The following is a 57,081-nucleotide window of genomic DNA, read 5'->3' as shown; positions in this document are numbered from 1 at the left end:
TACGCCGTCCCGGGCGTACCTGTTTCCGGTCAGTTCACCTCAATGGCTGCCGGAGTCCTTCTCCGCCGACGACTGCGCGGCGCTCGCGGCCGCGCTGCCGGGACGCTTGCGGGCCACCCAACCCTCGATATTCCGCTGCTGGCCACGGGCCACGGCCAGCGCGCCGGGCGGCACGTCCTTCGTGATCACCGAGCCGGCGGCCGTGTAGGCGCCGTCCCCGATGGTGACGGGAGCCACAAACATGTTGTCCGAACCCGTCTTGCAGTGTGAGCCCACCGTGGTGTGGTGCTTGTGCTCGCCGTCGTAGTTGACGAACACGCTCGCCGCGCCGATGTTCGTGTACTCGCCGATGGTCGCGTCACCCACGTACGAGAGGTGCGGCACCTTCGTGCCCTCGCCGATCGTCGCGTTCTTCATCTCCACGTACGTACCGGCCTTCGCCTTCCGGCCGAGATCCGTACCCGGCCGCAGGTACGCGAACGGGCCGACCGTCGCCCCGTCGCCGATCACCGCGCCGTCGGCCACCGTGTTGTCGACCCGCGCGCCCGCGCCCACGCGGGTGTCCTTCAGGCGGGTGTTCGGGCCGACCTCGGCCCCCTCGCCGATGTGCGTCGTGCCGAGCAGCTGCGTACCCGGGTGGATCAGGGCGTCCTGCCCGAACGTCACCGTCACGTCCACGAACGTGCCGGCCGGGTCCACGACCGTCACGCCCGCGAGCATCGCCCGCTCCAGCAGACGGGCGTTCAGCAGCGCCCGCGCCTCGGCCAGCTGCACCCGGTTGTTGATCCCGAGGATCTGGCGGTGGTCGCTGCCGACCGCCGCGCCGACCCGGTGCCCCGCCTCGCGCTGGATGCCGAGCACGTCGGTGAGGTACTCCTCGCCCTGGCTGTTGTCGGTGCGGACCTTGCCGAGGGCGTCCGCGAGGAGCGCGCCGTCGAAGGCGAAGACCCCGGAGTTGATCTCCCTGATCGCGCGCTGCGCGTCGGTGGCGTCCTTGTGCTCGACGATCGCCGTCACGGCGCCGGTGGCCGGGTCGCGGACGATGCGGCCGTAGCCGGTGGAGTCGGGGACCTCGGCGGTGAGCACGGTGACGGCGTTGCCGTCGGCCTCGTGCGTGGCCGCGAGGGTGCGCAGCGTCTCGCCGGTGAGCAGGGGGGTGTCGCCGCAGACGACGATGACGGTCCCGTCGACCGCTCCGCCGAGCTCCTCGAGGGCCATGCGGACGGCGTGGCCGGTGCCGTTCTGCTCGTACTGGACGGCGGTGCGGACGCCGGCGTCGATGCCGGCCAGGTGCGCGGCGACCTGCTCGCGGGCGTGACCCACGACGACCACGAGGTGGGTCGGGTCCAGTTCGCGGGAGGCCGCGACCACGTGACCGACGAGCGAGCGCCCGCAGATCTCGTGCAGAACCTTGGGTGTGGCCGACTTCATGCGGGTGCCCTCACCCGCTGCGAGTACGACGACGGCTGCCGGGCGGGTTGCGCTCACGGGTGGGCCCTTCGGCTTCGGGGGTGGACCCGTGAAGGATAGCGGGGGGTCACGGCCCGGAAACGAGGCCGGGTCCCGACCGCTGGGCCGGGACCCGTACGTGATGTGCTCCCCTGCCAGGACTCGAACCCGGTCTTAAGGTACCAAAAACCTCAGTGCTGCCGATTACACCACAGGGGACAGCCAACCAACTCAAACCGGACATTCGATCTTCCCGGTTCGGGTGGGACGCCCCTACTATGCCGCACCGGGCCCCCTCGACGCGACGGTGGATACCGGCGCTTCGGCCGTCGTAAATCACCCAGCAGCCTCGGCAGTTCCTCCCCGTGCTCCTGCGGCGATTCTTCCGGGTGGTCCGGGGGCCGCGCTTCTTGATTTCCGACCGGCGGCGTGCTGCGGCCGCTGCGTACGCTGGACCGCATGACCAGTACGGGGGAAGAGCGCGAGGGGACGGGCCGGGACGGGCCCTGGTGGTGGAAGCGGCGGCGGGCGGCCGTGCTCGACGTGGGGCTGGGGGTGGCGTCGGCCGTCGAATGCGCCTTCGAGGGGGTGCCCACGGCCCGCGAGGCCGGGGTGCCGATGTGGGCCGGGGTGCTGTTCGGGGCGCTGGCGGGATCCGCGCTGGTGCTGCGCAGGCGCTGGCCGATCGCGGTGGTGCTGGTCGGGATCGCCGTCACGCCGGCCACGATGGGCTTCCTGCTGGGCGTGGTGGGGCTGTACACGCTGGCCGCCTGCGAGGTGCCCCGGCGGATCCTCGCGACGCTGGCCGCGATGTCGCTGGCCGGGACGTTCGTGGTGACGTACGTGCAGACGCGCCGGGACGTGGAGGCCGACGGCACGCTCGTGATCGTGCTGTCCGTGTTCATGGCGGTGGCGCTGACCGTGCCGCCGGTCCTGCTCGGGCTGTACGTCGGGGCGCGGCGGCGGTTGATGGAGAGCCTGCAGGAGCGGGCGGACTCGCTGGAGCGGGAGCTGTCGCTGCTGGCGGACCGGGCCGAGGAGCGGGCCGAGTGGGCGCGCCAGGAGGAGCGGACGCGCATCGCGCGGGAGATGCACGACGTGGTGGCGCACCGGGTGTCGCTGATGGTCGTGCACGCGGCGGCGCTCCAGGCGGTGGCCGCGAAGGATCCGGTGAAGGCGGCGCGCAACGCGGCGCTGGTGGGTGACATGGGGCGCCAGGCGTTGACGGAGCTGCGGGAGATGCTCGGGGTGCTGCGGGCTCCGGAGAAGCAGCGGCCGGTGTCCGAGCCGCGGCCGGTGCTGCCGGCGGGCGGTGCGGAGGAGGGGCCGTCGCTGGGGGAACTGGAGGCGCTGGTGGGGCAGTCCCGGGCGGCCGGGATGGTGGTGGAGGTCGAGGTGCGGGGCGAGAGGAGCGGTTATCGGCCCGAGGTGGAGCAGACGGCCTACCGGGTGGTGCAGGAGGCGCTGACCAACTGCCACAAGCACGCTCCGGGCGCGCGGGTCGTCGTACGGCTGGCGCACCGGGAGGGCGAGGTCGCGATGCAGGTGGAGAACGGGCCGTGCGAGGGGGAGGCGCGGAGCGCCGATCTGCCCAGCGGGGGGAACGGGCTGATCGGCATGCGGGAACGGGTGCTGGGGCTGGGCGGGGTGTTCGTGTCCGGGCCGACGGACGGGGGCGGGTTCAGGGTGTCGGCGGTGCTGCCGGCCCGGTAGGGGGGCCGGCGGATCAGGCCGGGACCCGGGCGCGGCGGACGGCGCCCGGCGGCCGGGGCCGTCAGCCGGTGGTGAGGCGGGCGGGCTGGAGGCCGGTGAGCAGGAGGGTGAGGGCCTCGTCGAGTCCGGCGCCGAGGTACCAGTCACCGGTGTGGTCGATGAGGTAGACGCGGCCCTCGCGGTCGATGGCGAGGTGGGAGCCGCCGTCGGTGCCGGCGCCGAGCGGGCACAGCTCGGTGGACAGGGCGCGTCCGAGGTCGGCGAAGGTACGGGCGAGGTGGAGGCCGGTCAGCGGGTCCACGTGCACGGGTGTGGGCGCTATCTGCCGGCCGGGGCCCGGGGCGGTGAGGGTGAGGCCGCCGAACTCGGCCCAGGCCTCGACGGCGGCGGGGAAGACGGTGTGCCGGTGGCCGGCCGGGGTGGTGTGGTCGCGCAGGGAGTCGGCCCAGTACTCGGCCTGCTTGATGTCCCAGCGGCCCGGTTCCCATCCGGCGGTGCGCAGGGCGGAGTCCACGGGGCCGGGGAACCGGGTGGCCGAGGAGCGGTCGTAGGAGGCGGAGGACGCGGTCATGGCGGCTACTCGGGGTGGGTGAGGTCGACGGGGCGTACGCCGAAGTGGCTGAGGAGTGCGTCGCAGGAGCGGCAGGGCGGTGCGTAGGTGCCGTGGAGGGGGTCGCCGTCCTCGCGGATGCGGCGGGCGGTGATGCGGGCGTGCTTGAGGGAGCGGCGGGCTTCGCTCGCCGAGAGGGGCTTGCGGGAGGCGCGCTTGCTGCGGGCCCCCTCGACGGCGGCGAGGTGGCGGGAGAGCAGGATGGCCTCGGGGCAGCGGCCGGTGAAGCGTTCCCGCTGGCCGCTGGTGAGGGTGTCGAGGAAGTCCTGGACGAGGGGGTGGAGGGCGGGCGGCCGCTCGCCCTTGGCGGCGGTGCCCGTGAGGGTTTCCCCGCGGACGGAGAGCGCGGCGGCGACGGTGGGCAGGATGCCGTCGCGGCGGAAGCGGAGCACGGGCGGGGTGTGGGTGCCGCCCGCGCTGCTCCAGCGCAGCCGGGGATCGCCGACGGGGCCGGCCCCGGCCGGCTGCGGGCGGCCGGTGCGGGCCACCGCGTTTTGTGCGGTCGCGGTCTGTGTGGTCGCGGTCTGCATGGTTGCTCTTCCCTCCCGTGGCGGCGGTGCTGGTCGCTGTCGCGCACGCCCCCGTGCTGCGGGACAGCCTGTCAAATGTCACCTGTCGCACGGAAGCGGGGTCGAATATTCGTATCAATTCGGATGTTCCCGCCCCCGGGGCGCGTGCGGGGCTCGGGGGCGGGTGAGGGTCTTGCCGGAACACATAGGCTGTGGTGAACCAGCCAGATCCAGCAGGGGGCTACCGCCATGACGACAGGTCGGCTCGGGCAGCAGGCCGCGCCACCCAACGCCGCTTACTCGGGGCAGGTCGTGCATTTCCCGGACCCGGTCCGGGCCGCTCGGCATCCCCACGGAGTGCGGATGGATGGCAACGGTCATCCCGACTTCTCGCGCTACGCGCGCGCCGCCGTCGAGATCGCCGAGCCCCCGGAGGGCTTCGGCGTGGACGAGCTGCGCCTGACGGACGTCGTGTCCGCGAACGCGGCGATGCGCGCGGCGGGCCATCCGCTGTGGGACACGGTGGGTCCGGTGGCGACCCCGCACGGCTGGACCTGGCACCACGTGGCCGGCTCCCGCCGGATGGAGCTGGTCCCCGTCGAGGTGAAGGCGCTGCTGAGGCACCACGCGGGCCTGGCGACGGCTCCCGTCGACCACGACAAGCGCGGCGCACGGCCCCTCCAGGAGGCGCGCCCGGCGCACCTGGGGCTGCCCAAGGCCCTGGTATCGGTGTCGGAGTCGCAGGTGCAGGGGGTCGAGGAGGACCTCGGCTACCGGCTCCCGGAGGCCTACCGCTCGTTCCTCAAGGCGGCGGGCGGCTGCGCACCCGTGGGCGCGGGGCTGCTGGTGGAGCTGGGGCTGCTGGTGGACCAGCCGTTCTTCACCGTGCGTGAGGAGGCGGCGGTCAACGACCTCGTGTACGTGAACAAGTGTCTGCGGGACCACCTGACGAAGGACTACCTGTGCGTGGCCTTCGTGCAGGGCGGGCTGCTCGCGGTGAAGGTGAAGGGCGAGGGCGTGGGCTCCGTCTGGTTCTCCCCGTACGACGACGCGCGGGACCGGGACGGCTGGTCGGTGCAGGAGCGGGTGGAGCGTCTGCTGCTTCCGTGCGGTGCCGATTTCGATGCCTTCCTGGAGCGCTTGGCGGGTAACCCGCCGGAGCTGGAGACGGTGGCCGGTCTGATGGTGGACGGCGGATTCGCGCGTTCGGTTGCAGTGTCCGGCGCCGGTATGGGTGAGGGGTGAGGGGCGCCGTGGTGACGTTCGCGCAGGCGCAGGAGCGCGCCGAGGAGTGGATCAACGGGGACGTGCCCGCGTACCAGCACCGCGAGGTGCGCGTACGGGAGTTCGGGCTCGGCTTCGTGGTGTGGGCCGAGGACCGGGCGGCCGGTCCGGTGTCCGGTGGTGGGCGGCAGCGGCTGGTCATCGCGCGGGACAGCGGTGAGGTGACGCTGTGGCCGGGGCTGCCGGTGGGCGAGGTGATCCGGCGGTACGAGGAGGAATACGGGGCGGCTGCCGCGTCGGCGGCCGCGGAGGCTTCGGTTCCGCCGCCGCGGATCGACTCGGAGCAGACCTCGTTCATGCTGACCCCGCCGCAGTGGCTGCAGGAGGCGGCGGACCGGGCGGGGATTCCGCCGGCGGGTGCGGGTGCCTCGGGTGCGGCTTCGGGTTCCGCCTCGGGGGCGGGTGCTGCGGCTTCGGGTTCCGCTTCGGGTGCTTCCGGGGCGGCTGCTGCTGAGGCTCCGGTTCCGTTGAGCCGCGGCGGCGAGGTGCCCTACGAGCCGACCGCGAACGACGGGGTCCCGGCCGGGTCCACGCCGTGGGCGGGGACCGATGTCAACTCCGGTGCCGACGAAGGCTCCGTACCGCTGCCCGCGACGGTGTTCGCGCCGCCGCTGTCGGGGTCCGACCTGGACGACGCGCCCTCGGCCCCCAGGGTGGCCCCGGAGGCGAAGACCACGCTGATGGCGGGCGGCAGCCAGCTGCCGAAGACGACCGTGGCCCCGGCGCTGGCGGTTCCGGAGTCGGCCGCGGACATCGCCGACGCGCCGACGAGCAGGGCCCGTGTTTCCGCGCCGGGCGGGGCCGCGGCGCCGGCGCCGCGGCAACCCCAACCGCAGCCGCAGCAGCCGCCGCAGGCCCCGCCGGCGGCTCCGGTCGGGGCGCCCGGGGGCCCTGGTGCGCCCGGTGCGCCCGGTGCGCCCGGCGGCGGGGCGCAGTACGCCGCCACGATGCTGGCCGCGCCCGGTGGGCCGCCGGCTCCTCCGGGGACGCCGCCGGCGCCTCCCGGCCCGCCTGGTGCCCCTGGTGCTCCTGCGGCTCCGGGTGCGCCGGGTTCGCTGGGCGGGGGGCTGGACCATGCCGCCACGATGCTGGCCGGTCCCGCCGTCGTACAGCCGCCGGGCCCGCCGGCGCCTCCCGGTCCGCCGGGCGCGCCGACTCCGCCCGCGCCTCCCGGTGCTCCCGGTGCTCCCGGTGCTCCCGGTGCTCCCGGGGGCGGGGCGCACCATGCCGCGACCATGCTGGCGGCGCCCGGTGGGCCGCCGGCGCCTCCCGGTCCGCCTGGGGCTCCTGGTGCGCCGGGTGCTCCCGCGGCTCCCGGCGCGCCGGGTTCGCCGGGCGGGGGGCTGGACCATGCCGCCACGATGCTGGCCGGTCCCGCCGTCGTACAGCCGCCCGGTCCGCCGGGTCCGCCCGGTGCCCCCGGTGCCCCCGGTGCTCCCGGTGCCCCGGGGGGCGGGGCGCACCATGCCGCGACCATGCTGGCCGGTCCCGGTGTGCCGCAGCCGCCCGGCCCGCCCGGCGCGCCTCCCGGCCCGCCGCCCGGTCCCGTGGGGCAGCCGCAGGCCCCGTCCGGCGCGCCCACGGTCGGCCCCGGCTACCAGGCGGTGCTGCGCTACCGTGCGCCCGACGGCTCCGAGCAGCAGCTGATCCGCCGCTCGGCGCCCGGTACCCCGCACCCCGAGTGGCAGATCCTCTACGAGCTGCGCGCGATGAACGTGCCGCCGCAGCAGGTGCTGGAGCTGCACACCGAGCTGGCCTCCTGTGAGCTGCCGGGCGGTTACTGCGCCCGGATGATCAGGGAGACCTGGCCGCAGGTGCGGATCACGAGCGTGGCCCCGTACGGCACCGACCACGCGGGCCGTCAGCAGGGCATGCGCCACCTGCTCACCCATCAGGGTGAGCTGCACCAGGTGGCGGACGGACCCGCGCGCCCCGCGCCGGTCCGGGCGCCGCTGCCGCAGGTCCCGCTCCAGCCGGCGATCCCGATGGACGCGATCGCGCAGGAGCTGGCGGGGGCCTTCGGGCCGCAGGGGGTGTTCCGTTTCGACCAGCGGGCGGTGTCCCGGCAGGGCGTACCGGAGATCGTGGCGCAGACCCTGATGTGGGCGGGCCTGCCGATCGACTTCGGACCGTTCTTCTGGGCGCAGGCGGTGCCCGGCCAGCCGGTGCCGACGCTCGCCGAGATGGCCGCGCAGCGGGGGGTGCAGCCGGCGTCGGACGCGGGCTCGTACCTGGTCGTGGGCAGCGACTTCGGCAAGGCGCTGTGCGTGCAGTACGGGACCGCGCACATAGTGGCGGTGCCGGTCGAGGCCGGTCCCGGCGGGGCGCCCGTGCCGCCGCAGTTCGTGAACTCGAGCCTGCCGCAGTTCGCGCGGTCGCTGGCGATGCTGGGTCACATGTGGCGTCTGCGCCAGCATCTGACGCCGGAGCAGGCCGGGCGCTGGACCGTCGATTTCCAGGCGAATCTGGCCGGCCTCGACAGCGCGGCGCTGGCTTCGCCGGAGAGCTGGTGGTCGGTGCTGCTGGAGCAGATGTGGGACGGACTGCTCTGACCGGATGACGGCAGGCGTGGCCGGGCCGGGTCCCCTCGTGCGGGGGACCCGGCCCGGCCATTCCGGCTTCTGCGAGCAAATGACGCATCCTTGACAGCAATCCCCGCGAGAGAGGCGCTCCAGGATGACTGCACCCTTTGCGACCGTGCGCGGTCGCGGCTACCGGACGGACGAGGTCGACCGGTATCTCGCGCGGCTGTCCGGCGCCCGGGACGAGGCCTGGGAGCGGGTGGCGCGGCTGACCGTGCTGGCCCGTCAGATGGAGGCGGAGGCCGAGCGGTTGCGGGCGGCGGTGGCCGCGCTGGCTCCTCAGACGTACGACGAGCTGAGCGAGCGCGCGCGGCGGATCCTGCAGTTGGCACAGGAGGAGGCGCGGGCCCTGCGGGAGGACGCGCGGGCGGACGCGCTGGAGGCGGCGGGCGCGGCCGAGGCGCATGCCGACCGGGTGGCGGAGCTGGCGCGGCACGACGCGGAGGCGGTGCGCGAGCAGACCGAGGTACGGGCGCGGCAGGGACTGCTGCGGGCGCAGCGGGAGGCGGACGCGATCCGCGCGGAGGCGCGGGACGACGCGGCGGAGTGGCGGGCCGAGGCGCAGGCCGCGCTGACGGAGGCGGCACGCCGGGCGCAGGCGCTGCTCGCGGAGCTCGAACAGGAGCAGGCGGAGCGGTGGGACGCGGCGGGGCGGGAGCTGGCGGCGCGGGCGGAGGAACTGGACGCGCGGTACGCGGAACTGGAGCGGAACGCGCAGGCGCGGCTGGCGGAGGTGCGGCGGGGGTACGCGGAGGCGGAGGAGTCGGCGCGGCACGGGCAGGAGGACGCGGAGGCGCGGGCGGAGGAGCTGATCGCGCAGGCGCGGGTCGCCGAGGAGCGGACGGGGCGGGAGACGGAACGGATCCTGCGGGAGCACGCGGAGGCGGAGGAGGAGATGCGGGCCCACATGAGCCACGTCCGGTCCAGCCTGGCGGCGCTGACGGGGCGGGCGGCGGCGGAGGGGTAGCCGTTGCCCTGGCCGGGCCGTTGCCCTGGCCGGGCCGTTGCCCTGGCCGGGCGGTTCGGGGGTGGGCGGGGTTGCCCTGTCGGGCGGGTGCCCGGCCGGGCGGGGTTCGGTCGGGTGGTTTCGGGTGGGTCGGGGGCGGTGCCGGGGTGGGGTGTCGTCCGGGGCGGGCTTCGATGTTCGGCGCCCGTTCCGGGTCTGAGGTGTACGGGGTACCGGGCGCCGAATTCATCTCGTTTTAGCCCCGGACGACACCCCACCCCGTCCCCTCCCCCTTGCGTCCGTTGTCCGGCCGGCCGTCTCGTCGGTTCATGAGGCGGTGTTTTGGCTGGCCGAGTGACCTGTCAGTGGGCGGGGTTAGCCTCGCCGGATGAGTTCCTCGCTGAGTGTCTACCTGCTGGATCTGAACGCCACCCACGCCCTCGTCGGCTCCCGTGACGACGCGCTGCTGGAGATCGTCCGGGAGCGGTTCGCCGACGACCTCGCGCGGGCCGACGACTGGTTCGACACCGAGATCGAGCGCGGCGCGCCCACCGCGTACGAAGCGCTGCACGCGGTGGTGTACGGGGGTCCGTTCAGTACGGACCAGGAGCACGCCTTCCAGTACGCCTACGCCTACAAGCGGCTCTGCGGCCTCACCGGTTCCTTCCTCGACAACTCCGCCTTCTGCCCGTACCGGGGTGACTGGCTGGCGATGGTCGACGCGGGGCTGCGGGCGCTGGGGATCGACGCCGTCTCCGTCGAGGACTTCGACTTCGCGGACCTGCCGGGCGGGCTGCCGTACACGTACACGCCGGGTTGCGGCGAGTGGACGTACGAGCAGTGCGTGAAGGCGCTCGAGCAGTTCGAGGAGACCAAGCGGCGGGGGCACGTCCCGCTGCTGGAGCGGGCGGTGGCGGAGGCGGTCGAGGACGTGCTGGGCTGGCTGCGGCAGGCCGGGGGGCGGCCCGGGTTCGGGGTCGTGGGCTTCCGGTCCTAGGAGCGGGCCTGGGGGGCAGGGTGGGTGAACCTCGGGGCGCGCTCCGGTTGAGGAAACGTTTCGGCATCGCGTCGCGCTCTTACGCTCCCTCCCGGATGCCACCGGACCCGCATCCGCCCGTGGAACAGAAGAACGGAATCCCCTCATGCGTCTTCGCACCACCGCCGTAGCCCTCGTCGGAGCCCTCACCCTCGTCCTGCCGACCGCCGGATCCGCTCTCGCGGACGACGGCGGGGCCTTCAACTACACCTTCCTCCAGGACGGTGCCAGCACGAGCGGTCAGGTGAGCGACCTGACCGAAGGCAGGTGCCACGTGCTGGCCGTGACCGACGGCGCCTCCATCGAGGAGGTCGTCAACGAGACCGACAAGGTGGCCCTGCTCTTCGACAACGCGGTCTGCAAGGGCCAGCCCGTCGCGACGGCGGGCCCCGGGGAGATGGCGGGCGACTTCAAGGCCGTCGCCGTCCGCTTCGAGGCCGCCGAGCAGGAGCAGGAGCAGAAGCGCGAGGACGCCGCCGAGGCCCCCGCTCAGGCGCCGGCCGAGAGCGAGGAGAGCGAAGCCGGTGACGAGGAGGACGACTACATCGAGTCCACCTTCCGCCGGCTGGGCTGATCCCCCTGGCGAACGAGGGGCCCGGCACCCGAGGGTGCCGGGCCCCCGTCATGCCGCCGGGGTGGAGCCCTCGTAGCGGTACGGGTCGCTCCGCAGGCCGCGCGAGACGGCCACCACCGTGAACGGGGGCTTCGCCGTCGCCGGGAGCGGCGCCGTGAGGGTGCCCGTCGCCGGATCCCGGGTCACCTGGAGCGGGGTGTCGTCCACCGTGAGGCGGGGTTCGGTGAAGCCGCCGCCCTCGACGCTGAGCAGCCCGTCGGGGGAGACCGTGACGTCGGTGATCACCGGGTTGGGGCGGGTGGCCACCTTGTTCACCAGGTAGGCCCCCGCCGGAGCGCCGGTCAGCGCCCAGATCTCCGAGGGCAGGCCGGGGAGCCCGCCGCCGACGTCGGCGAGGAAGAAGAGGACGACGTAGAGCATCGTGACCGCGCTCAGGGCCACGTACTGGAGGTCCATGAGGTCGGTCCGGCCGCTGTCGTTCGCGATCAGGTCCCGCAGCGGGCGCCGGCCTCCGGGGGTGGGCCGGGGGGCCGGCTTGGCCATGCTGCCGTTCTCCACCCGGAGGCCGACGACCGCCTTGGCGGCGATCAGGGCCACGTACGGGCCTCCGAGCAGGGGCAGGTACACCGAGGTCAGCGGGGACAGCGGTCCGTCGGAGCCGGTACCGCGGAAGTACGCGATGCCGCCGCCGGCCGTCAGCCCGTACGCGAGGACCGTGAGCAGCAGCCAGACCAGGATCACCGTCCAGGCGAGCGCCATGGTGATGGAGGTGGAGAGCCGGCCGTCGCGGCCCGTGACGAAGCCCGGCCGGCGGCGCAGGCGCAGGGCCACCGGTACGGTCAGGGCGGCCAGTAAGGCGAGCGCGAAGAGTGCGGATGTCATGGCGTCCCCCCGGAAAACGGTCCTGGGCAAGAGGGTCACCCACTGCGACCGAACATGACAAGTTCTACTCGTGCTCCGGCAGGACCGGGAACCTGCGCGGTGCCACGAGCAGCAGCACCAGCAGCGCCGCCACCCCGGCGGCCGTCGCGCCGAGGAAGATGTGCTCCACCGCGGCCGCCACCGCCCTCCGCAGGTGTTCCGAGGCGGCCGGCGCCAGGCCGCCCGGCTCCGCCAGGGCCCGCGACACGTCGTCGAGGCGCTCCGGCAGTCCCGGCAGCGGCGTGTGCGCCAGCCGGGCGGCGACGGTCGCGTTGGCCACCGCGCCCAGCAGCGCGGCCCCCACGCTCTGCCCGACGGTGCGGCAGAACAGCACCGAGGCCGTCGTGGTCCCCCGCTCGGCCCAGCCCACCGTCGACTGCACCCCGACCACCAGCGGCAGCTGGAAGAGCCCGAGGGCGGCGCCCAGCAGCAGCATGACCAGCGCGGGCTGCCACGGCCGCGCGGGGTGGGGGAGCAGGGTGAAGGCGAACAGGATCACCGAGGCCAGCCCCATCCCCAGGGCGGCGGTGTCGCGGAAGCCGATGCGCCGGTACACGTGCTGGCAGAAGGCGGCCGACAGCGGCCAGCTCAGGGTCATCAGGGCGGTCAGGAGCCCGGCTCCGACCGGGCCGAGCCCGAGTACGGACTGCGCGTACGTCGGCATGAACACCATCGGGGCGACCATCAGCAGCCCCAGCGCCCCCATCGCCAGGTTCACCGCGGCGATGGTGCGCCGGCGCCACACCCAGCCGGGCAGGATCGGTTCCTCGGCCCGGCGCTCCACCCGGACCACCACCGCGGCCAGGACCGCGCTCGCGCCGAGCAGGGCCAGTGAGGGCGCCGACAGCCAGGGCCAGGCCACTCCGCCCTGCACCAGCGCGAAGAGCAGCAGCCCGCCGCAGGCGAAGACGGCGAGCGCCCCGGCCCAGTCCACCGGGCCCCGGCGGCCGGGGGAGCGTACGGGTTCCACGAGGTGGCGGGCGGTCAGCCAGAGGGCCAGCCCGGCCAGCGGCACGTTGATCAGGAAGGTCCAGCGCCAGCCCGCGTACGCGGCGAGCAGTCCGCCGAGGGCCGGGCCGAGCAGGGCGGAGCTCGCCCACACGGTGGTCATCCGGGCCTGGATGCGGGGGCGGTCGCGCAGCGGGTAGAGGTCGGCGGCCAGGGTCTGCACGGTGCTCTGCAGGGCTCCGCCGCCCAGCCCCTGGACGATCCGGAAGGCGATGAGGGCGGCCATGTTCCAGGCGGACGCGCACAGCAGGGAGCCGGCGAGGAACAGGGCGATACCGAAGAGCAGGACGGGCTTGCGTCCGAAGGTGTCGCTGAGCCTGCCGTAGAGGGGGAGGGTGACGGTGACGGCGAGGAGGTAGCCGGAGAACAGCCAGGAGAAGACGGAGAAACCGCCGAGGTCCCCGACGATCTGCGGGACTGCGGTGGAGACGATGGTGCTGTCGAGCGCGACCAGGGCCATGCTCAGCATCAGCGAGACCACCACCCGGGCGGGCGGCCGCCCGCGCGCGGCGCCGTCGGGTCCGGAGCCCTCCCGGGAGCCGGCCGCCGCGCCCTGCCCCGAGCTCCGCCCCGAGGCCTGCCCCGAGCTCCGCCCCGAGGCCGGTCCGGGTCCGGGGCGGCCTGCGGAAACCTTTCCTCTGGTCGGGCCGATGGGCTCCGCCGCCCCTTCCGCGGCGGCTTCCGCGCCGTTTTCTCCTGCTTCCACCACGTTCCCCTCGTCTGCGGGGAACACCATCTCACCGGGCCGCACCGGGCGGTATCCCCGTCTCGCGGCCGCCGGATCCGCCGGTGTCCCCTACCCCGGGTCCCCCGCAGGGTGGACAACCCCTAGGGGTAGCTCAGCATTTGGGCCCACGGGACGTTCGTCCCGGCGGAGGAGGCCGAAGGTCCCGCGAGGCCCTTAACTGGTTCATACGAGCGGGGGCCGCCGGGGGGCGGGGTGGGGTTAACCCCCCGGCGGATACGGCGATGGGCACCAGCGCGCCGGACACCTCCCGCACCGCAGACTTCGACGGCGACTCCGCGCCCACCAGCGCAGACGCGCCAAAACGCGCGGAAACGGCGCAACCGCACCGCACACGCGGAGCACACGAACACCAACAGGGGAGACAGCACCGTGACTACGGCGATGACCGAGACCAGGCAGGGGAGCGGCGGGGGGCAGAACTCCGTCGCGGCCCGGGCGCGCCAGGTCGTCAAGGCCTACGGCTCAGGCGAGACCCGCGTCGTCGCCCTCGACCGCGTGGACGTGGACATCCACCGCGGGCAGTTCACCGCGATCATGGGCCCCTCCGGCTCCGGCAAGTCCACGCTGATGCACTGCCTCGCGGGGCTGGACACGGTGACCAGCGGGCACATCCACCTCGAGGACACCGAGATCACCGGCCTCAAGGACAAGAAGCTCACGCAGCTGCGGCGCGACAAGATCGGCTTCATCTTCCAGGCCTTCAACCTGCTGCCGACGCTCAACGCCCTGGAGAACATCACCCTCCCCATGGACATCGCGGGCCGCAAGCCGGACCCGCAGTGGCTGGACCGGGTCGTCCAGACGGTCGGCCTCGCCGGCCGCCTCAAGCACCGCCCGACCGAGCTCTCCGGCGGCCAGCAGCAGCGCGTCGCGGTCGCCCGCGCCCTCGCCGCCCGCCCCGCGATCATCTTCGGCGACGAGCCGACCGGAAACCTGGACTCCCGCGCCGGCGCCGAGGTACTGGGCTTCCTGCGCCAGTCGGTCGACCAGCTGGGCCAGACCATCGTGATGGTCACCCACGACCCGGTCGCCGCCTCCTACGCGGACCGCGTCATCTTCCTCGCCGACGGCCGCATCGTCGACGAGATGTACGCGCCCACCGCCGACCAGGTCCTGGACCGCATGAAGGACTTCGACGCGCGCGGGCGGACCTCGTGACCGTCATGAAGACCGCGCGGCGCAACTTCTTCGCGCACAAGGGCCGGATGGCGCTCTCCGCCGTCGCCGTGCTGCTCTCGGTCGCCTTCGTCTGCGGGACCCTGGTGTTCACGGACACCATGAACACCACCTTCGACAAGCTGTTCGCCGTCACCAGCTCCGACGTCACCATCACCCCCAAGGAAGCCGAGGACGGGGAGGAGATCTCCAGCCGCGGGAAGCCGGAGGGGCTGCCCGGTTCGGCGCTGGAGAAGGCGCGCGGCGCCGAGGGCGTCAAGTCCGCCGAGGGCAGCGTCGTCTCGCTGGCCGTCACGGTCGTGAACTCCAAGAACGAGAACATGGGGTCGACGACCGGAGCCCCGACCGTCGCGGCCAGCTGGAACGACAACGAGCTCAAGTCGATGAAGATCACCTCCGGCCACGCCCCGCGCGGCCCCACCGAGGTGATGGTCGACGCCGACACCGCCGGCAAGCACCGCCTGAAGCTCGGGGACGAGCTGCGCACCATCGCCGTCACCGGTGACTTCCGGGCGAAGATCAGCGGTGTCGCCACCTTCACCGTGACCAACCCGGGCGCGGCCGTCGTCTACTTCGACACCGCCACCGCCCAGGAGAAGCTGCTCGGCGCTCCGGGCACCTTCACCCACATCAACCTCACCGCCAAGGACGGCGTGAGCGACGAGCAGCTGAAGAAGAACGTGGCGGCCGCGGTCGGCGCGGACACCTACAAGCTGCAGACCGCGAAGGAGGCCACCGCCGCCGGCAAGAAGGACATGGGCTTCCTCGACGTCATGAAGTACGTGATGCTCGGCTTCGCCGGCATCGCCTTCCTCGTCGGCATCTTCCTGATCTTCAACACCTTCTCCATGCTGGTGGCCCAGCGCACCCGTGAGATCGGCCTGATGCGCGCCATCGGCTCCGACCGGGGCCAGATCAACCGTTCCGTCCTCCTCGAGGCCTTCCTGCTGGGCGTCATCGGCTCCCTCACCGGAGTCGCGGCGGGCGTGGGCCTGGCCGTGGGCCTGATGAAGCTCATGGGCGGGCTCGGCATGCAGCTGTCCACCGGCGACCTGACGGTCAAGTGGACGACCCCCGTCGTCGGTCTGGTGCTGGGCACCGTCGTCACCGTGGTCGCCGCCTACGTCCCGGCCCGCCGGGCCGGCAAGGTCTCCCCGATGGCCGCCCTGCGCGACGCCGGAACCCCCGGCGACAAGAAGGCCGGTGTGGTCCGCGCGGTCCTCGGCCTGGTCCTCACCGGGACCGGCGCGGCGGCGCTCTTCCTCGCCGCGGCCGCCGAGAAGGCCTCCGAGGGCTCGCTGTGGCTGGCCGTCGGAGTGCTGTTCAGCCTCATCGGCTTCATCGTGATCGGCCCGCTGCTGGCCGGCGTGGTGGTCCGGGCGCTCGCCGCGCCCGTGCTGCGGCCCTTCGGTTCCGTCGGCCGGCTCGCCGAGCGCAACGCGCTGCGCAACCCGCGCCGTACCGGCGCCACCGCCGCCGCGCTGATGATCGGACTGGCGCTGGTCGCCTGCCTGTCGGTGGTCGGCTCGTCCATGGTGGCCTCCGCCACCGACGAGCTCGACCGTACCGTCGGCGCCGACTACATCGTCTCCTCGCAGACCGGCCAGCCGATGATGCCTCAGGCCGAGCAGGCGATGCGGGCCACCAAGGGCCTGGGGCACGTCACCGCGTACCGCGAGGTCGAGGCGAACATCACCGCCCCGGACGGCACCTCCGCCCGGGACCGCCTCAGCGCCACCGACCCGACGTACGCCCAGGACGTGCGCCGCAAGATGCGCGCGGGCGAGCACGAGGACGCGTACGCGCCCGGTTCCATGGCGGTCGGCTCGGAGTACGCCGACAAGCACCGCGTCAGGGTCGGCGACGAGCTGACCGTCGCCTTCGACGGCGGCAAGACCGTCCGGCTGAAGGTCGCCGCGATCACCCTGGACGAGGGCAACCTCGACAAGGGCGTCAAGTACATCAGCACCGCGACCGCCGAGGCCAACGTCCCGGCCGACCGGCTGGCACGCCCGTTCATGCTGCTGGCCAAGGCCGAGAAGGGGCAGGCCGACAGCGCGTACACCTCGCTCAAGGCGGCCATGGCCGAGTACCCGCAGTACAAGGTGCTCAACCAGACCGACTACAAGCAGGACCTCAAGGACCAGGTCGGGCAGCTGCTCAACATGGTCTACGGGCTGCTCGCCCTCGCGATCATCGTCGCGGTGCTGGGTGTCGTGAACACCCTGGCCCTCTCGGTGGTCGAGCGGACCCGCGAGATCGGCCTGATGCGCGCCATCGGCCTCTCCCGCCGCCAGCTGCGCCGCATGATCCGCCTGGAGTCGGTGGTCATCGCCCTCTTCGGCGCCCTGCTGGGCCTCGGACTGGGCATGGGCTGGGGCGCCACCGCCCAGCAGCTCCTCGCCCTCCAGGGGCTGAAGGTGCTGGAGATCCCGTGGCCGACCATCATCGGCGTGTTCGCCGGCTCGGCCCTGGTGGGCCTGTTCGCCGCACTGGTCCCGGCCTTCCGGGCGGGGCGGATGAACGTTCTGAACGCGATCGCCAGCGAGTAGCCGGGCGGTCGTACGGGGGAGCAGTACGGGGGGAACGCGCCGGCCCCGGACCGTCCGAGGGGACGGTCCGGGGCCGGCGTCGTGCGTCCGGGGTTCAGAGGATCCGCTGGAGCAGTACGTACCCGCCCGCCTCGCCTACCGGCGCGAAGCGCGACCCCGGATGGAGCCGCTCGGCGTAGGCGACGGGGTCGCCGGCCCAGCCGGAGGAGTTGTCGAAGACCAGGAAGGCCGGCAGCACCCCCTTGGTGTTGCCGATCCAGAACACCTGGCAGCGCGAGGTCAGCCGGGTCAGCGGTCCGTTGTCCGCCTCCACCCGCACCCCGTCCGGGATCTTCGCCAGCAGCCGCTCGACGGCGGTCACCCGCTCGGGCTTCTCGTACGCGGAGCGCTCACCGAGCCGGGCCAGCGGCATGCTGGTCGCGCTCAGCGCGAGGGCGGCCGCGAGCACGGCGCCGGGCAGCTGGGCGGCGTACGCGCGCACCCGCGGGCGGCCGCTGTGCCGGGCGATGTCGAGGGCGTCGGCCAGGGCCAGGGCGAGGACCGGCATCAGGACCGCGCTGTAGTGGTAGCCGGTGGACCAGTAGTGCGGGTCCCCCGACAGGAACCGCCAGCCCAGGGTCGGTACGGCCACGAGCAGCAGCGGGGAGCGCAGCGCGAGGAGCCCGGTGGTGGGGACCAGGACCCAGCCGAGGGTGGTCAGCTTCGTGCCGAGGCCGCGCAGCGGGCCGCCGCCGTCCTCCCCGAGCTTCTCCCAGTAGGCGTAGCCGTCGGTGGCGAAGGCGGGGATCACCACGGTGAAGACCAGGGCGGCGGCGGCCACCCCCGCCGCGGCGACGGCCGCCGCGAGGCGCGCGGCCCGCGGATCGGCGTGCCGGGCCCGCCAGGCGACGACAAGGGCCATGACCGCCAGGGTCACCCCGAGGTCCTCCTTGACCAGCAGCAGCGGCAGCCCCCAGCCGAGGGCGGCCCGCCAGCGGCGCGCGAGCAGCGCCTCCAGGGCGAAGGCCAGCAGCGGTACGGCGAAGCAGATCTCGTGGAAGTCGAACTCGACGGCCCGCTGGATCCCCCAGGACAGCCCGTACGCCGCCCCGAGCGCCAGCCCGCGCGCCCGCCCGAGGAGCTTCGCCGAGGCGCGGGTGACGGGCAACGCGGACAGCGCGAGCAGGGCCGCCTGCACGACCAGGAGGGTGAGGGGGGTCGGGAAGAGCCGGTAGAGCGGGGCGATCAGGGCGATGACGGGGCTGAAGTGGTCGCCGAGGACGTGGAAGCCCGGGCCCTTCAGGTCCACCACGGGCGCCTGTAGCCAGGCGTAGCCCCTGACTGCCTGCTCGAATATCCCGAGGTCCCAGGAGGCTTCCTCCATGCGCCGGTAGCGGGTCACCGAGAGTACGCAGTACGCGAGGAACAGGGCGGCGGTGAGCGCGTACGGCGCCCGGGGCGCGGCCCGCCCGGCCGGCCCGCCGGCGCCCGGGGCGCTTCCGGATATCGGCATCCCGACAGATTCTCATCCCCGACCGGAATGCCTCCCTCCGCCCCCGGCGCATACGGCCGCGCCCCGCCGCGCGGGCGGCTCCGGCCCGTCCCTCCGGCCCCGCGCGGGCGGCTTCGGACCGCTCCTCACCCGTGTGGGGCCGGAATGGCCCGCGCGGCCGCGGGGGCGGCGTCATAGGGTGGGAACCCCCGGCCCGTTCACGTGTCGGGTCCTTCGCGTTGCCCCCCCGAGGCCCCTCGCCTCCCACCGGATGGAAAGCCTGTCTCATGAGCCTGCACGGACTGCTCGACGCCGTCACCCGGGACCCCGCCCTCGCCGAGGCGGTCACCGCGGCCGGGGACGGCAACCGCATGCACGTGGACCTCGTCGGCCCGCCCGCCGCCCGGCCCTTCGCGATCGCCGCCCTGGCCGCCCGTACCGAGCGGACCGTGCTCGCGGTCACCGCCACCGGGCGGGAGGCGGAGGACCTCGCCGCCGCGCTGCGCTCCCTGCTGCCCCCCGACGAGGTCGTCGACTACCCGGCCTGGGAGACGCTGCCGCACGAACGGCTCAGCCCGCGCAGCGACACCGTCGGGCGCCGCATCGCGGTGCTGCGCCGGCTCGCGCACCCGAGCAAGGACGACCCGGCGGCCGGGCCCGTCTCGGTGGTCGTGGCCCCCATCCGCTCCGTGCTCCAGCCGCAGGTCAAGGGGCTCGGGGACCTGGTGCCGGTGAGCCTGCGGCAGGGGGACACCACCGACCTCGGCGGGGTCACCGAGGCCCTCGCGGCGGCCGCGTACGCCCGCGTCGAGCTGGTCGAGAAGCGCGGCGAGTTCGCCGTCCGCGGCGGCATCCTCGACGTGTTCCCGCCCACCGAGGAGCACCCGCTGCGCGTGGAGTTCTGGGGCGACGAGGTCGAGGAGATCCGTTACTTCAAGGTCGCCGACCAGCGCTCCCTGGAGATCGCCGAGCACGGCCTGTGGGCCCCGCCCTGCCGGGAGCTGCTGCTCACCCCCGAGGTGCGCGAGCGGGCCGCGGCGCTGGCCGAGGAGCACCCCGAGCTGGGCGAGCTGCTCAACAAGATCGCCGAGGGGATCGCGGTCGAGGGCATGGAGTCCCTCGCCCCCGTCCTCGTCGACGACATGGAGCTGCTGATCGACGTCCTGCCGGCCGGGGCGATGGCCGTGGTCTGCGACCCGGAGCGGGTCCGCACCCGCGCCGCCGACCTGGTGGCGACCTCGCAGGAGTTCCTGATGGCCTCGTGGGCGGCCACCGCCGGCGGCGGCGAGGCCCCCATCGACGTCGGCGCGGCCTCGCTGCGCGGGATCGCGGACGTACGCGAGCACGCGCGCGAGCTCGGCATGATGTGGTGGTCGGTGTCCCCCTTCGCGGCCGACGAGACGCTGGCACACGCCGCTGACGCGGCGGGGGTGGGCGGTGACGTCCTCAAGCTGGGCATGCGCGCCCCCGAGGCCTACCGGGGCGACACCGCCCGCGCGCTCGCCGACACCAAGGGCTGGATCGCCGACGGCTGGCGCACCGTCTACCTCACCGAGGGCCACGGCCCGGCCGCCCGTACCGTCGAGGTGCTCGGCGGAGAGGGCATCGCGGCCCGGCTGGAGGCGCGGCTGCCGGCGCTGGAGCCCTCGATCGTCCACGTCGCCTGCGGTTCCCTCGACAACGGCTTCGTCGACCCGGCGCTGAAGCTGGCCGTCCTCACCGAGACCGACCTGACCGGGCAGCGCACCGCCACCAAGGACCTCGGCAGGATGCCGACCCGGCGCCGCAAGTCCATCGACCCCCTCACCCTGGAGGTCGGCGACTACATCGTGCACGAACAGCACGGTGTCGGCCGCTACCTCGAGATGGTGCAGCGCACGGTGCAGGGAGCCACCCGCGAGTACCTGCTCGTCGAGTACGCGCCCGCCAAGCGCGGCCAGCCCGGCGACCGCCTGTACATCCCCACCGACCAGCTGGAGCAGGTCACCAAGTACGTGGGCGGCGAGGCCCCGACCCTGCACCGGCTCGGCGGCGCCGACTGGACGAAGACCAAGGCGCGGGCGAAGAAGGCGGTCAAGGAGATCGCCGCCGACCTCATCAAGCTGTACAGCGCGCGCATGGCGGCCCCGGGCCACACCTTCGGCCCCGACACCCCCTGGCAGCGCGAGCTGGAGGACGCCTTCCCGTACGCGGAGACGCCCGACCAGCTCACCACCATCGCCGAGGTCAAGGAGGACATGGAGAAGTCCGTGCCCATGGACCGCCTGATCTGCGGCGACGTCGGCTACGGCAAGACGGAGATCGCGGTCCGGGCGGCCTTCAAGGCGGTGCAGGACGGCAAGCAGGTGGCGGTCCTGGTCCCCACCACCCTGCTCGTGCAGCAGCACTTCGGCACCTTCTCCGAGCGGTACAGCCAGTTCCCGGTCAATGTGAAGGCGCTGTCCCGCTTCCAGTCCGACACCGAGTCCAAGGCCACTCTGGAGGGGCTCAAGGAGGGCTCGGTGGACGTGGTCATCGGAACGCACCGGCTGTTCTCGCAGGAGACGAAGTTCAAGGACCTCGGCCTGGTCATCGTCGACGAGGAACAGCGGTTCGGCGTCGAGCACAAGGAGCAGCTGAAGAAGCTGCGCGCCAACGTGGACGTGCTGACCATGTCCGCGACCCCGATCCCGCGCACCCTGGAGATGGCGGTGACCGGCATCCGCGAGATGTCGACGATCACCACCCCGCCGGAGGAGCGCCACCCGGTCCTCACCTTCGTCGGCCCGTACGAGGAGAAGCAGATCGGCGCGGCCATCCGGCGCGAGCTGCTGCGCGAGGGGCAGTGCTTCTACATCCACAACCGGGTCGAGTCCATCGACCGGGCGGCCGCGAAGCTGAGGGAGATCGTGCCCGAGGCGCGGATCGCCACGGCCCACGGCCAGATGTCGGAACAGGCCCTGGAGCAGGTGGTGGTGGACTTCTGGGAGAAGAAGTTCGACGTCCTGGTCTCCACCACGATCGTCGAATCCGGCATCGACATCTCCAACGCCAACACCCTCATCGTGGAGCGCGGCGACAACTTCGGCCTCTCCCAGCTGCACCAGCTGCGCGGCCGTGTGGGACGCGGCCGCGAGCGCGGGTACGCGTACTTCCTGTACCCGCCGGAGAAGCCGCTGACGGAGACGGCCCACGAGCGTCTGGCCACCATCGCCCAGCACACCGAGATGGGCGCCGGCATGTACGTGGCGATGAAGGACCTGGAGATCCGCGGGGCGGGCAACCTGCTCGGCGGCGAGCAGTCGGGGCACATCGCGGGCGTCGGTTTCGACCTGTACATCCGGATGGTCGGCGAGGCGGTGGCCGACTACCGGGCGGCCGTCGAGGGCGGCGGGGCCGAGGAGGAACCGCCGCTGGAGGTGAAGATCGAGCTGCCGGTCGACGCGCACGTCCCGCACGACTACGCGCCCGGCGAGCGGCTGCGCCTCCAGGCGTACCGGTCCATCGCGGCGGCGAACTCCGAGGCCGACATCAAGGCCGTACGGGAGGAACTCACCGACCGCTACGGCAAGCTGCCGGAGCCGGTGGAGAACCTGCTGCTGGTGGCCGGCCTGCGGATGCTGGCGCGGGCGTGCGGGGTCGGGGACATCACCCTCCAGGGCCCGAACATCCGCTTCGGGCCGGTGGAGTTGCGCGAGTCGCAGGAGCTGCGCCTGAAGCGCCTGTACCCGGGGACGGTCCTCAAGCCGGCCACCTCCCAGGTGCTGGTCCCGCGCCCGAAGACGGCGAGGGTCGGCGGCAAGCCGCTGGTCGGCCGTGAACTGCTCGGCTGGGCCGGGGAGTTCCTCACCACGATCCTCGGGTCGTAGCCCGGCGGCCCGAATCCGGGGCCCGGTGGGTGTCGCACGTGACCGCCCGCGCGCCGTGCGCGGGCGGTCACGTGTCTTCCGGCTCCCGGTGGGGGCGGGGGAGCGGGCCGCACGTGCCGGTGGGCGACGGCTACGAGGGCCCCTTCCGTGTCCCTTTTGTGGCAGTACGCCGGTTTCTTGAGCCACGCATATCATCGGCCGGTGATCACAACGACGGAGCTCCGGGCAGCCGCGACGGCGGACTTCCCCGCCCTGTTCCTGCGCCCCTGGCGGCAGGAGGACGTCCCCGCGCTCGTGGAGGCGTACGCCGATCCCGTCCTGCGGCACCGGACCGCCGACCCCGTGTGCGGGGAGGCGGACGGGCGGCGCTGGGTGGAGGGCCAGTGCCGGGACCGGGAGGCGGGACTGCGGTTCGGCTTCGCGGTACTGGAGGGCGAGACGGGCCCCCTGGTGGGCGGCGTCGTCCTCAAACGGCCCGCGCCCGGCGGCCCTTCGGCCGAGGTCGGCTACTGGACCGCCGCCCACGCCCGGGGCCGGGGTATCGCCCCCCGCGCGCTGGGGGCCCTGACCGGCTGGGCGTTCGAGACCTTCGCGGGCCGCGGACTGGAACGGCTCGACCTCCTGCACCAGGAGGACAACGAGGCCTCCTGCCGCGTCGCGCGCAAGTGCGGCTACCTCTTGCGCGGCACCCTCCCGCCGGCCCCGCCCGAGTACCCGCTGAGCGGCCACCTGCACGTCAGGCCCGCGACACGGGCCTGAGGTCCGGCGGCGGCCGTCAGACCGCTTCGCCCGCCGGGCCGCCGACCTTGGACAGGTCCAGGACGTCGGAGTCCTTCGGGGACGTCGTGTCGACCGGGACGTCGAAGGCCGAGAACAGGGCCTCGGCGGTGCTGTCGCCGCTGACGGTCGACTTCAGGATGTACGGAGTGCCCTGCGTGGCGACCCAGTCCGTCTGGGTGCCCTGCCGGGACGGGAAGGCGATCGCCAGCGCGGGCTTGCCGCCTATGGTGCCGGTCTGGCCCTTGCGGGCGAGCGGGCTGGACTTGCCGAGGTCGCCCGTCAGCTTGGCGAGGTCGCAGCTGTTGGTCATGGAGGCGGCGCGGGGGTCGGAGGAGGGGATCTTCACCCAGCGGTCGGCGAGCATGCTGACCATCTGGTCCGTCTGCTTCTGCGGGGTGTGCTTCTGCTTGGCCGCGCCCCGCCAGTAGGTGGCGTCGCCGCGGAAGTGGACGAGCTCGGCGGACTTGATGATGTCCAGCTTGCCCATGCCGTCGAGGCGGACGGCGCCGTTGCAGTTGCCCTTCTTGTCGAGGGAGAGGTCGATCCGCATCGGCTTGCCCTGGTACTGCACGTTGGCCGCGACGTGCAGCGCCTCCGCCTTGCGCGTGGCCTCGCCGGCCCGGGTGAGGATCTCCGAGCCCGCCAGTTCGGTGAGCGCGGGCCCGCCCTGGGCGCCCGCCGAACCCGAGGGCGAGGCGGTGGCGGACGGGGAGGGCGACTGCGCGGCGCGGGCCCGGCCGGCGATGTCGGCGGCGCGGCCCTCGCCGGGCACGCACGCCGTCAGCCCGCCGCCGATCAGGGCCGCCGCGGCGAGCGCCGACGCGGTGGTCTTCGTACGGCCACGGCCGTGACTCGGGCTGCGCATCTTGGTTCCCCCCGTGGAGCGGTGACTAGGACTCGGGTCCGAGCCTAGGCGGTGCCTGTGACACGGCGCCCGACGGGGCCGTGGCGGGCCGTACGCCGGTGTACTCGACCGACCCGGAGTCCGGACCGCCCCGCGCGTGCTTGACGAGGTACGGCGCGGCGTCCAGCAGTACGTGGTCGGTGATCTCGGTCCCGTCGGGCGCCCTCGACGTGAAGACCGCGACCGGCTTGCCGTTCTGGCGGGTGTCCCGCTCGCGGCGGATGCCGGCCCGCTCCCCCGGGAACGCCTCCTCGGGCCGGGCCGCCCCGCACAGGGCGACGAGGTGCGCGACCGAGGGGTCCGCCGGTCTGACGTCGATCCAGCCCTGGTCGCCGTCCGGCGACTTGACGGGCCCGTCCCCGAACTGGTCGCGGAGGAAGCCGGCGTCGCCCCTGAAGGAGAGCCTGCCGTCCGCCATCAGGATCTCGCCCGACCCCGACCCCGACCCCGACCCCGGCCCCGACCCGGCCCCGGTGACCGTGACCTTGCCCCAGCACCCGCCGTCGCCCTCGAAGGTCAGCTCCGCGCTGATGCGGCGGTCGCCGGCCGTGCGCGTGACGAGCGCGTTCTTGCTGCCGGTCCTGCCGGTCTCCTCGTACGCGGCGCGCAGGACGGCGGCCGGGTCCTTGCCCGCGAGCGGGTCGGGGGCGGGGGAGGGAGGCGACGCCTTCGCCACGCCGGGCCCCGGGACGCAGCCGGTGACGGTCAGCAGGGCCGCGCAGGCGAGTGCGGCGGCGGCCGCGGGCATGGTGGTGCGCATGGGTCGGTCCCCCCGGGTCGGCGTTCAGGAGCCCGGACGCTATCCGGCCGCGCTGGAGCCGGGACTTCTTCCAGGTCGGGCGGCCCGTGGCCGCGGCCGTGGGCGGGATGCCCGGGGGGAGCGGCGCGTACGGGTCCGCACGACGGGCCGCCGGGCGGTGGCGTCCGGCCCGGACAACCGTGCTGCGACCCTGCAACGGTTGGGTCCATCCCCTCACGGACGGCCGGAAACGCTGTATACGCTTCGAGCCGTCACCTTTCCGCACGGCCCGTCAGGAGCACCGATGCACGGCCCCGGCATCCCGCCGCAGCAAGGCCCCCACGGCCACCGGCCCACCTCCGGGGCCGCGATGACGCTGCGCGTGCTGTTCACGGCGCTCCCCGTCCTCAGCTGCGGTTTCTTCTCCTGGGGTGCGCTGCTGCGGCTCGCGATCCTCACCCGCAAGCCCCGCGACTGGGCGCTGCTGGCGCTCACCCTGGTGCTGTCGGTCGTGTGGATCACCTTCATCGAGCTCGACCCGACGGCCGACACCAGCGGCTGGCAGAGCGACCTCGGTGCGGGTGGCTCGATCTTCACCGGCTTCGCGGTCTGCGTCTACTACCTCGTCTCCGACATCAGGCACCACGAGGCCAAGGCCCTGGCCCCGGCGCCCTGGTACCCGCCCGCGCCGCAGCCCCCGTACGCGCAGCACCACCAGCCCCAGCCGCCGCACCAGACCACCCCGGGCTACGGCTACCCGCCGGACGGGCCCCCCGGAGCCCGGCCGCCGGTGCCCCCGCAGCAGCCCGCGCCGCCCCGCATCGGGCAGGTCCGCGCCGAACTCGACGAGCTCAGCGAGCTGCTGCGCAAGCAGACCCCGGCCCGGCCCCCGCAGCCCGGCGGCCCCTACCAGGACCCGAACACCACGGCGATCCAGGACCCCCAGCAGTGACCGAGAGCGAACGCCTCATCGGCGAGCGCTACCAGCTCGCCACCGTCCTCGGCCAGGGCGGCATGGGCCAGGTGTGGACGGCCTACGACCGCCGCCTGGACCGCCGCGTCGCCGTCAAGCTGCTGCGGCCCGACAAGGTGGCCGGCCCCGGCACCGTCGCCGAGGAGCTGCGCCGCCGCTTCGTGCGCGAGTGCCGGGTCACCGCACAGGTCGACCACCCCGGCCTGGTCACCGTCCACGACGCGGGCAGCGACGGCGACGAGCTGTACCTCGTCATGGGCTACGTCGAGGGCTCCGACCTCGCCGACCACCTCGCCGCACACGACCCCTACCCCTGGCCCTGGGCGGTCGCGGTGGTGGCGCAGCTGTGCGCGGTGCTCTCCGCCGTGCACGCGGTGCCGATCGTCCACCGCGACCTGAAGCCGCGCAACGTGATGATCCGCCCGGACGGGACGGTCCTCGTCCTCGACCTCGGCGTCGCCTCCGTGATGGACACCGACACCACCCGCCTCACCAGCACCGGAACCCCGATCGGCAGCCCCGCCTACATGGCCCCCGAACAGGCCATGGGCGGCGCCGTCGGCCCGTACACCGACCTGTACGCCCTCGGCGTCCTGCTGTACGAACTCCTCAGCGGCGGCGTCCCCTTCGCAGGGACCACCGCCCTCGGCGTCCTGCACCGCCACCTCTACGAGCCCCCGGCGCCGGTGCGCCCGCTGCGCCCCGAGATCCCCGCCGAGCTGGAGGCGGTCCTGCTGCGCCTCCTCGCCAAGGACCCGCAGGACCGGCCCGCCTCCGCGCAGGAGGTCTACGAGGCACTCGCGCCGCTGCTCCCGGTCCCCGGCAGCCGCCTGCCGGCCGGCCCCCTCGACCCCACCCGCCCCTTCCTGCGCCCCCAGGCCCCCTGGCCCGACCGGGCGGCCGCCGTCCCGCCGCGCCCGGCCGCGCCCCCGGCGCCGCCCCGCCCCGACGTCCCGGGCGCGGTGGACGAGGCCCGCAAACTGCTCGACGAGGGCCGGCTCACCCAGGCCGTGGACATCCTCGGCGACATCCTCCCGGCGGCCGCCGCCGAGCACGGCGAGCACTCCCCGGTGGTCCGCAGCCTGCGCAAGCAGTACGCGGCCACGCTGATGGACGACGGCCAGTACCGCCGGGCCCTGCCGGAACTGCGGCGTCTGGCCGGCCAGTTCCCGGCCGGGGACCCGCAGTCGCTGCGCTTCCGCTACGACGCCGCGCAGTGCCTGGAGCAGCTGGGCGAGCCGGCGGCGGCCCTGGCGGAGTACCGCTCGCTGCTGCCCCTGTTCGAGAACCACTACGCCAACCCGGACCCGGGCCTGCCGCTGGAGGTCCGTCGCCGGATAGCGCACCTGCTGCTCTCCCTCGGCGACCGGCCGGCGGCCCACGACACCCTGGTCCGCCTCCTCTACGACGCGGACCGCGTCCACGGCCCGGCGCACCCCCTGCCGGTGGAGATCCGGCGCACCCTGCAATGGCTGGGCCAGGTGCGCTGACCGCCGCGAGCGGCACGCCGGGCCGGGGACGCGGGTGCGAGCTACACCGCGGCGCCCCGCTGACGGCGCCGGAGCACCGCCGTCCCCAGCACCACCAGGACGGACACCCCCGCGACACCCGCCCCCGCCGCCAGTCCCGGCGGGCTGAACTCGCAGCTCACGGTGGTGGTGCGGCCGTCCAGCGGGACCGCGAGCAGGCCGAGGCGGGACCGCGCGGGGTGCCCGTTGCAGCTCCAGCCGGCGATCGCCGGGGCCGCGACCACCGCCGTCCCGGTGCTGCCCGGGGGCAGGGTGGCGCTCAGCCCGGCGGAGGAGACCCGTACGGCGGTGGCGGCCTTCGCCCGCAGAGCGGTGACCGCCGCCCCCAGCCGGGCCCCGTCCAGGCAGGACAGAGCCCAGCGGGCGGGCGCGGGCCGGTCGAAGACGAGCTTCGAGGCGGGCCCGCGCGAGAGCCCGAGGGACTGGAGCGCCGCCCGGTTCTTCGGGGGGTTGCCGTTCAGCTTGAAGGGGCGGCCGCCGGCGAGGCGGGCCGTGGCGTTGTACTCTGGGGCCCACAGGAAGGCCTCGGTGCCGGCCCGGCAGGTCCCGGGCGCGACCGGGTCCTCGTACACCCGCGCGCCCAGCAGCAGTTCCTGGTTGGCGAAGGGGGACTCGCCGTACGCCACGGGCGCTTCCGCCGGGCGGACGGTGACCAGCGGCAGGGCCTCGGCGCGGGTGACGGTGCCGTCCGGCGCGAGCCGCGCGCCGACCGCGAACACCGCGTCCGTCACCGGGTTGTCCAGGCTCTGCACGCTGCGCCCGCGCGAGGTCCAGCCCGCGCCGAGCGCCGTCATCGTGCGCGTGAACACGTCCGGGGTGTGGCTGCTGTAGTACGCGCCGCCCTCCCCGCCCAGCAGCATCGGGTCGTTGCCCGTCAGCGCCGGCCGGCCCGCGTCGGTCCGGTACGCCGGCCATCCCCCGGCGCCGGCCAGGGCGCGGGCGCGCGCGGTGTGCGCCCGGTCCCAGGAGGGGTAGTCGTCCAGCCCGGCCAGCTTGCGCAGGTCGCCGTACGCCGTCGTCGCCGCGGCCTGCGCCACCAGCACCACCGTCAGCAGACCCGCCGCCACCGGCAGCAGCCGCCGGTGGCCGAGCGCCCGCCAGGCCCAGGCGCTCAGCGCCAGCCCGCCCGCGAAGAGGGCGTACCCCCACGCCGTCGGCAGGGCGCTGCCGCCCGCCCACAGCGCGGCCGCCGTGAGCAGGTCGGCGCCCGCCGCGAGCGCCCGTACGCCGGGCACGCCCGCGGCGAGACCCGTCCAGGCGGCGATCACCGCGATGCCGGCCAGCACGAAGGTCTGCCGGTACGCGCTGCCGTTCGGGGTCGCGAAGAGGTGCCAGGCCAGATGGGTCGGCTCCCACTGGAGGGACAGCGCCACCGCCGCCACCAGCCCCGCCCACCACCAGCGGGTGCGGGCCGGCAGCGCCCGGTGGAACGGCAGGGCCGCCAGGAGCAGCAGCGTCCCGGTGCCCACGAACACGGCGGGTGAGTTGAAGGAGTACGTCGCCGGCAGCAGCCGCGCGAACAGGTCCGACCACGGCACCGGGCCGAACTCCCTGGACCAGCCCGGGTACGCCTGCTTCGAGCTGAGGAACAGCGGCAGCAGCACCGGAGCCGCGAGGCCGATCCCGAGCACGGTGGTCGCCACCGCCCGCCCGATCACCCGGGCCCGCTCGCGCGGCCCTTCCCGGGTCAGCACCACCCGCACCACCAGCACCAGCGCCGCGCCCAGCGTGGCCATGTACGCGGTGTAGAAGTTGGCCGTCCAGCCCACCGCCACGACCAGCACGCCCAGCACGGGGCGCCGCGAACGCAGCGCCCACTCGCCGGTCAGGCACAGCAGCGGGAAGGCCACCAGCCCGTCCAGCCACATCGGGTTGTACGCGGCCTCGATCACCGACCAGCCGCACAGCGCGTACGAGGCCCCCAGCAGCCCCGCCGCCCACCAGGGCCCGCTCCGCTGGGTCCGCAGCAGCCAGGCCATGGCCGCCGCCGCGGCCGCCGTCTTGAGCACGGTCACCACGTACACCGCGAGGTCGACGTCCTCGCGCGGGAACAGCGCCACCAGCACGGCGAACGGGCTCGTCAGGTACGTGCCGAAGTCGGGCAGGAAGCTGGTGCCGTAGCCGGACTGCCAGTTGAGGAGGAGACCGCCCTCGGCCCGCCCGTGCAGCAGGTCCCACAGGTGCGCGTGGAACGGCACGAACTGGTTCCCGAGGTCGTTGACGCTGCGGTGGCGCGGTCCGTACGGGAACACCCGCGCGACGGCGTCCCCGCCGCACACGGCCACGGCCGTGACGAGCGAGGCCACCACCGCCCCGAGCGCCCCCGGCCCGCGCCCGGAGCGCCGCGGCGCCCGCGCATCGGGACGGTACGGGATCCGGGGCTGGGCGAGCTGCGATGTCGGCATGGTGCTCCGACGATCTCAGGAAGGGCGGGCCCCGCGGCGACCGGGGGGTGAACTCGCACCCCAACACCACCGGAATCGTTGGTCGAACCGGTGGCTCGGGCCACCCTGACTGCATACCATCGATCACCGCACGGCCCTTGTGCACCGACGCACAATCTCCCGGCCCTGGAGGCTCTCTTGCACCGTCGCACAGCGCTCTCCGTCTCCGCCGTCCTGCTCGTGGCGGCTCCCCTGCTCACCGCTTGCTCGGGCGGGACCCGGCCCGGCACCGCGGCCGTCGTCGGGGGTGAGCGCATCACCACCTCGGCCCTCCAGGCCCAGGTCGCCGACGTGCGCACCGCCCAGAACCGGTCCGAGGAGGGGGCGCAGCTGATCGGCGCCACCGCCGGGCTGGAACGGCTGAAACTGAACAAGATGATCCAGAGCGCCGTCCTGGAGCGGGCCGCGAAGGACGCCGGGCTGAGCGTCAGTCCCAAGGAGGTCGAGGACGTCCGCAAGGCGCAGCTCCAGCAGCTGGGCGGCGAGGAGGAGCTCCGGGACGCGGCGCTCCAGCAGGCGCAGCTGGCCCCGGGGCAGATCGAGGCGGACACCCGCTTCAAGCTGCTGCGCGACAAGCTCTTCGCGCACTACGGGAGCCAGGACAAGGCCGTGGCCAAGCTGGCGGAGGCGGCGAAGGCCCTGCACATCGAGGTGAACCCGCGCTACGGACGCTGGGACGCGCAGCAGATCCTGCTCGGCGACCAGGAGACGCCGTGGATCACCCAGCGGACCCGCCCCGAGCAGGCGGCACCCGCCGGAGCGTGACGGCCGCGGGCGGAGGTAGGTTCGGAGTGTGACCGACACCGCCGCCCCCGCCGCCGCCGAGCCCACCGGCCGGATCGTCCTGCTGACCGCCAGCCACCGGGTCGCCCCCGGGCTGCTGTCCTGGCCGGCCTGGCAGACCCTGCACGCCGCGGACCGGGTGCTGTGCGCCGACCCGGGTCACCCGCAGCTGCCGTACCTGCGCGAGGCGGGGGTCGAGGTGGCGCACGAGGTCCCGGACGCGCACGGGCTGGTCGAGGCCTGCGCCGGGGGCCGCACGGTCGTGGTGCTGCCCGGCGGCGAGGGCGACCAGCGGCTGACGGACGGGCTGGCCCGGCTGGCCGGCTCGGGCCGGGTCGCCATGCCCGACCTGGAGCTGCTGCCCGGCTCCTACGACCTGCCGGGCGCGCGGCTGCTGGACCTGGTGCAGGTCATGGACCGGGTGCGCCGCGAGTGCCCCTGGACCTCGCGCCAGACCCACGAGGGGCTGGTGAAGTACGCCATCGAGGAGGCGTACGAGCTGGTCGAGGCGATCGAGGACGGCGACCGGGACGCACTGCGCGAGGAGCTCGGCGACGTCCTGCTCCAGGTGGTCTTCCACGCGCGCATCGCCGAGGAGGAGGGCGGCGGCGAGGACGGCGCGGAGGCCTTCTCCATCGACGACGTCGCGGGCGACCTCGTCGAGAAACTGATCCGGCGCCACCCCCACGTGTTCGGGGACGCCACCGCGGAGTCTCCGGACGACGTCCGCGCCCACTGGCAGGCCACGAAGGCGGTCGAGAAGCAGCGGGACTCGGTCACCGACGGGATCCCGCTGGGCCAGCCCGGCCTGGCGCTCGCGGCCAAGCTCGCCGGGCGGGCCCGTACGGGCTCGGTGGCCGTGGAGCTGCCCCGGGGCGAGGGCGTCGGGTACGAGCTGCTGGAGCTGGCGGCGCGCGCCGAGGCGTCGGGGACCGACCCCGAGACGGCGCTGCGCGCGGCGGCCCGCGTCTACCGGGACGCGATCCGGGCGGCCGAGGGAGCCGCCGAGTAGCCCGCCGGCGTCGGCCCGCCGGCCAGGGGTCAGTGCGGGCGGGGGGCACGGCCCGACGGGTCGTGCCAGTGCGGGGCCGGGCGGTGCAGGAACCATTCGCCGAAGCCCAGCGGCCGGGTGCCGGGGGCGCCGCCGAGGGGGAGCGCGTCGTGGAAGAGCCGGTCGGGGCGGGCGCCGAGCTCCTCCAGGAGGTGGACGGTCTCCTCGATGAACCGCGCCGGCCCGCTGAGGTAGACGTCCTGCTCCCGCCACAGGCCGCGGTGGCCGAGCGCGGTCGCCAGCCGGGCGGTGGCCTGGTCGCGGTGCTGTCCGGGGGCGGGGGTGATGTAGGTGACGCCGAGCCAGGGGCAGGCGGCGGCGTGCCCGTCGATCAGGGGCCGGTCGTAGAGGTGCGCGGAGTCCCGGGCGACCACGAAGAGCCGTACGTCGTGGTCGGGAGGGTGCTGGACGAGTTCCTCCAGCAGGGCCCGTACGGGCGCCCAGCCGGTGCCGGCGGCGATGAGGGTGAGGGGGCGGTCCTCGCGGCGCAGGGTGAGCCGGCCGCCGGGGGCGCCGAGCCGCAGCACCTCGCCGGGCAGGACGTCGCGGACCAGGGCGGTGCTGAGCCGGCCGCCGTCGATCCGGCTGACGTGCAGGTCGACGGTGCCGTCGGGGCGGGGGGCGTTGCCGAGGGAGTACGTGCGCCAGGTCACCGGGACGCGGTCGCTGCTCACGCTCACGTACTGGCCGGGCCGGTAGGGCAGTGGGACGCGCGGGGCGAGGGTCAGTACGCCGATGTCCTCTCCGTACCGGAGGTGGCGCACCACCTCGGCGTCCCACCAGGGGGGTTCGTCGCTCTCGGCGGCGCCGGCGGTCATCGCGTCGGCGATGCGCCGGTAGGCCTCGGACCAGGCCTTCTCGACGGCCGGCGACCAGGCGGCGCCGGAGGTCTCGGCGAGGGCGGCGAGCAGGCTGGTGCCGACGGCGGCGTAGTGCCCGGGGCCGACGAGGAACTTGCGGTGGTCGCGTCCGAGGTCGCGTAGATAGGGGAGCAGGGTCTCGCTCTCCAGGTGGTCGACGACATGGGTCAGGGCGGCGAAGAGCCGGTCGCGCTGGCGCTCCATGTCCTCGGAGGAGGCCGGGAAGAGTTCGCGGAGCCCGGGGTTGTGCCAGAAGAGGTGCGAGTAGAAGTACTTGACCGCGTGTTCGGCCCGTCTCTCCACCACCGCGAAACTGCTTTTCAAGATCCTCACGTCCACAGGACCGACAGTAGGAGCGCCGCGGAACCCGGCGTCAAGCGATCTCCGATCTGCGGACAGCCGCGACGAAGGGGTCATATGGGATGGCCGGTGGTGGGCCGGGATACGGTCGACGGGTGCACGATCAGACCCCCGCCGCCCCGTCCGACCCGTCCCGCCCCCAGGGGCCGACGCTCTTCGACTGGGAGTTCGCGACCGACCCCTACCCCGCCTACGCCTGGCTGCGCGAGCACTCCCCGGTGCACCGCACCAAGCTCCCCAGCGGGGTGGAGGCCTGGCTGGTGACCCGGTACGCGGACGCCCGCCAGGCCCTCGCCGACCAGCGGCTGAGCAAGAACCCGGCGCACCACGCGGAGCCGGCGCACGCCAAGGGCAAGACCGGGATCCCGGGGGAGCGCAAGGCGGAGCTGATGACGCACCTTCTGAACATCGACCCGCCGGACCACACCCGGCTGCGGCGGCTGGTGTCGAAGGCGTTCACCCCGCGCCGCGTGGCCGAGTTCACCCCGCGCGTGCAGGAGCTGACCGACGACCTCATCGACCGGATCGTGGCGAGGGCGCGGGCCGAGGGGAAGGGGGAGGCGGACCTCATCCACGAGTTCGCCTTCCCCCTCCCCATCTACGCCATCTGCGAGATGCTCGGCGTACCGCGGGAGGACCAGGACGACTTCCGGGACTGGGCCGGGATGATGATCCGGCACGGGGGCGGACCGCGCGGCGGGGTGGCCCGCTCCGTGAAGCGGATGCGCACCTATCTCGGGGAACTCATCCACCGCAAGCGGGATGATCTGGGCAATGACCTCATCTCCGATCTGATCCGGGCAAGTGACCACGGAGACCATCTGACGGAGGCCGAGGCCACGGCGATGGCCTTCATCCTGCTCTTCGCGGGCTTCGAGACGACCGTGAACCTCATCGGCAACGGCATCCACTCCCTCTTCATGAACCCGGACCAGCGCGAGCGCCTCCAGGCCTCCCTCGCGGCCGGGGAGAGCGCGCTGCTGGAGACCGGGGTCGAGGAACTGCTGCGCTACGACGGCCCCGTGGAGCTCGCCACCTGGCGGTTCGCCACCCGGCCGCTGACCCTCGGAGGCCAGGAGATCGCGGCCGGGGACCCGGTGCTCGTGGTCCTCGCGGCGGCCGACCGCGATCCGGAGCGGTTCGACGGGCCGGACACCCTCGACCTCTCCCGGAGTGACAATCAGCACCTCGGATACGGCCACGGGATCCACTACTGCCTCGGCGCTCCGCTCGCCCGTCTCGAAGGCCAGACGGCACTCGGGACTTTGCTCAAGCGTCTGCCGGATCTGGAACTTGCCGTTCCCCCCACGGACCTGCGCTGGCGCGGCGGGCTCATCATGCGTGGCCTGCGCACCCTCCCGGTCCGGTTTACAGTCCCGAACGCCTGAGGGCGCGCGCGAAGCAGAACTGACCGGAAGTCAGTCCACTCCCGAACTTGTGACATCCGTTCGAAGGCGGCTAGGTTCTGCCGTTACCCCGCCGTTATACGAAAGGTGCAGTCTCATGCTTCCCGGGAACGGCCGCCACAGACGCCCCCGCCAGGTACCCGCGATCGTCGTCACCGCAGGAGTCACCGGCTCCGCGCTGGCCATGCCGCTGCTCGCCGCCACCGGCGCGAGCGCGGCCGACACCGCCACGTGGGACAAGGTCGCCGACTGCGAGAGCGGCGGCACCTGGAGCGCGAACTCCGGCAGCGGCGCCTACGGCGGGCTGCAGTTCACGCTGGAGCAGTGGAAGAACGCGGGCGGGCTCGCGTACGCGGAACGCCCGGACCTCGCCAGCCGCTCCCAGCAGATCGCGGTCGCCGAGCGGGTGCTGGCCTCCCAGGGCCCCCAGGCGTGGCCGCTGTGCTCCGCCTCGGCCGGGCTGACCCAGCAGGGGCCGACGCCCGAGGTGGACCCGGGCGACAACAAGAACCCGGGGCCCGTCGCGCCCACCCCGACCCGGCCGGACGAATCGGTGCCGGTCACCGGCAAGGGCAAGCCCTCCACGGACTTCGGCGCGCCGACTCCGGCGCCGAACAGCCCGTCCACCGGACCGAGCGTGCTGCCGGACTACCCGCTCGGCCCCTCCAGCGGACTGCCCGTCATGCCCGAGCCGGACTTCACCGTCCAGCCCACCACGCCCCCGGTCTCCCCGACCGCCCCGGGCACCCCCGTCGCCCCGGTCTCCCCGACCGCGCCGGGCACCCCGACCTCCCCGGCCGGCCCGACGGCCCCGGCCGTCCCGGGCCTCACGCCGACCGCCCCGGCCGTCCCGGGCGCGCCGTCCGGCACGCCGTCGGCCACCCCGTCCGCCGAGGCGGGCGACGGCGGGGGCAAGCACCGCGGTCCGGCCGCCGTCGAGCTCCCGGCGGCGCCTGGCGCGGCGTCAGCCGCCCCCGGCGATCCCACGTACACCGTGAAGCCGGGCGACAGCCTCGCGGCCATCGCGGACGCCAAGGGGCTCAAGGGGGGCTGGAACGAGCTCTACAAGGCCAACGAGCAGGTCATCGGCGGGGACGCGGACCTCATCAAGCCGGGACAGAACCTGGATCTAACCAAGGAATAGGGGCAGTTCGGGCATCCAATAAGACTTGAATGTCCGTTATCGGTAAATGAGACATGCATCTCTTCCGGTCAACTGGCGTGTCTCGTTCCGGAACTTCCGCAAACCCCGCTCCGACCTGCGCAAACGCGCCTTTGAGGAACGCAAGTAGGCCGGTTTCTCCCCAAAATCACACGTTGAACATCGGGGAGAGACCTGTCTACCTTCTGAATCGCTCGCCACCGCGGGCTCCTTCGACCGCATCGCCGAATCCTGCCGGCGGACGGAGGGAACAGTCGTCGCGCAAGCGCCGAAGGCAGGAGCGGGGGAACCAAGGTAGGCGCCGGGAGAGGCCGTTGTGATGCGGCCGCGTACCGGCTAGGGGTGAAGACACGCGCCGCGCCGCGTGACCGGGCAACTCATCCGCCCGAACCCGACAGCTCACCTCGAAGGCGTCGGTGAGGAGAAATCCATGCTGCTTTCCGGCAAGGGCAAGCACCGCCGCGGCTCCAAGGCCGTCCGCATCGTCACGCTCGCCGGTGTCGCCGGTGTCGCCGTCGCGGCCCCGCTGATGGCCGCGGGCACCGCCAGCGCCGCCACCGCGTCCGAGTGGGACAAGGTCGCCGCCTGCGAGTCCGGCGGCAACTGGTCCATCAACACCGGCAACGGCTACTACGGCGGTCTGCAGTTCTCCGCCTCCACCTGGGCGGCGTACGGCGGCAAGGCCTACGCCTCGCAGGCCAACCAGGCCAGCAAGGCCCAGCAGATAGCCATCGCCGAGAAGGTCCTCAAGGGCCAGGGCAAGGGCGCCTGGCCGCACTGCGGCGTCGGCCTGTCCAACTCCTCGTACAACGGCGGCGGCACGGCCACCCCGGCCAAGCCGAAGCCCGCCACCAAGCCCGCCCCGGCCAAGCCCGCCCCGGCCAAGCCGGCCCCGGCGAAGCCGTCCACGCCGAAGGCCGACACCGAGACCAAGGGCTCCGGCTCCGGCTCGGGCAACTGGACCCCGGCCAAGCCGTCGACCCCGAAGACCGATGCCCCGAAGACGGGCAACGGCTCCTACGTGGTCAAGGAGGGCGACACCCTCGGCACCATCGCCGACGCCCACAAGGTCAAGGGCGGCTGGGAGAAGCTCTTCGAGCTCAACAAGGACACCGTGTCCGACGCCGACCTGATCTTCCCGGGCCAGAAGCTGAAGCTCGCCTGAACGTCCGCGTAACACTCGCGGCACCCCGCAGCATCCCCACCGCCCGGCGCGTATCCACCCACGCGCCGGGCGGCGGCATGTCGTGCGCCGGTACCCGCATATCGGAACCGGACCCCTGTCTTCCGATGTCCGGTCCGCCGCGCAACGCGCGGGAGCACGGGCCCTATGTCCCGGAAGGCGGGCATTCGGCACCTTTTTCGTCCCAGGACCCGGGCGGTCGGGCAGCCCACCGCCCCGAGCCGGTTAGGCTCTAGTCGGCGGGGCCGTCCCACGGCCCCACGCCACCGCACACCCAGCGTCACATCCCAGAAGGAGATGCTCGTGCCGTCCATCGACGTCGTCGTAGCCCGGGAAATCCTGGACTCCCGAGGCAACCCCACGGTCGAGGTCGAGGTGGGCCTCGACGACGGCAGCACCGGCCGTGCTGCCGTTCCGTCCGGCGCCTCCACCGGTGCCTTCGAGGCCATCGAGCTCCGTGACGGTGACCCCAACCGTTACATGGGCAAGGGCGTGGAGAAGGCCGTCCTCGCCGTCATCGAGCAGATCGGCCCGGAGCTCGTCGGCTACGACGCCACCGAGCAGCGCCTGATCGACCAGGCCATGTTCGACCTCGACGCCACCGACAACAAGGGCTCGCTCGGCGCCAACGCCATCCTCGGCGTCTCCCTGGCCGTCGCGCACGCCGCGTCCGAGGCCTCGGACCTGCCGCTGTTCCGCTACCTGGGCGGCCCGAACGCGCACCTGCTGCCCGTTCCGATGATGAACATCCTCAACGGTGGGTCGCACGCCGACTCCAACGTCGACATCCAGGAGTTCATGATCGCCCCGATCGGCGCGGAGTCCTTCTCCGAGGCGCTGCGCTGGGGTGCCGAGGTCTACCACACCCTCAAGAAGGTCCTGCACACCAAGGGCCTCTCCACCGGCCTGGGCGACGAGGGCGGCTTCGCCCCGAACCTGGAGTCCAACCGCGCCGCGCTCGACCTCATCATCGAGGCCATCAAGCAGGCCGGCTACACCCCGGGCAAGGACATCGCGCTCGCGCTCGACGTCGCCGCGTCCGAGTTCTACAAGGACGGCAAGTACGAGTTCGAGGGCCAGTCCCGCTCGGCCGCCGAGATGACGGACTACTACGCCGAGCTCGTCGACGCGTACCCGCTGGTCTCCATCGAGGACCCGCTGTTCGAGGACGACTGGGCCGGCTGGAAGACCATCACCGACCGCCTGGGCTCCAAGGTCCAGATCGTCGGAGACGACCTCTTCGTCACCAACCCCGAGCGCCTCGCCCGCGGCATCGAGGAGGGCTCCGCCAACGCCCTGCTCGTGAAGGTGAACCAGATCGGTTCCCTGACCGAGACCCTCGACGCCGTCGAGATGGCCCAGCGCAACGGCTTCAAGTGCATGATGTCGCACCGTTCCGGCGAGACCGAGGACGTCACCATCGCCGACCTCGCCGTCGCCGTGAACTGCGGTCAGATCAAGACCGGCGCCCCGGCCCGCTCGGACCGCGTCGCCAAGTACAACCAGCTGCTGCGCATCGAGGAGATCCTCGACGACGCGGCCGTGTACGCCGGCCGCAGCGCCTTCCCGCGCTTCAAGGGCTGACACGCCTTCAGGGCGGAACCCCTCGGGGACACCCCTGGGGCTCACGCCTCCGTACGTCCCCGCACTCGGTCCCGTACCGTGTGCGGGGACGTATTGCGTAGTGCGCGCACAGGGGAGGCGGGGCCATGACCGGGAACCGGGACCGGTTCTCCACCTTCTCGACGGCGACCCGGCTCAGGCAGCTCGGCGAACGGACCGCGGCCCACGTCTACCGCTCGCAGTCCCGCCGGCACATCCGCCGCAGCCGGCTCACCGGCCGGGCGGCGCTGCTGGTGCTCGTCCTCTGTACGCTGGTCGTCGCCCTCGCGTATCCGATGCGCCAGTACGTCTCCCAGCGCTCGGAGATCAAGGACCAGCAGCGGGCCGCCGACACCGCGCGCAAGCGCCTCGAACAGCTCCGCGACGAGAAGGCCCGCTGGCAGGACCCCGCCTACGCGGAGCAGCAGGCGCGCAAGCACCTGCACTTCCTGCGCCCGGGGGAGATCGGCTACATCATGAGCGACCCCGGGGCCGCGGCCCCGGAGCACCGCCGCGGCGGTCAGGACGGTTCCGACCGGCCCTGGTACTCCAACGTCTGGGACGGCGTCGACAAGGCCGACCGCCCCGGCGAATGACCCACCCATCACGTACGACCGAACGAAGAGACTTCCTCCAGGCATGCAGACGCCCCCGCCCCAGACCGACCGGACCGAGCCGACCGACGCGGACATCGAGGCGTTCGAGCAGCAGCTCGGGCGCCCGCCGCGCGGGCTCCGCGCCATCGCGCACCGCTGCCCCTGCGGCCAGCCGGACGTCGTCGAGACCGCACCCCGGCTGCCCGACGGCACCCCCTTCCCCACGCTGTACTACCTGACGTGCCCGCGCGCGGCCTCCGCGATCGGCACGCTGGAGGCCAACGGCGTGATGAAGGAGATGCAGGCCCGGCTCGCCGAGGACCCGGAGCTCGCCGCCGCCTACCAGAAGGCGCACGAGGACTACATCCAGCGCCGTGACGCCATCGAGGTGCTCCAGGGCTTCCCGAGCGCCGGCGGCATGCCGGACCGGGTCAAGTGCCTGCACGTGCTGGTGGGCCACTCGCTGGCCGCCGGTCCCGGGGTGAACCCGTTCGGCGACGAGGCGCTGGCCATGCTGCCGGAATGGTGGGCCAAGGGCGCGTGCGTCACCCCGTGCGGGGAGAAGAAGGCGGAGGGGGCCGAGTGACCCGGGTCGCGGCCATCGACTGCGGCACGAACTCCATCCGCCTCCTCGTCGCCGACTGCACGGTGTCCGCCGGCGCCTCCGGCGAGGGGGCCGTCAAGGAGCTGGTCGAGCTCGACCGCCGGATGACCATCGTCCGGCTCGGCCAGGGCGTGGACGAGACCGGCCGGCTGGCCCCGGAGGCGCTGGAGCGCACCTTCGCGGCCTGCCGCGAGTACGCCGCCGTGATCAAGGAGTTCGGCGCCGAGCGGGTCCGCTTCGTCGCCACCTCCGCCTCGCGCGACGCGGAGAACCGGGACGAGTTCGTCCAGGGGGTCATGGACATCCTCGGGGTCGAGCCCGAGGTGATCTCCGGCGACCAGGAGGCGGAGCTCTCCTTCACCGGCGCCACCGGGGAACTCGTCGCCCATGAGCACCTGGAGCGGCCGTTCCTGGTGGTGGACATCGGCGGCGGCTCGACCGAGTTCGTCGTCGGCGAGGAACACGTGCGCGCCGCCCGGTCGGTGGACGTGGGCTGCGTACGGATGACCGAGCGCCACCTGGTGGTGGACGGCCGGGTCACCGACCCGCCGACACGGGAGCAGATCACCGCGATGCGGGCCGACGTCGAGGCGGCCCTGGACCTGGCCGCCGAGAAGGTCCCGCTGGCCGAGGCCCGCACCCTGGTGGGCCTGGCGGGTTCGGTGACCACGGTCGCCGCGATCGCCCTGGGCCTGGCCGAGTACGACTCGTCGGCCATCCACCACGCCCGGATCTCCTACGAGCAGGTCCGCGAGATCAGCGGACGCATGCTGACCGCCACCCACGCGGAGCGCGCCGCCATCCCCGTGATGCACCCGGGCCGGGTCGACGTGATCGGTGCGGGCGCCCTGGTCCTGCTCGCGATCATGGAGCGGATCGGAGCCACCGAGGTCGTGGTCTCCGAGCACGACATCCTCGACGGCATCGCCCTCAAGGCCGCCGAAGGGGCCGGGAACGACGAGCGGCGGGTCTGACCCGCCGGATCGCCGGACGGCGGTTCCCCCGGCCGGCCGGGGGAACCGCCGCCGTGCGCCGGCCACCGGCCTCGACGCGCACCGGGCGGGCCGCTCCTCCCGGCTGAACATCGTGTTCCGCCCGATGGGTGGCTGGTGGGCAGGGGGAGGGGGCCCGGTGCGGCGGCAGTGCGAGGGCGATGAGGGGCCCCCGGGGCGGCCGAAAGTGCCTCTGCGGGAACGAGGTTCGTGAAGTTCTTCACAAGGAAAAAGGCTCTGCCAGGTCAACAACAGGGCCCTTCGGGACCTTCTTGGGGGTCGCAGGGCCGTTTCAGCACCTGTTTGTGCGATGCGCGGCCGCAACGGGTTTCGTATCAGAGGTAAGGACGAAACCCAGTGGTCCAGTCCGGTTGAGGCCTTGGAGGCCAGTTCAGGACGGGTGAACAACGACTCCCGTTACCTGTTGGTTCCCGTTGCGCGCCATGACCTGGGTCACGCGGGCCGCGCAGTGTAACAGAGGCCTCGGGACACCTTGTGAAGGGGCTCACGAGCGTCACTCCTTGGGGTGCTGGATACTCGTTCCATGAGCACCACGGAGCGTCCCAGGATCCTCGTAGTAGGAGGTGGGTACGTAGGCCTGTACGCGGCCAAGCGCATCATGAAGAAGATGCGCTACGGCGAGGCGACCGTCACGGTCGTCGACCCGCGGTCGTACATGACCTACCAGCCCTTCCTCCCCGAAGTGGCCGCAGGCAACATCTCGCCTCGGCACGTTGTCGTCCCGCTGCGACGCGTGCTGCCCAAGGCTGAGGTTCTCACCGGCCGGGTCACCACCATCGACCAGGACCGCAAGGTCGCCGTCGTCACGCCGCTGGTCGGCGAGGCGTACGAGCTGCCCTTCGACTACCTGGTGATCGCGCTCGGCGCCGTCTCCCGCACCTTCCCGATCCCCGGCCTGGCCGAACAGGGCATCGGCATGAAGGGCGTCGAGGAGGGCATCGGCCTGCGCAACCACGTCCTCGAGCAGCTCGACAAGGCCGAGTCCACGACGGACGAGAACGTCCGCCGCAAGGCCCTCACCTTCGTCTTCGTCGGCGGCGGGTTCGCCGGCGCCGAGACGATCGGCGAGGTCGAGGACATGGCCCGCGACGCCGTGAAGTACTACTCCACGATCAAGCGCGAGGACATGCGCTTCATCCTGGTCGACGCGGCCGACAAGATCCTTCCCGAGGTCGGGCCGAAGCTCGGCACCTGGGGCAAGGAGCACCTCGAGTCCCGCGGCATCGAGATCTACCTCAACACCTCCATGGACTCCTGCGTGGACGGCCACGTGGTGCTGAAGAACGGCCTCGAGGTCGACTCCAGCACCATCGTGTGGACCGCCGGCGTCAAGCCGAACCCGGCGCTGGCCCGCTACGGCCTGCCGCTGGGCCCGCGCGGCCACGTGGACACCGCCCCGACCCTCCAGGTCCAGGGCACGGACTACATCTGGGCCGCCGGCGACAATGCCCAGGTCCCGGACGTCGCCGCCCGCAAGGCCGGCGTCGAGAACGCCTGGTGCCCGCCGAACGCCCAGCACGCGCTGCGCCAGGCCAAGGTCCTCGGCGACAACGTGGTCTCCGGCATGCGGGGCTTCCCGCAGAAGGAGTACGCGCACTCCAACAAGGGTGCGGTGGCGGGCCTCGGCCTCCACAAGGGCGTCGCGATGATCGTCATGGGCAAGATGAAGATCAAGCTCAAGGGCCGGCTCGCCTGGTACATGCACCGTGGCTACCACGGCATGGCCATGCCGACCTGGAACCGCAAGATCCGCGTCTTCGCCGACTGGACCCTCGGCATGTTCCTCAAGCGCGAGGTCGTCTCCCTCGGAGCGCTGGAGACCCCGCGCGAGGAGTTCTACGAGGCCGCCAAGCCGGCGCCGGCCCCGGCCGCCGCCGCTGCCCCGGCCGAGAAGGCCAAGGCCTCCTGACCCCGGCCGCTCCGGCAGGTCACTGAGCACGACCCCGAAGGGGCCGTCCGCCATCCGTGGTGCGGGCGGCCCCTTCGGCGTACCCGCGGACCGGCCGGAGCGGCCGCCGCCAGGGCCGGACGGGCCCTTGGCCCGGGTCCGGCACGGACGGCTGGAGGCCCGCTCGAGGGCCACTCCAGCGGGCGGCCGGCCGTGATTGCCCCGGAAGGGAAGTGGGAAGTCGTTCCACGACCTTCTGGAGGTGCCTGAGATGAGCGACGCCGCGCCGCGGCTGGCAGCGATTGCCGAAACCCTGCTGGGCGCCCCCGTGCCCGTGCGGATACGGGCCTGGGACGGCAGTGAGGCCGGCCCCGCCGCCGGCCCCGTGCTGGTGATCAACCACCGCCGCGCCCTGCGCCGGATCCTGTGGAAGCCGGGCGAGCTCGGACTCGCCCGCGCCTGGGTCACCGGGGAGCTGACCGTCGAGGGCGACCTGTTCGAGCTGCTCGACCGGGTGGCCGGCCTGCTCTGGGAGCGCGCGCCCGCCGCACCCGCCCCCGTCCCCGCCCGTACCGGACCGGCGAGGCTCGCCGCCCTGCGACCGCACCTGCCCGGGCACGGCTCCGGGGCCGCCGCGCTCCTCCGCGACCCGGCCGCACGGAGCGCCGTACGCGACCTCGTGGCCCTGGCGCGCCCCTGGACGGCGCCCGCGCCGCCGCCGGAGGAGGCCGTCCGCCGCGGCGGGCCGCGCCACTCCAGGAAGCGCGACAGCGAGGCGATCAGCCACCACTACGACGTGGGCAACGACTTCTACGAGCGCGTCCTCGGCCCCTCTATGGTCTACTCCTGCGCCTACTGGACCCCGGACGGCACCCTCGAGGACGCCCAGCGGGACAAGCTCGACCTGGTCTGCCGCAAGCTCGGCCTGAAGCCGGGGAAGCGGCTCCTGGACGTCGGCTGCGGCTGGGGTTCCATGGCCCTGCACGCGGCCCGCGAGTACGGGGTGCGGGTCACCGGCATCACGCTCTCGCGCGAGCAGGCCGCGTACGCCCGCAAGCGGATCGCGGAGGAGGGCCTGACCGACCGGATCGAGATCCGGGTGCAGGACTACCGGGACGTCAAGGACGGCCCGTACGACGCGATTTCCTCCATCGGCATGGCCGAGCACGTGGGCTCTGAGCGCTACCGCGAGTACGCCGGGATCCTGCACGCCCTGCTGGCCCCCGGCGGCCGGCTGCTGAACCACCAGATCGCCCGTCCCCCGGAGCCCGACGAGGAGGCGTACCGGGTGGACGAGTTCATCGACGCGTACGTCTTCCCGGACGGGGAGCTCTCCCCGATCGGCACCACCGTCGGCGAGCTGGAGAAGGCCGGCTTCGAGGTCCGCGACGTGGAGGCGCTGCGCGAGCACTACGCGCTGACCCTGCGGGCCTGGGTGGCGCGCCTGGAGCGGCACTGGGACGAGGCCGTACGGCTCACCTCGCCCGGGCGGGCCCGGGTGTGGCTGCTGTACATGGCGGCCTCCGCGCTCGGCTTCGAGCGGGGCCGCCTCGGGGTCAACCAGGTGCTGGCGGTACGGCCCGTGGACGGAGGGGCCTCGGGGATGCCGCTGCGGGCGCGCGTCTGGGGCGGGTAGCCGGGTCCGCGGCCGGGCGCCGGGCGGCGGAAGGGCCCCGGGGCGTGTGCCCCGGGGCCCTTGGCGTGTACCGCGTACCGCCGTGGCGGCCGCGCCCGCTACTCGGTCTTGATGGCGGTCAGCATGTTCAGCCGGGCGGCGCTGCGGGCGGGCCACATGGCGGCCAGGACGCCGACGACGGCGGCCAGCAGGAGGAAGACGCCGATCCGGTCGTAGGGGAGGACCAGTTCGTAGTCGGGCACCGCCTTCTTGAGGGTCGAGCCGACGGCCCAGGCGAGGAAGACGCCGATGCCGATGCCGAGGACGGCGCCGAAGAGCGAGATGACCACGGACTCCAGGCGGATCATGTTCTTGACGCGGGCCCGGTCGAGGCCGATGGCGCGCAGCATGCCGATCTCCTGCGTCCGCTCGAAGACCGACATCGCCAGGGTGTTGACCACGCCCAGCACCGAGATGATCAGGGCCATGCCGAGCAGGCCGTACATGATGTTCAGCATCGTGTTGATCATGCCGCCCATCTCGTTGCGCATGTCCTGCTGGGTGGCGACGGTCATCGCCGGGTTCTTGCCGAGGGCGTCGATGACGGCCTGCTGGCTCGCCTTGGACTGGCCGCCGGTGGTGTTGACGTAGACCTCGCGGATGTACTGCTCGTCCGTGTGCTCGCCGAGGATCTTGTTGTCCAGGACGTACGGGGAGAGCAGGCCCTCCATGTCCTTGTAGACGGCGCCGACCTTGAGGGTGGCCTTCTGGCCGTCCTCGAACTGGGCGGGGAGGGCGGAGCCGACGGTGAGCCGCTGCTTCTTCGCGGTGCTCTCGGCGACGGCGACCTCGCCCTTGCGGAGGCTGTCCAGCGAGCCGCTGACGACCTGGATGTTCAGCAGTTCGCCGATGGCGGCCGGGTTGACGCCGGAGGCCGCGCGGAAGTCGTCGCCGGTCTTGAAGTAGCCGTCGGCCTGCGGGGAGACCGCCTTGACGCCGGGGGCCTTGGCCAGGGTCTCGGCCACCGACTTGTCCAGGCTGCCGTTGCCGCCGGACATGGTGACCTTGTAGTCGGCCTTGAGTTTGTCGGTGCTCATCCGGTCCACGGCCTTGCCCATGGTGACGCCGAGCACGGACATGGTGGTGACGAGGGTGAGGCCGATCGCCAGCGAGGCGGCGGTGACGGCGGTGCGGCGCGGGTTGCGCACGGCGTTCTGCGCGGCCAGCTTGCCGGGGACGCCGAAGACCTTCTGGAGCGCCGGGCGGACGGCCGCGATGACCGGCCGGGAGAGCAGCGGGAGCAGCACGATCATGCCGATGAGCAGGAGGGCCGCGCCGCCGCCGATGACCTCGCGGCCGTCGCCGCCCATCGAGACGCCGAGGAGGACGACGCCGATGCCGAGGAGGCTGGTGACGGAGCCGATGACGTTGCGCAGCACGAGGGACTTGGCGGAGGCCGGCAGGTGGGCGCTGCCCATGGCGGCGACAGGGGCGATCCGGCCGGTGCGCCAGGCGGGCAGCAGGGCGGCGAGGGTGGTGACGAGGACGCCGATGACCAGCGCGGCGATGACCGTGCCGGGGGCGACGACCAGGTCCCCGGCGGGGATCTTGGCGCCGAGGGAGTCCATCAGGGAGCGCATGCCGACCGCCAGGCCGATGCCGCCGGCCAGCCCGATGGCGGCCGAGAGGGCGCCGACGACGAGGGCTTCGGAGAGCACCGAGCGCATGACCTGGCCGCGGTTGGCGCCGACGGCGCGCAGCAGGGCCAGTTCCCTGGTGCGCTGGGCGACCAGCATCGTGAACGTGTTGTAGATCAGGAAGACGCCGACGAAGAGGGAGATGCCGGCGAAGGCGAGCAGCATGGTGCTCATGCTGCTCATCCCCTTCTCGATGTCCTTGGCCTGCTCGGCGGCGAGCGCGGCGCCGGTCTGGGCCTTGGTGGTCTTGCCGTCGACGAGCGGCTTGATGTCGGCGAGCAGCCGGTCGGCGGAGGCGCCGGGGGCGGCGGCGACGGAGAGCTCGTCGTAGAAGCCGGGCTGGAGGTAGAGCTCCTGGGCCACCTTGGTGTCGAAGAGGACGAGGCTGCCGCCGGCGTTGACGGCGCCGTCCTCGGTGGTGAAGACGCCGGAGAGGGTGAACTCGCGGACCGGGCCGTTGGTGGCGACGCGGACCTTGTCGCCGGTCTCGTACCCGCCCTTGGCGGCGGTTTCCCTGTCGAGGGCGACCTGGTCGTCCCGGACCGGGCCGGTGCCCTGGACGAAGGTGTAGCGGGGGTCCCGGCCGTCCTCGACGGGCGCGTGGTTGGAGCCCTTGTTGGCCCAGCCGGAGCCGATCAGCTTGCCGTTCTCGTCGCCGACGCCGGCGAAGCCCGAGACGCGGCCGGCGACCGAGCCGACGCCCTTGACGGCCTTGACCTTCTCCAGGGTCTGCTGGCTGATGCCGGGGTCGCCCTCCTTGCGGCCGTCCTCGGCGCGGGCCTGGCCGTAGGAGGTGACGGAGACGGCGACGCCGCTGTAGCTCTTGGCGGACTGGCCGGACAGGGACTTGCTGAGGGTGTCGGTGAAGACGAGGGTGCCGGAGACGAAGGCGACGCCGAGGGTGACGGCGAGGACCGTCATCAGCAGCCTCGCCTTGTGCGCGAGGACGTTGCGCAGGGCGGTACGGAACATGGGGATCTCGGTCCTGGGGCTGGAGGTCTGTGAGGAGGGCGCGTGAGCCCCGCGGGGCGGGGCGGTCCGGCTCCGGGTCAGCTGGTGCGGCCCTTGGCGTCGAAGGCCTTCATCCGGTCGAGCACGCCGTCGGCGGTGGGCGCGTACATCTCGTCGACGATGCGGCCGTCCGCGAGGAAGACGACGCGGTCCGCGTAGGAGGCGGCGACCGGGTCGTGGGTGACCATCACGACGGTCTGGCCGAGCTCGCGCACCGAGTTGCGCAGGAAGCCGAGCACCTCGGCGCCGGAGCGGGAGTCCAGGTTCCCGGTCGGCTCGTCGCCGAAGATGATCTCGGGGCGGGCGGCCAGGGCGCGGGCCACGGCGACGCGCTGCTGCTGGCCGCCGGAGAGCTGGGTGGGGCGGTGGGAGAGGCGGCCGGAGAGGCCGACCATGTCCACCACGGTGTCCAGCCACTGCTTGTCCGGCTTGCGGCCGGCGATGTCCATGGGGAGGGTGATGTTCTCCAGGGCGGTCAGGGTCGGCAGCAGGTTGAACGCCTGGAAGATGAAGCCGATCTTGTCCCGGCGCAGCTGGGTGAGCTGCTTGTCCTTGAGGGACCCCAGCTCGGTGTCGCCGATGCGGACCGAGCCGGCGGAGAAGGTGTCCAGGCCGGCCACGCAGTGCATCAGCGTGGACTTGCCGGAGCCGGAGGGGCCCATGATCGCGGTGAACTGGCCCTGGCCGAAGTCGACGGAGACGTTGTCCAGCGCGACCACCTGGGTCTCGCCCTGGCCGTACACCTTGGAGAGCTGCGTGGCGCGGGCGGCCACGGCCTGTGCCTGTGCGGTGTGCCGGGCGTAGTTCATGGCGGTCACGGGGGGACTCCTGTCGAACGGTTCTGCGATGTGCCGGGTCCCTTCCATCCTCACCGGGGGACCCCCCGCCGGGGATCAGCCGAGGTGCCCGTTCGACGGCCCACTGGAGTCTGACCGCGAGGGGCGGTGCCTCCTCCTCTGGTATGACAAGGAGGGCTGCTCGCGGGGGCGGGGCAGGGGGTGGCCCGGGGTGGCGGACGGGGTGGCGGGGGGCAGCGGAATCAGGTCAATCCCGGGGCGGTGCACAGCGTCGTCCGGAAGGGTGCCGACCGCGACTTATCGGGTCTGACGCCCACTCAATCGCCAATAAAATCAGACAACATCGGATAGAGGGCCCTCGGCCGGGCATGGTCTTCCGGATAGGCTCATCACTGCGTACAAGGCATTTTCCACGGGGCCCCGCCGCGCCTTGCCCGGATGGTGGAAAGGCAGACACGGCGAGCTTAAACCTCGCTGGCCCTCGGGCCGTGCCGGTTCAAGTCCGGCTCCGGGCACTTCCGCGGCTCCACCGTTTATCTCCGGCGCTTCGCCGTACCTTCTCCTAAGATCCTCCTCCAGCAGTAGGGTGCTTTCTTTGCGAGCGCATTACTCTTGAAGCAAGGCCACACACGGAGGCCATGGAGGAGTGAGATGAGGAGCAGTAACCCGGTCTTCTCGCGACGGGGGTTCAGCCGCGACAACGGCGGCTACGCGGGCTTCGAGGCGCAGCACGCGCAGGCCGGGACCGCGCCCAACCCGTACGCGACGAATCCTTACGCCACCGACCCGGCCACCGGCATGCCGACGGCTCCGGTCCGCGCCAACGCGATGACCATCGACGACGTCGTGACCCGTACGGCCATGACGCTCGGCACCCTGATCGTCACCGCGACCCTCGCGTGGATCGCCCTGCCCGTCGACCCGGCCAACGTGGGCAAGTCCTACGGCATCGCCGTGGGCTCGGCGCTCATCGCGTTCGTCCTCGCCATGGTCCAGAGCTTCAAGCGCAAGCCGACGCCGGCGCTGATCCTGGGCTACGCGGCGTTCGAGGGCGTCTTCCTCGGCGTCATCTCGATGGCGACCAGCACCTACATCAGCCCCGGCGTGGTCGTCCAGGCCGTGCTCGGCACGATGTGCGTCTTCGCCGCGGTGCTCGTGGCGTACAAGATGCGCTGGATCCGCGTCACCCGCCGGTTCACCGGCTTCGTGATGGCCGCGGCCCTCGGCTTCGTCCTGCTGATGGTGGCGAACTCGCTGTTCATGCTGTTCGGCGGCGGTGACGGCCTCGGCTTCCGCAGCGGCCCGCTCGGCATCGTCTTCGGCATCGTCGGCGTCATCCTGGGCGCCTGCTTCCTGGCCCTGGACTTCAAGCAGGTCGAGGACGGCGTCACGTACGGCGCTCCGCGCGAGGAGGCCTGGCTGGCGGCCTTCGGCCTGACGCTGACCCTGGTGTGGATCTACCTGGAGCTGCTGCGCCTGTTCCAGATCCTCTCGGGCGACGACTAGCCGTACCGGCGGCACGAGCCGGCAGGACCAGGGGAAGGCCCCGCGAGCGGACCGCTCGTGGGGCCTTCCCGCGTTCTGGGCTCGTGAGGGGGACGGGGGGCCGCCGGGCGGCTCAGCCGAACCTTCGGGCCGCTCTGCGCAGGCCGTGCTCGTGGATGATCGCCTTGGCCTGGCCGTACGACAGGTCGTGCGCGCCGAGCAGCCAGCTGACCTTCTCCTCGAACCGGACGAGCGAGGGGCCCTCGTCGACGGTGCGGAGCCAGTCGGAGATCTCACGACCGGTGGTCTGGGGGATTCTGTCGATCATGTTGCGGTGGGTCCGCTCGGAGAACTCTACGGACATGGGCGCCTCCGGGGGGTGTCGCCGTGCTGTTCCCTTCACGTCACCGTGCCGCAGAGTTCGCCCGTTGGCAATGGTGCCGGGACGGCGCGTAAGGTCGGCCGGGTGCTCGATACCTCACCCCTGGACGCCGCCGTGGAACGCTTCGCCGACCGGCTGCGGGCCGCGCCGCAGAGCCGCCTCCTGAAGGGCGCCGCCGCCGAGGCCCTGGAGCTGGCCCGGGAGCTCGCGCTGCGGGCCCAGCGGCTGGAAGAGCCGGAGGGGGCGGCTCCGGCGCGTGTGGTGCCGGACGCGGGCCTCTTCGTCGTGGGGGACCAGGTGGCCGTGGCCGGGCTCGACCTCGCCGAGGCGCTGCGCGCGGCGGAAGCCGGCGGCGGGGCGGACGGCGCGAAGGCCCCGTCCGAGATGCTGGACGAGGCCGTGGCGCTGGTGGAGCAGGCGGAGATCAGAGCGATGCGATGACCCGGTCCGCCAGGATGTAGACGTTGCTGTCCGGGTCCTCGGCGTCACCGCAGGAGAAGGTCAGCGCGTAGGCGCCGGAGATGCCCGAGCCGCCGAGCAGCACCGGGGCGGTGCCCGAGCGCAGGGCCTCGGCGAGCCGCTCCGCGGTCTCCCGGTGGCCCGGGGTCATGCACAGCGTGGTGCCGTCGGTGAAGACGTACACGTCGAGGGTGCCCAGCGGGCCCGGGCGGACGTCCGCGAGGGCCGTACGGGCCTCCGCGAGCTCCTCCAGGCGGCTGACGGTGCGCTCGTGGTCGGCGCCGGGGTGCGGCTGGACCGGGACGAAGTCCGGGTGCGAGGGGTGGCGGCGGCGGGCCGCGGCCAGCTCGGCCGAATCCTCGGGGTACTCGTCGGCGAGGTCGTCGCCCAGGACCGGCTCCAGGCCGACCAGGTCCGCCTGCCGGGGCAGGAAGACCGGGCCGTCCTCACCGAGGCCGGAGAGGCCGCCCAGCAGGGACGGCGCGTCCGCGGCGTCGCGGGCCTCCTGCGCGGCCCAGAAGGCCCGCGCCTCGGCCAGCTCGCGCTCGCGCTCCTCGGCCAGGGCCTCGGCCACGGCGGCTCGTATCTCGGCGGCGGGGGACTGCACCGCGCCGCGGGCGTGCGGAACGGTCGCGGCGCGCGGGTGGGCCGACACCGCAAGCTCACCGCGCAGGGCGGTGACCTGCTTGCGCAGTCCGTGGACGGCGTGCAGCGCAGCAGCGCCCACGGCCGTGGCAGCGGCCGTGGTCAGCAACAGGGCAAGAGACATGGCGCTCACTGACTAACTCCTGGTTCATTCGATCCCCCGACTTCCTACATCAGCTTGTCCCGTGCTGTGAATGGCGTGCAGTGCATTACGTCATGAATTGGACAGGTCTTTCGTCCTCGCGGGCCCCGGGGGATGGCGTCTGACCTGGGCAAATGCCGCTCCCCCAGGACAAAGGTCACATCCTGGGGGAGATTCGGTCACAGGTCGGCCGCGACGGGGTTGGATCCGCCGTCAGTAGAGCGCACGGAGCTGGAGGATTCCTTGCGGGGCCTGGGGGTCCCGGTCGAGCCGGGCCCCCGCGGGACTACGACAGGCGCTCGATCACCATGGCCATGCCCTGGCCGCCGCCGACGCACATCGTCTCCAGGCCGAACTGCTTGTCGTGGAACTGGAGGCTGTTGATCAGCGTGCCGGTGATACGGGCACCGGTCATCCCGAACGGGTGACCGACGGCGATGGCCCCGCCGTTGACGTTCAGCTTCTCCAGCGGGATCTCCAGGTCGCGGTAGGACGGGATGACCTGGGCCGCGAAGGCCTCGTTGATCTCGAACAGGTCGATGTCGCCGACGGTCAGCCCGGCCCGCTTCAGGGCCTGCTTGGACGCCTCGACCGGGCCCAGGCCCATGATCTCCGGGGACAGGGCGGTGACGCCGGTGGAGACGATCCGCGCCAGCGGGGTCAGGCCCAGCTCCCGCGCCTTGGTGTCGCTCATGATGACGAGCGCGGCGGCGCCGTCGTTGAGCGGGCAGCAGTTGCCGGCCGTGACCAGGCCGTCGGGGCGGAAGACGGGCTTGAGGCCCTCCACGCCCTCCAGGGTGACGCCGGCGCGCGGGCCGTCGTCCTTGCTGACCACGGTGCCGTCCGGGGTGGTGACGGGGGTGATCTCGCGCGCCCAGAAGCCGTTCTTGATGGCTTCCTCGGCGAGGTTCTGCGAGCGCACGCCGAACTCGTCCATGTCCCGGCGGGTCACGCCCTTGAGGCGGGCCAGGTTCTCGGCGGTCTGACCCATGGAGATGTACGCGTCGGGGATCAGGCCGTCCTCGCGCGGGTCGTGCCAGTCGCTGCCCTCGCTCTGCGCGACGGCGGCCGTGCGGGCCTCGGCGTCGGCGAAGAGCGGGTTGTGCGTGTCCGGGAGGCCGTCGGAGGAGCCCTTGGCGAACCGGGACACGGTCTCGACGCCGGCGGAGATGAAGACGTCGCCCTCGCCCGCCTTGATGGCGTGCAGCGCCATCCGGGAGGTCTGGAGGGAGGAGGAGCAGTAACGGGTGATCGTGGTGCCGGGCAGGTAGTCCATGCCCATCTGCACGGCGACGATACGGGCGAGGTTGTGGCCCTGCTCGCCGCCGGGGAGGCCGCAGCCGAGCATCAGGTCGTCGATCTGGCGCGGGTCCAGCTCGGGGACCTTGGCGAGGGCCGCCTGGATGATCGTGGCGGTCAGGTCGTCCGGGCGGACGTCCTTGAGCGAGCCCTTGCCGGCGCGCCCGATCGGGGAGCGGGCGGTGGAAACGATGACGGCTTCGGGCATCGGGACTCCAAGGGGTGCGTCGTTGCGGGACCGCATGCGAAGTTACCGCCCCGTACCGTCGAGGTCACCGGGGTCGGGATGTGATGCCGGTCGCTCTCGCCATTGTGCCGCCGCCCGCGCCGGGACCGCGTGAACGGCCGGAGCCGCCCGCCGGGGCGCGCGGGCCCCGTCGAGGGCGGCGGCACCCCGGTCCGGCCGCGGCCGGCGTGGAGGCCGGGCGGGGGCGCGCCGGAGGCCCGGCGGAGGCGGCGCCCGCGGAGCAGCGGCTACGCGTGGTCCCCGGCCGGGCTCGGCTCCGGGTTCTGGGCCTCCGGGAGGCGCCGGCGGCGGCGGTGCTTGAGCAGGGCCCACGGGCCGCGGGCCGGCGTGACCTCCGTGCCCGCCTCGCCCGCCGCGGCGGAAGCCGCCTTCGCCACCGGCAGCATGTCCTCGTCCCGCGAGACGTCCAGCCGGTCGGAGCCCGGCCACAGCCCCAGCGCCGCGCACAGCGTCGGCAGCACCGCCATCGCCGCGGTGGCGTACCCCTCCGCCGAGGGGTGGTAGGAGTCCGGGCCGAACATCTCGCGCGGGTTCGCCGCGAACTCAGGGCCCAGCAGGTCCCCCATCGAGATCGTCCGCGCCCCCAGCGCCACCACGCCGATCGTCTGGGCCGCCGCCAGCTGCCGCGAGACCCGGCGGGCCATCCACCGCAGCGGCTGGTACACCGGCTCGATCGTGCCGAGGTCGGGGCAGGTCCCGACCACGACCTCGGAGCCCGCGAGCCGCAGTCTGCGTACCGCCGCCGTCAGCAGCCGCACCGACTGGGTGAGCGGCATCCGCCTGGTCACGTCGTTCGCGCCGATGATGATCACGCAGACGTCCGGCGCGGGGCCGTTCCCGTCCAGCAGCAGGCTCACCTGCCGGTCCAGGTCGTCCGACATGGCCCCGGAAAGGGCCACGTTGCGCAGCTCCACCGGCCGTTCGGCCACCGCCGCCAGCCCGGACGCCAGCAGCGCCGCCGGGGTCTGGCGGGCCCGGTGCACGCCCAGCCCGGCGGCGGTGGAGTCGCCCAGCATGCCCATCCGCAGCGGCCCCGGGCTCAGCTCCGGCCCGCTGAACTCGCTCCCGTACAGGCCGTCGGCGCGCGGCGGATCGCCGAGCCCGTTGCCCACCGTCCGCTTCGCGAACTGCACCTCCGCCAGGACCAGCCCGACCGCGGCGACCCCGACCAGCCCGAGTCCGCCTCCGCCGTACGCCGCCCCCGCCGCGATCCGGCGGGCCGTCCTCGCCCTGGACATCCTCCGAGCCACCTCCTCCGTCGTGTTGACCTTCCTGCCCCGTACGGCCGGTCGGCCAATCCCTTTCCGCTTACTCTGGCCGGACCTCCCGGAGAACCCGTGGAGTCCCCTTCTTGGAGAACATGGTGCAATTCCACGACTCGATGATCAGCCTCGTCGGCAACACCCCGCTGGTGAAGCTCAACCGCGTGACCGAAGGCCTGCAGGCCACCGTGCTTGCCAAGGTCGAGTACTTCAACCCCGGCGGTTCCGTGAAGGACCGGATCGCCGTACGGATGATCGAGGCCGCCGAGCAGAGCGGTGCCCTCAAGCCCGGTGGCACCATCGTGGAGCCCACCAGCGGCAATACGGGTGTCGGACTCGCCATCGTCGCCCAGCAGAAGGGCTACAAGTGCATCTTCGTCTGCCCTGACAAGGTCTCCCTCGACAAGATCAACGTGCTGCGCGCGTACGGCGCCGAGGTCGTGGTCTGCCCCACCGCGGTCGACCCGGAGCACCCGGACTCGTACTACAACGTCTCCGACCGCCTCGTGCGCGAGACCCCGGGCGCCTGGAAGCCGGACCAGTACAGCAACCCGAACAACCCCCGTTCGCACTACGAGACCACCGGTCCGGAGCTGTGGGAGCAGACGGACGGGAAGATCACGCACTTCGTGGCGGGCGTCGGCACCGGCGGCACCATCTCGGGCACCGGCAACTACCTCAAGGAGGTCAGCGGCGGGAAGGTCAAGGTCATCGGCGCGGACCCGGAGGGCTCCGTCTACTCCGGCGGCAGCGGCCGCCCGTACCTCGTCGAGGGTGTCGGCGAGGACTTCTGGCCGACCGCCTACGACCCGAACGTCACCGACGAGATCATCGCGGTGTCCGACAAGGACTCCTTCCAGATGACCCGCCGCCTGGCGAAGGAGGAGGGCCTCCTGGTCGGCGGCTCCTGCGGCATGGCGGTCGTCGCCGCGCTGCGCGCCGCCGAGGGCCTGGGCCCGGACGACGTGGTCGTCGTCCTGCTGCCGGACAGCGGCCGCGGCTACCTCAGCAAGATCTTCTCGGACGAGTGGATGGCCGGGCACGGCTTCCTGGAGGAGGCGGGCCCCGCCGCGCGCATCGGCGACGTCCTCGCCGACAAGGACGGCGGCATCCCGTCGCTCGTCCACATGCACCCGGAGGAGACCGTCGGCCAGGCCATCGAGGTGCTGCGCGAGTACGGCGTCTCGCAGATGCCGATCGTCAAGCCGGGCGCCGGCCACCCCGACGTGATGGCCGCCGAGGTCATCGGCTCGGTCGTGGAGAAGGAGCTGCTCGCGGCGCTGTTCGCGCAGCGGGCCTCGCTCGGCGACCCGCTGGAGAAGCACATGAGCGCGCCGCTGCCGCAGGTCGGCTCCGGTGAGCCGGTGTCCGAGCTGATGGCGGTGCTCGGCGAGGCCGACGCGGCGATCGTGCTGGTCGAGGGCAAGCCCACCGGTGTGGTGAGCCGGCAGGACCTGCTGGCGTTCCTGGCCAAGACGGCCTAGCGGAGCGCCGCGGCGCGGTGGGAGGCGGCGGGCCACGGGGCCGCCGCCTCGCCGCGTTGGCGCGGTGTGCGGCACGCGGTGCGCCGGGGCGGTCGTGGGCGCGGGCGTGCTCGTCGCACGGGCGCGAGCGGGGCGTGGGCGGCGTGACGCGACCGTTGCGCGGGTGGTCCCTCGGCGCGAAGTGAGGCGGGGACCGCCGCACCCCCGGCTGGCCGGGGGGCGGGACGACGGCGGTCCCCGCCCGGGACACGGGCCGGGTCAGGGCCGTCCGCGTCCGTGGCGCCGGCGTGCTCCGGGAGCCGCTCCGGGGACGCGCAGGCGCCGTGCGAGGTGTCGGGGGGCCGTTCCGGCTTCCCGGGCTTCCCCGTCGACGACACCACTGTCGCGCAGCCGTGCTAAGCCGGTGCTGCCGTCACGTGTCGCCCCCGTACCGATCGCGCGACGGGCGCCCGCCGGCCGGGAGCGGCCGTCAGGCCGTCGGGCCGGAGCGCCGTCGGGCCGTCAGGCCAGCGGGTCGCGGGCGGGCCGGCGTGCGCGCCCGGCGTGGGCCAGGTTCACGCCCAGGATGCCCGCCCAGGCGACCACCAGCCCGGCGGTGCCCTGGGTGATGGCGATGGCCGACAGCGGGACGGCCAGCACGAGCGTGACGATCGCGAAGCCGAAGCGCTCCCCGAAGGCGCTCACCGGGGTGGAGCCGGAGCCCGGTCCGCCGCGCTCCCGGCGCAGCCGCTCCTCGGCGAGCCGGCGCCGGACCTGGGTGTCGACCTTGTCCACGAAGGATTCCACGAGCGCGGCCTCGTACTCGGGCCCGAGCTCCCGCCGGGCCTCCAGCGTGGCGGCGAGTTCCTTCTTGAGCTCTGTCATGGGGCCACGCTAGGAACCGCCGCCGGGCCCCGCACTGGGGATAGCCCCCGTATCCGCATCGCGGTCACGGCTTGCTCCGCTGCATAGATACATGCAGAGTGCAGGGTGACTGAATATCTCCCCGGGGACGGGACGGAGGGGGCGGCGATGAACGACAGCCCGGCCGCACGGCTGCAACGGCTGTTCGAGGGACACCGGCTGACGCCCACCCAGCGGCGGATCGCGCACTGCATGGTGCGCGGTGCGGCGGAGGTGCCCTTCCTGTCGAGCGTGGAACTCGCCGAGCTGGCCGGGGTGAGCCAGCCCTCGGTGACCCGGTTCGCCGTGGCCCTCGGTTTCGACGGGTACCCGGCGCTGCGCCGGCACCTGCGCGAGGTGGCTCCGGCCGGGCGTCCGGAGCCCGCGCGCGAGGACGCGTACAACGAGTACCAGCAGGCCGTCCAGGGCGAGATCGAGAACCTCCAGCGGCTCTCGGCGATGCTGGCGGACCCCTCGCCGGTCGAGGAGGCGGGCCGGCTGCTCGCGGCCTCGGCGCCGCTGCCGGTGCTGGGGCTGCGGGCGGCGTCCTCGCAGGCGCGCGGGTTCGCGTACTTCGCCGCCAAGGTGCATCCGGACGTACGCCTCCTCGACGAGGGCGGCTCCATGCTCGCCGACCGGATCGACGCGGCGGCCGCCGCCGGGGCCTCGGCGCTGCTGTGCTTCGCGCTGCCCCGCCACCCCCGCGAGGTGGTGGAGGCCCTGGAGCACGCGCGGGCGGCCGGGCTGACGGCGGTGACGGTCGCCGACTCGGCCTTCGCGCCCGTCGCCCGGCACTCGGACCTGCTGATCCCGGCGCCGGTCGGCACCGGGCTGGCCTTCGACACGGCGTGCGCCCCGATGCTGCTGGGCCGGGTGCTGCTGGAGGCGATGGCGGACGCCCTGCCGGACGCCCAGGCCCGCCTGGAGGCCTTCGACGCGCGGGCGGCGGCCCGCGGCCTCTTCGTGGAGTAGCCCCGCCGCGCGACTCCCGGCCACCCCCGGACTGCGGCCCCTGCGGCCAGGCCCCGGCACCTCCGGCCCGGCGAGGCAGCGGCCCCGGCCTCCGGCCGCGTGCCCCAGCCGGCCGCCTGCCCCTGCGCCTCCGCCCCGAGCCCGCGGCTCCGCCCAGGCGCCCGCCCCCGCGGCCCGGCCCCGGCGCCTCCGGCCCGGCGAGGCAGCGGCCCCGGCCTCCGGCCGCGTGCCCCAGCCGGGCGCCTGCCCCTGCGCCTCCGCCCCGAGCCCGTGGCTCCGCCCAGGCGCCCGCCCCTGCGGCCGGCCCCGGCGCCTCCGGCCCGGCGAGGCAGCGGCCCCGGCCTCCGGCCGCGTGCCCCAGCCGGGCGCCTGCCCCTGCGCCTCCGCCCCGAGCCCGT

At 73.4% G+C, this 57,081-nt stretch carries 44 protein-coding genes, 2 tRNA genes and 1 riboswitch; of the genes, 28 read left to right on the top strand and 18 right to left on the bottom strand.

Annotated elements, in window-relative coordinates; translation table 11 throughout:
- Window positions 1–39: 39 nt before the first annotated feature.
- Together glmU and ACZ51S_RS22110 are read right to left on the bottom strand one after the other, a co-directional pair.
- Window positions 40–1,488, bottom strand: a complete 1,449-nt coding sequence (gene glmU / locus ACZ51S_RS22115) for a bifunctional UDP-N-acetylglucosamine diphosphorylase/glucosamine-1-phosphate N-acetyltransferase GlmU (RefSeq protein ID WP_468961770.1) — start codon at window positions 1,486–1,488, stop codon at window positions 40–42.
- Between the two features lie 108 nt (window positions 1,489–1,596).
- Window positions 1,597–1,668, bottom strand: a tRNA-Gln gene (locus ACZ51S_RS22110).
- A gap of 240 nt (window positions 1,669–1,908) precedes the next feature.
- On the opposite strand from ACZ51S_RS22110, the gene ACZ51S_RS22105 reads away from it, so the two are divergent.
- The gene (locus ACZ51S_RS22105) at window positions 1,909–3,162 is read left to right on the top strand and encodes a histidine kinase (protein WP_468961768.1); all 1,254 of its coding nucleotides are present in this window, start codon (window positions 1,909–1,911) and stop codon (window positions 3,160–3,162) included.
- Window positions 3,163–3,223: 61 nt separating this feature from the next.
- Here ACZ51S_RS22105 and ACZ51S_RS22100 read toward each other — a convergent pair whose 3' ends face one another.
- Window positions 3,224–3,733: an SUKH-3 domain-containing protein gene (locus tag ACZ51S_RS22100; protein WP_388939233.1), complete on the bottom strand. Its 510-nt coding sequence runs from the start codon at window positions 3,731–3,733 to the stop codon at window positions 3,224–3,226.
- Window positions 3,734–3,738: 5 nt separating this feature from the next.
- Window positions 3,739–4,302, bottom strand: a complete 564-nt coding sequence (locus tag ACZ51S_RS22095) for a YwqJ-related putative deaminase (protein ID WP_468476636.1) — start codon at window positions 4,300–4,302, stop codon at window positions 3,739–3,741.
- Between the two features lie 228 nt (window positions 4,303–4,530).
- Here ACZ51S_RS22095 and ACZ51S_RS22090 point away from each other — a divergent pair, with 228 nt between their 5' ends.
- The 5 genes from ACZ51S_RS22090 to ACZ51S_RS22070 all read left to right on the top strand — a co-directional run bounded on the left by ACZ51S_RS22090 (window position 4,531) and on the right by ACZ51S_RS22070 (window position 10,703).
- A complete protein-coding gene (locus ACZ51S_RS22090; RefSeq protein WP_388939230.1) occupies window positions 4,531–5,526 on the top strand; it encodes an SMI1/KNR4 family protein in 996 nt (331 codons plus the stop codon).
- A gap of 8 nt (window positions 5,527–5,534) precedes the next feature.
- Window positions 5,535–8,117: an SUKH-4 family immunity protein gene (locus ACZ51S_RS22085; RefSeq protein WP_468961766.1), complete on the top strand. Its 2,583-nt coding sequence runs from the start codon at window positions 5,535–5,537 to the stop codon at window positions 8,115–8,117.
- 124 nt (window positions 8,118–8,241) lie between these two features.
- The gene (locus ACZ51S_RS22080) at window positions 8,242–9,114 is read left to right on the top strand and encodes a DivIVA domain-containing protein (protein WP_468961764.1); all 873 of its coding nucleotides are present in this window, start codon (window positions 8,242–8,244) and stop codon (window positions 9,112–9,114) included.
- 367 nt (window positions 9,115–9,481) lie between these two features.
- Window positions 9,482–10,090 (top strand): DUF7691 family protein, encoded by a 609-nt coding sequence (locus ACZ51S_RS22075; RefSeq protein WP_468478789.1) that lies wholly within the window; start codon window positions 9,482–9,484, stop codon window positions 10,088–10,090.
- 145 nt (window positions 10,091–10,235) lie between these two features.
- Entirely contained in the window at window positions 10,236–10,703 is a 468-nt protein-coding gene (locus ACZ51S_RS22070; RefSeq protein ID WP_468478790.1) for a hypothetical protein, read from the top strand.
- Window positions 10,704–10,751: 48 nt separating this feature from the next.
- Here ACZ51S_RS22070 and ACZ51S_RS22065 read toward each other — a convergent pair whose 3' ends face one another.
- Together ACZ51S_RS22065 and ACZ51S_RS22060 are read right to left on the bottom strand one after the other, a co-directional pair.
- Complete coding sequence (locus ACZ51S_RS22065) at window positions 10,752–11,585, bottom strand: hypothetical protein (RefSeq protein ID WP_468961761.1); 834 nt, start codon at window positions 11,583–11,585, stop codon at window positions 10,752–10,754.
- Between the two features lie 64 nt (window positions 11,586–11,649).
- Entirely contained in the window at window positions 11,650–13,338 is a 1,689-nt protein-coding gene (locus tag ACZ51S_RS22060) for an MFS transporter (RefSeq protein WP_468803615.1), read from the bottom strand.
- A gap of 423 nt (window positions 13,339–13,761) precedes the next feature.
- Between ACZ51S_RS22060 and ACZ51S_RS22055 the strand changes: the two genes are divergently transcribed.
- Both ACZ51S_RS22055 and ACZ51S_RS22050 read left to right on the top strand, forming a co-directional pair.
- A complete protein-coding gene (locus tag ACZ51S_RS22055; protein WP_388939220.1) occupies window positions 13,762–14,538 on the top strand; it encodes an ABC transporter ATP-binding protein in 777 nt (258 codons plus the stop codon).
- A complete protein-coding gene (locus tag ACZ51S_RS22050; RefSeq protein ID WP_468961759.1) occupies window positions 14,535–17,108 on the top strand; it encodes an ABC transporter permease in 2,574 nt (857 codons plus the stop codon). The genes ACZ51S_RS22055 and ACZ51S_RS22050 overlap by 4 nt, the downstream gene beginning before the upstream one ends.
- Window positions 17,109–17,202: 94 nt before the next feature.
- Here the strand turns inward: ACZ51S_RS22050 and ACZ51S_RS22045 are convergent, their stop codons facing one another.
- Complete coding sequence (locus tag ACZ51S_RS22045; RefSeq protein WP_468961758.1) at window positions 17,203–18,600, bottom strand: DUF2079 domain-containing protein; 1,398 nt, start codon at window positions 18,598–18,600, stop codon at window positions 17,203–17,205.
- A 266-nt stretch (window positions 18,601–18,866) separates the two neighbouring features.
- Here ACZ51S_RS22045 and mfd point away from each other — a divergent pair, with 266 nt between their 5' ends.
- Window positions 18,867–22,427 (top strand): transcription-repair coupling factor, encoded by a 3,561-nt coding sequence (gene mfd, locus ACZ51S_RS22040; protein ID WP_468961756.1) that lies wholly within the window; start codon window positions 18,867–18,869, stop codon window positions 22,425–22,427.
- Between the two features lie 201 nt (window positions 22,428–22,628).
- Window positions 22,629–23,186, top strand: a complete 558-nt coding sequence (locus ACZ51S_RS22035; protein WP_468804485.1) for a GNAT family N-acetyltransferase — start codon at window positions 22,629–22,631, stop codon at window positions 23,184–23,186.
- 16 nt (window positions 23,187–23,202) lie between these two features.
- On the opposite strand, the gene ACZ51S_RS22030 is transcribed toward ACZ51S_RS22035, so the two are convergent.
- Window positions 23,203–24,072 (bottom strand): hypothetical protein, encoded by an 870-nt coding sequence (locus ACZ51S_RS22030; RefSeq protein WP_468804488.1) that lies wholly within the window; start codon window positions 24,070–24,072, stop codon window positions 23,203–23,205.
- Between the two features lie 25 nt (window positions 24,073–24,097).
- Complete coding sequence (locus ACZ51S_RS22025) at window positions 24,098–24,871, bottom strand: hypothetical protein (RefSeq protein ID WP_468961753.1); 774 nt, start codon at window positions 24,869–24,871, stop codon at window positions 24,098–24,100.
- A gap of 283 nt (window positions 24,872–25,154) precedes the next feature.
- Here ACZ51S_RS22025 and ACZ51S_RS22020 point away from each other — a divergent pair, with 283 nt between their 5' ends.
- Complete coding sequence (locus tag ACZ51S_RS22020; protein ID WP_468478799.1) at window positions 25,155–25,802, top strand: hypothetical protein; 648 nt, start codon at window positions 25,155–25,157, stop codon at window positions 25,800–25,802.
- Complete coding sequence (locus tag ACZ51S_RS22015; RefSeq protein ID WP_468478800.1) at window positions 25,799–27,313, top strand: protein kinase domain-containing protein; 1,515 nt, start codon at window positions 25,799–25,801, stop codon at window positions 27,311–27,313. Before ACZ51S_RS22020 ends, ACZ51S_RS22015 begins: the two co-directional genes overlap by 4 nt.
- A gap of 41 nt (window positions 27,314–27,354) precedes the next feature.
- Here the strand turns inward: ACZ51S_RS22015 and ACZ51S_RS22010 are convergent, their stop codons facing one another.
- A complete protein-coding gene (locus tag ACZ51S_RS22010) occupies window positions 27,355–29,757 on the bottom strand; it encodes a YfhO family protein (RefSeq protein WP_468961751.1) in 2,403 nt (800 codons plus the stop codon).
- Window positions 29,758–29,934: 177 nt separating this feature from the next.
- Here ACZ51S_RS22010 and ACZ51S_RS22005 point away from each other — a divergent pair, with 177 nt between their 5' ends.
- Both ACZ51S_RS22005 and ACZ51S_RS22000 read left to right on the top strand, forming a co-directional pair.
- Window positions 29,935–30,561, top strand: a complete 627-nt coding sequence (locus tag ACZ51S_RS22005) for a SurA N-terminal domain-containing protein (protein ID WP_468478802.1) — start codon at window positions 29,935–29,937, stop codon at window positions 30,559–30,561.
- A 28-nt stretch (window positions 30,562–30,589) separates the two neighbouring features.
- Entirely contained in the window at window positions 30,590–31,591 is a 1,002-nt protein-coding gene (locus tag ACZ51S_RS22000; RefSeq protein WP_468478803.1) for a nucleoside triphosphate pyrophosphohydrolase, read from the top strand.
- Window positions 31,592–31,620: 29 nt separating this feature from the next.
- Here the strand turns inward: ACZ51S_RS22000 and ACZ51S_RS21995 are convergent, their stop codons facing one another.
- Window positions 31,621–32,823 (bottom strand): globin domain-containing protein, encoded by a 1,203-nt coding sequence (locus ACZ51S_RS21995; RefSeq protein ID WP_468961749.1) that lies wholly within the window; start codon window positions 32,821–32,823, stop codon window positions 31,621–31,623.
- A 122-nt stretch (window positions 32,824–32,945) separates the two neighbouring features.
- Here ACZ51S_RS21995 and ACZ51S_RS21990 point away from each other — a divergent pair, with 122 nt between their 5' ends.
- The 9 genes from ACZ51S_RS21990 (at window position 32,946) to ACZ51S_RS21950 (ending at window position 43,940) form a co-directional block, all read left to right on the top strand.
- Window positions 32,946–34,238 (top strand): cytochrome P450 family protein, encoded by a 1,293-nt coding sequence (locus tag ACZ51S_RS21990; protein WP_468478805.1) that lies wholly within the window; start codon window positions 32,946–32,948, stop codon window positions 34,236–34,238.
- Between the two features lie 115 nt (window positions 34,239–34,353).
- Window positions 34,354–35,400, top strand: coding sequence for a LysM peptidoglycan-binding domain-containing protein (locus ACZ51S_RS21985; RefSeq protein ID WP_388939195.1), 1,047 nt, complete (start codon window positions 34,354–34,356; stop codon window positions 35,398–35,400).
- 274 nt (window positions 35,401–35,674) lie between these two features.
- Window positions 35,675–35,846, top strand: a riboswitch (cyclic di-AMP (ydaO/yuaA leader).
- A 2-nt stretch (window positions 35,847–35,848) separates the two neighbouring features.
- Complete coding sequence (locus ACZ51S_RS21980) at window positions 35,849–36,583, top strand: transglycosylase family protein (protein WP_468804501.1); 735 nt, start codon at window positions 35,849–35,851, stop codon at window positions 36,581–36,583.
- A gap of 315 nt (window positions 36,584–36,898) precedes the next feature.
- A complete protein-coding gene (eno, locus tag ACZ51S_RS21975; protein WP_467888954.1) occupies window positions 36,899–38,185 on the top strand; it encodes a phosphopyruvate hydratase in 1,287 nt (428 codons plus the stop codon).
- A 125-nt stretch (window positions 38,186–38,310) separates the two neighbouring features.
- Window positions 38,311–38,799 (top strand): FtsB family cell division protein, encoded by a 489-nt coding sequence (locus tag ACZ51S_RS21970; RefSeq protein WP_388939190.1) that lies wholly within the window; start codon window positions 38,311–38,313, stop codon window positions 38,797–38,799.
- 43 nt (window positions 38,800–38,842) lie between these two features.
- Window positions 38,843–39,385 (top strand): DUF501 domain-containing protein, encoded by a 543-nt coding sequence (locus tag ACZ51S_RS21965; RefSeq protein ID WP_388939188.1) that lies wholly within the window; start codon window positions 38,843–38,845, stop codon window positions 39,383–39,385.
- Window positions 39,382–40,377: a Ppx/GppA phosphatase family protein gene (locus tag ACZ51S_RS21960; protein ID WP_468478808.1), complete on the top strand. Its 996-nt coding sequence runs from the start codon at window positions 39,382–39,384 to the stop codon at window positions 40,375–40,377. Before ACZ51S_RS21965 ends, ACZ51S_RS21960 begins: the two co-directional genes overlap by 4 nt.
- Before the next feature lie 562 nt (window positions 40,378–40,939).
- Entirely contained in the window at window positions 40,940–42,325 is a 1,386-nt protein-coding gene (locus tag ACZ51S_RS21955; protein WP_388939185.1) for an NAD(P)/FAD-dependent oxidoreductase, read from the top strand.
- A gap of 250 nt (window positions 42,326–42,575) precedes the next feature.
- On the top strand, window positions 42,576–43,940 hold the full coding sequence (locus tag ACZ51S_RS21950; protein ID WP_468961746.1) for a class I SAM-dependent methyltransferase: 1,365 nt from the start codon (window positions 42,576–42,578) through the stop codon (window positions 43,938–43,940).
- A 98-nt stretch (window positions 43,941–44,038) separates the two neighbouring features.
- Here ACZ51S_RS21950 and ACZ51S_RS21945 read toward each other — a convergent pair whose 3' ends face one another.
- Together ACZ51S_RS21945 and ACZ51S_RS21940 are read right to left on the bottom strand one after the other, a co-directional pair.
- Entirely contained in the window at window positions 44,039–46,588 is a 2,550-nt protein-coding gene (locus ACZ51S_RS21945) for an ABC transporter permease (protein ID WP_468478810.1), read from the bottom strand.
- Between the two features lie 77 nt (window positions 46,589–46,665).
- Window positions 46,666–47,436, bottom strand: a complete 771-nt coding sequence (locus ACZ51S_RS21940; RefSeq protein WP_468886421.1) for an ABC transporter ATP-binding protein — start codon at window positions 47,434–47,436, stop codon at window positions 46,666–46,668.
- Window positions 47,437–47,856: 420 nt separating this feature from the next.
- Between ACZ51S_RS21940 and ACZ51S_RS21935 the strand changes: the two genes are divergently transcribed.
- Together ACZ51S_RS21935 and ACZ51S_RS21930 are read left to right on the top strand one after the other, a co-directional pair.
- Window positions 47,857–47,939: transfer RNA gene (locus tag ACZ51S_RS21935), tRNA-Leu, on the top strand.
- Between the two features lie 136 nt (window positions 47,940–48,075).
- A complete protein-coding gene (locus ACZ51S_RS21930) occupies window positions 48,076–48,930 on the top strand; it encodes a Bax inhibitor-1/YccA family protein (protein WP_388939180.1) in 855 nt (284 codons plus the stop codon).
- A gap of 112 nt (window positions 48,931–49,042) precedes the next feature.
- On the opposite strand, the gene ACZ51S_RS21925 is transcribed toward ACZ51S_RS21930, so the two are convergent.
- Complete coding sequence (locus tag ACZ51S_RS21925) at window positions 49,043–49,273, bottom strand: DUF4287 domain-containing protein (RefSeq protein WP_388939178.1); 231 nt, start codon at window positions 49,271–49,273, stop codon at window positions 49,043–49,045.
- A gap of 102 nt (window positions 49,274–49,375) precedes the next feature.
- On the opposite strand from ACZ51S_RS21925, the gene ACZ51S_RS21920 reads away from it, so the two are divergent.
- Window positions 49,376–49,732 carry a hypothetical protein gene (locus tag ACZ51S_RS21920; protein WP_467888975.1) on the top strand — a complete coding sequence of 119 codons (357 nt, stop codon included), beginning with the start codon at window positions 49,376–49,378 and terminating at the stop codon, window positions 49,730–49,732.
- On the opposite strand, the gene ACZ51S_RS21915 is transcribed toward ACZ51S_RS21920, so the two are convergent.
- The 3 genes from ACZ51S_RS21915 to ACZ51S_RS21905 form a co-directional block, all read right to left on the bottom strand.
- Window positions 49,716–50,519, bottom strand: coding sequence for a hypothetical protein (locus ACZ51S_RS21915; RefSeq protein WP_388939557.1), 804 nt, complete (start codon window positions 50,517–50,519; stop codon window positions 49,716–49,718). The two genes, ACZ51S_RS21920 and ACZ51S_RS21915, sit on opposite strands and share 17 nt — an antisense overlap.
- Window positions 50,520–50,823: 304 nt before the next feature.
- Window positions 50,824–52,044 (bottom strand): acetyl-CoA C-acetyltransferase, encoded by a 1,221-nt coding sequence (locus ACZ51S_RS21910; protein WP_467888978.1) that lies wholly within the window; start codon window positions 52,042–52,044, stop codon window positions 50,824–50,826.
- A 266-nt stretch (window positions 52,045–52,310) separates the two neighbouring features.
- Window positions 52,311–53,321 (bottom strand): SGNH/GDSL hydrolase family protein, encoded by a 1,011-nt coding sequence (locus tag ACZ51S_RS21905; protein WP_468478812.1) that lies wholly within the window; start codon window positions 53,319–53,321, stop codon window positions 52,311–52,313.
- A 125-nt stretch (window positions 53,322–53,446) separates the two neighbouring features.
- Between ACZ51S_RS21905 and ACZ51S_RS21900 the strand changes: the two genes are divergently transcribed.
- Window positions 53,447–54,829 (top strand): cystathionine beta-synthase, encoded by a 1,383-nt coding sequence (locus ACZ51S_RS21900; RefSeq protein ID WP_388939555.1) that lies wholly within the window; start codon window positions 53,447–53,449, stop codon window positions 54,827–54,829.
- A 501-nt stretch (window positions 54,830–55,330) separates the two neighbouring features.
- Here the strand turns inward: ACZ51S_RS21900 and ACZ51S_RS21895 are convergent.
- Window positions 55,331–55,693, bottom strand: a complete 363-nt coding sequence (locus tag ACZ51S_RS21895; protein ID WP_468961744.1) for a hypothetical protein — start codon at window positions 55,691–55,693, stop codon at window positions 55,331–55,333.
- Between the two features lie 147 nt (window positions 55,694–55,840).
- Between ACZ51S_RS21895 and ACZ51S_RS21890 the strand changes: the two genes are divergently transcribed.
- Window positions 55,841–56,683, top strand: coding sequence for a MurR/RpiR family transcriptional regulator (locus ACZ51S_RS21890; RefSeq protein ID WP_468167801.1), 843 nt, complete (start codon window positions 55,841–55,843; stop codon window positions 56,681–56,683).
- Window positions 56,684–57,081: the final 398 nt, after the last annotated feature.

The sequence above is a fragment of the Streptomyces sp. NPDC034043 genome, assembly GCF_055575675.1.
This window is presented reverse-complemented; position numbering and strand designations above follow the sequence as displayed.

Excerpts from the sequence above, each read along its gene's own strand:
- ACZ51S_RS22105 (WP_468961768.1), top strand. The coding sequence starts at position 1,909 with ATGACCAGTACGGGGGAAGAGCGCGAGGGGACGGGCCGGGACGGGCCC.
- ACZ51S_RS22100 (WP_388939233.1), bottom strand. The coding sequence starts at position 3,733 with ATGACCGCGTCCTCCGCCTCCTACGACCGCTCCTCGGCCACCCGGTTC.
- ACZ51S_RS22095 (WP_468476636.1), bottom strand. The coding sequence starts at position 4,302 with ATGCAGACCGCGACCACACAGACCGCGACCGCACAAAACGCGGTGGCC.
- ACZ51S_RS22090 (WP_388939230.1), top strand. The coding sequence starts at position 4,531 with ATGACGACAGGTCGGCTCGGGCAGCAGGCCGCGCCACCCAACGCCGCT.
- ACZ51S_RS22080 (WP_468961764.1), top strand. The coding sequence starts at position 8,242 with ATGACTGCACCCTTTGCGACCGTGCGCGGTCGCGGCTACCGGACGGAC.
- ACZ51S_RS22075 (WP_468478789.1), top strand. The coding sequence starts at position 9,482 with ATGAGTTCCTCGCTGAGTGTCTACCTGCTGGATCTGAACGCCACCCAC.
- ACZ51S_RS22070 (WP_468478790.1), top strand. The coding sequence starts at position 10,236 with ATGCGTCTTCGCACCACCGCCGTAGCCCTCGTCGGAGCCCTCACCCTC.
- ACZ51S_RS22065 (WP_468961761.1), bottom strand. The coding sequence starts at position 11,585 with ATGACATCCGCACTCTTCGCGCTCGCCTTACTGGCCGCCCTGACCGTA.
- ACZ51S_RS22055 (WP_388939220.1), top strand. The coding sequence starts at position 13,762 with ATGACCGAGACCAGGCAGGGGAGCGGCGGGGGGCAGAACTCCGTCGCG.
- ACZ51S_RS22045 (WP_468961758.1), bottom strand. The coding sequence starts at position 18,600 with ATGCCGATATCCGGAAGCGCCCCGGGCGCCGGCGGGCCGGCCGGGCGG.
- mfd (WP_468961756.1), top strand. The coding sequence starts at position 18,867 with ATGAGCCTGCACGGACTGCTCGACGCCGTCACCCGGGACCCCGCCCTC.
- ACZ51S_RS22030 (WP_468804488.1), bottom strand. The coding sequence starts at position 24,072 with ATGCGCAGCCCGAGTCACGGCCGTGGCCGTACGAAGACCACCGCGTCG.
- ACZ51S_RS22025 (WP_468961753.1), bottom strand. The coding sequence starts at position 24,871 with ATGCGCACCACCATGCCCGCGGCCGCCGCCGCACTCGCCTGCGCGGCC.
- ACZ51S_RS22020 (WP_468478799.1), top strand. The coding sequence starts at position 25,155 with ATGCACGGCCCCGGCATCCCGCCGCAGCAAGGCCCCCACGGCCACCGG.
- ACZ51S_RS22010 (WP_468961751.1), bottom strand. The coding sequence starts at position 29,757 with ATGCCGACATCGCAGCTCGCCCAGCCCCGGATCCCGTACCGTCCCGAT.
- ACZ51S_RS21985 (WP_388939195.1), top strand. The coding sequence starts at position 34,354 with ATGCTTCCCGGGAACGGCCGCCACAGACGCCCCCGCCAGGTACCCGCG.
- ACZ51S_RS21980 (WP_468804501.1), top strand. The coding sequence starts at position 35,849 with ATGCTGCTTTCCGGCAAGGGCAAGCACCGCCGCGGCTCCAAGGCCGTC.
- eno (WP_467888954.1), top strand. The coding sequence starts at position 36,899 with ATGCTCGTGCCGTCCATCGACGTCGTCGTAGCCCGGGAAATCCTGGAC.
- ACZ51S_RS21970 (WP_388939190.1), top strand. The coding sequence starts at position 38,311 with ATGACCGGGAACCGGGACCGGTTCTCCACCTTCTCGACGGCGACCCGG.
- ACZ51S_RS21965 (WP_388939188.1), top strand. The coding sequence starts at position 38,843 with ATGCAGACGCCCCCGCCCCAGACCGACCGGACCGAGCCGACCGACGCG.
- ACZ51S_RS21955 (WP_388939185.1), top strand. The coding sequence starts at position 40,940 with ATGAGCACCACGGAGCGTCCCAGGATCCTCGTAGTAGGAGGTGGGTAC.
- ACZ51S_RS21950 (WP_468961746.1), top strand. The coding sequence starts at position 42,576 with ATGAGCGACGCCGCGCCGCGGCTGGCAGCGATTGCCGAAACCCTGCTG.
- ACZ51S_RS21945 (WP_468478810.1), bottom strand. The coding sequence starts at position 46,588 with ATGTTCCGTACCGCCCTGCGCAACGTCCTCGCGCACAAGGCGAGGCTG.
- ACZ51S_RS21940 (WP_468886421.1), bottom strand. The coding sequence starts at position 47,436 with ATGAACTACGCCCGGCACACCGCACAGGCACAGGCCGTGGCCGCCCGC.
- ACZ51S_RS21930 (WP_388939180.1), top strand. The coding sequence starts at position 48,076 with ATGAGGAGCAGTAACCCGGTCTTCTCGCGACGGGGGTTCAGCCGCGAC.
- ACZ51S_RS21925 (WP_388939178.1), bottom strand. The coding sequence starts at position 49,273 with ATGTCCGTAGAGTTCTCCGAGCGGACCCACCGCAACATGATCGACAGA.
- ACZ51S_RS21915 (WP_388939557.1), bottom strand. The coding sequence starts at position 50,519 with ATGTCTCTTGCCCTGTTGCTGACCACGGCCGCTGCCACGGCCGTGGGC.
- ACZ51S_RS21910 (WP_467888978.1), bottom strand. The coding sequence starts at position 52,044 with ATGCCCGAAGCCGTCATCGTTTCCACCGCCCGCTCCCCGATCGGGCGC.
- ACZ51S_RS21905 (WP_468478812.1), bottom strand. The coding sequence starts at position 53,321 with ATGTCCAGGGCGAGGACGGCCCGCCGGATCGCGGCGGGGGCGGCGTAC.
- ACZ51S_RS21895 (WP_468961744.1), bottom strand. The coding sequence starts at position 55,693 with ATGACAGAGCTCAAGAAGGAACTCGCCGCCACGCTGGAGGCCCGGCGG.
- ACZ51S_RS21890 (WP_468167801.1), top strand. The coding sequence starts at position 55,841 with ATGAACGACAGCCCGGCCGCACGGCTGCAACGGCTGTTCGAGGGACAC.